The sequence below is a fragment of the Arcicella sp. LKC2W genome (genome assembly GCF_034931005.1).
Taxonomy (GTDB): domain Bacteria; phylum Bacteroidota; class Bacteroidia; order Cytophagales; family Spirosomataceae; genus Arcicella.
The window spans coordinates 288,357-346,027 of record NZ_JAYGIN010000001.1 but is presented as its reverse complement, the minus strand read 5'-3'; the positions used below and the strand labels follow the sequence as shown (position 1 = coordinate 346,027).

At 37.6% G+C, this 57,671-nt stretch carries 26 protein-coding genes (2 of these 26 cut by a window edge); 19 read left to right on the top strand and 7 right to left on the bottom strand.

The genetic code is table 11. From position 1 onward, the window contains the following. The 3 genes from VB796_RS01295 to VB796_RS01285 all read left to right on the top strand — a co-directional run. On the top strand, positions 1-104 hold the 3' portion of the coding sequence (locus VB796_RS01295) for an L-ribulose-5-phosphate 4-epimerase (protein WP_323344699.1). 601 nt of this gene lie to the left of the window's left edge; the window shows 104 of its 705 coding nt (coding positions 602-705); the start codon falls outside the window, past its left edge; it ends in the stop codon at positions 102-104. Between the two features lie 117 nt (positions 105-221). Continuing rightward, positions 222-1,880, top strand: coding sequence for a sodium/sugar symporter (locus tag VB796_RS01290; RefSeq protein WP_323344698.1), 1,659 nt, complete (start codon positions 222-224; stop codon positions 1,878-1,880). A gap of 161 nt (positions 1,881-2,041) precedes the next feature. After that, positions 2,042-3,211, top strand: a complete 1,170-nt coding sequence (locus VB796_RS01285; protein WP_323344697.1) for an aldose epimerase family protein — start codon at positions 2,042-2,044, stop codon at positions 3,209-3,211. Between the two features lie 658 nt (positions 3,212-3,869). Here VB796_RS01285 and VB796_RS01280 read toward each other — a convergent pair. Further along, complete coding sequence (locus VB796_RS01280; RefSeq protein WP_323344696.1) at positions 3,870-4,898, bottom strand: AEC family transporter; 1,029 nt, start codon at positions 4,896-4,898, stop codon at positions 3,870-3,872. 131 nt (positions 4,899-5,029) lie between these two features. Between VB796_RS01280 and VB796_RS01275 the strand changes: the two genes are divergently transcribed. From VB796_RS01275 to nspC, 4 genes are all read left to right on the top strand, one after another. Continuing rightward, positions 5,030-6,244 (top strand): saccharopine dehydrogenase family protein, encoded by a 1,215-nt coding sequence (locus VB796_RS01275; protein ID WP_323344695.1) that lies wholly within the window; start codon positions 5,030-5,032, stop codon positions 6,242-6,244. Beyond that, entirely contained in the window at positions 6,234-6,575 is a 342-nt protein-coding gene (locus VB796_RS01270; RefSeq protein ID WP_323344694.1) for a hypothetical protein, read from the top strand. The genes VB796_RS01275 and VB796_RS01270 overlap by 11 nt, the downstream gene beginning before the upstream one ends. A gap of 6 nt (positions 6,576-6,581) precedes the next feature. Continuing rightward, positions 6,582-7,082: a hypothetical protein gene (locus VB796_RS01265; RefSeq protein ID WP_323344693.1), complete on the top strand. Its 501-nt coding sequence runs from the start codon at positions 6,582-6,584 to the stop codon at positions 7,080-7,082. Positions 7,083-7,194: 112 nt separating this feature from the next. Continuing rightward, entirely contained in the window at positions 7,195-8,331 is a 1,137-nt protein-coding gene (gene nspC / locus VB796_RS01260; protein ID WP_323344692.1) for a carboxynorspermidine decarboxylase, read from the top strand. Between the two features lie 102 nt (positions 8,332-8,433). Here the strand turns inward: nspC and VB796_RS01255 are convergent, their stop codons facing one another. From VB796_RS01255 to VB796_RS01240, 4 genes are all read right to left on the bottom strand, one after another. After that, entirely contained in the window at positions 8,434-10,098 is a 1,665-nt protein-coding gene (locus VB796_RS01255) for a RagB/SusD family nutrient uptake outer membrane protein (RefSeq protein ID WP_323344691.1), read from the bottom strand. 78 nt (positions 10,099-10,176) lie between these two features. Next, positions 10,177-13,176, bottom strand: coding sequence for a TonB-dependent receptor (locus tag VB796_RS01250; RefSeq protein ID WP_323344788.1), 3,000 nt, complete (start codon positions 13,174-13,176; stop codon positions 10,177-10,179). Positions 13,177-13,281: 105 nt separating this feature from the next. Next, positions 13,282-13,548 carry a hypothetical protein gene (locus VB796_RS01245; protein ID WP_323344690.1) on the bottom strand — a complete coding sequence of 89 codons (267 nt, stop codon included), beginning with the start codon at positions 13,546-13,548 and terminating at the stop codon, positions 13,282-13,284. Between the two features lie 169 nt (positions 13,549-13,717). Further along, positions 13,718-14,299, bottom strand: a complete 582-nt coding sequence (locus VB796_RS01240; RefSeq protein ID WP_323344689.1) for a sigma-70 family RNA polymerase sigma factor — start codon at positions 14,297-14,299, stop codon at positions 13,718-13,720. A gap of 389 nt (positions 14,300-14,688) precedes the next feature. Between VB796_RS01240 and VB796_RS01235 the strand changes: the two genes are divergently transcribed. From VB796_RS01235 to VB796_RS01190, 10 genes are all read left to right on the top strand, one after another. After that, on the top strand, positions 14,689-17,712 hold the full coding sequence (locus tag VB796_RS01235) for an amidohydrolase family protein (protein ID WP_323344688.1): 3,024 nt from the start codon (positions 14,689-14,691) through the stop codon (positions 17,710-17,712). Positions 17,713-18,063: 351 nt separating this feature from the next. After that, positions 18,064-19,368, top strand: coding sequence for an amidohydrolase family protein (locus VB796_RS01230; protein WP_323344687.1), 1,305 nt, complete (start codon positions 18,064-18,066; stop codon positions 19,366-19,368). Between the two features lie 627 nt (positions 19,369-19,995). Continuing rightward, positions 19,996-20,292, top strand: coding sequence for a hypothetical protein (locus VB796_RS01225; protein ID WP_323344686.1), 297 nt, complete (start codon positions 19,996-19,998; stop codon positions 20,290-20,292). Between the two features lie 103 nt (positions 20,293-20,395). Further along, a complete protein-coding gene (locus tag VB796_RS01220; RefSeq protein WP_323344685.1) occupies positions 20,396-34,546 on the top strand; it encodes a hypothetical protein in 14,151 nt (4,716 codons plus the stop codon). A 78-nt stretch (positions 34,547-34,624) separates the two neighbouring features. Beyond that, positions 34,625-36,820, top strand: a complete 2,196-nt coding sequence (locus tag VB796_RS01215) for a hypothetical protein (protein ID WP_323344684.1) — start codon at positions 34,625-34,627, stop codon at positions 36,818-36,820. A gap of 134 nt (positions 36,821-36,954) precedes the next feature. Continuing rightward, the gene (locus VB796_RS01210; RefSeq protein WP_323344683.1) at positions 36,955-41,403 is read left to right on the top strand and encodes an Ig-like domain-containing protein; all 4,449 of its coding nucleotides are present in this window, start codon (positions 36,955-36,957) and stop codon (positions 41,401-41,403) included. A gap of 280 nt (positions 41,404-41,683) precedes the next feature. Beyond that, positions 41,684-48,184: an Ig-like domain-containing protein gene (locus VB796_RS01205; RefSeq protein WP_323344682.1), complete on the top strand. Its 6,501-nt coding sequence runs from the start codon at positions 41,684-41,686 to the stop codon at positions 48,182-48,184. Between the two features lie 184 nt (positions 48,185-48,368). Beyond that, positions 48,369-49,286, top strand: a complete 918-nt coding sequence (locus tag VB796_RS01200) for a gliding motility-associated C-terminal domain-containing protein (RefSeq protein ID WP_323344681.1) — start codon at positions 48,369-48,371, stop codon at positions 49,284-49,286. A gap of 157 nt (positions 49,287-49,443) precedes the next feature. After that, complete coding sequence (locus VB796_RS01195) at positions 49,444-51,585, top strand: Ig-like domain-containing protein (RefSeq protein ID WP_323344680.1); 2,142 nt, start codon at positions 49,444-49,446, stop codon at positions 51,583-51,585. A gap of 352 nt (positions 51,586-51,937) precedes the next feature. Further along, positions 51,938-52,906, top strand: coding sequence for a type IX secretion system membrane protein PorP/SprF (locus tag VB796_RS01190; protein WP_323344679.1), 969 nt, complete (start codon positions 51,938-51,940; stop codon positions 52,904-52,906). A 238-nt stretch (positions 52,907-53,144) separates the two neighbouring features. On the opposite strand, the gene VB796_RS01185 is transcribed toward VB796_RS01190, so the two are convergent. Together VB796_RS01185 and VB796_RS01180 are read right to left on the bottom strand one after the other, a co-directional pair. Then, complete coding sequence (locus VB796_RS01185; protein WP_323344678.1) at positions 53,145-53,465, bottom strand: hypothetical protein; 321 nt, start codon at positions 53,463-53,465, stop codon at positions 53,145-53,147. 72 nt (positions 53,466-53,537) lie between these two features. Next, positions 53,538-54,815: an asparagine synthetase B gene (locus VB796_RS01180; RefSeq protein ID WP_323344677.1), complete on the bottom strand. Its 1,278-nt coding sequence runs from the start codon at positions 54,813-54,815 to the stop codon at positions 53,538-53,540. A gap of 196 nt (positions 54,816-55,011) precedes the next feature. On the opposite strand from VB796_RS01180, the gene VB796_RS01175 reads away from it, so the two are divergent. After that, complete coding sequence (locus tag VB796_RS01175; RefSeq protein WP_323344676.1) at positions 55,012-56,202, top strand: ATP-binding protein; 1,191 nt, start codon at positions 55,012-55,014, stop codon at positions 56,200-56,202. A gap of 65 nt (positions 56,203-56,267) precedes the next feature. Next, a protein-coding gene (locus VB796_RS01170) for a B12-binding domain-containing radical SAM protein (protein ID WP_323344675.1) crosses the window boundary here: on the top strand, positions 56,268-57,671 show its 5' portion. Its footprint extends 807 nt past the window's final position; 1,404 of the gene's 2,211 nt are visible here — the first part of the coding sequence; its start codon is at positions 56,268-56,270; its stop codon lies off the right edge, out of view.

Here is a 57,671-nt window from a genome sequence, read left to right as displayed (position 1 = left end):
CTTTACAGATAAATCCATTAACACCACGTATTAAAGATACCCTTAGAATGAAACATTACGAACGTAAACATGGCAAGAATGCCTATTACGGACAAGGATGTTAAAAATGTAACACAGGAATCTTTTCTGTGAATTTAAGTAGTACAGGAATCTTTCCTGTGAATAGACTAAATTTTTCACGGGAAGGATTCCCGTGTTACCACTCCTCAAAAACAACAAACATGAAACTTGGATTAGAAACCCTCGACTACTGCATTTTCTTTATCTACTTTGTCATTGTTTCCAGTTATGGTTACTGGGTTTACAAAAACAAAGGCAAGCAAGGTGGTGGAGATTCAAAAGACTTTTTCCTTGCTGAAGGTTCACTTACTTGGTGGGCAATTGGTGCTTCGATTATCGCTTCAAATATTTCTGCGGAACAATTTATTGGTATGAGTGGACAGGCTTTTCAATTAGGAATTGCTATTTCTGTTTATGAATTATTAGGTGGCGTTTCGTTAATCATTGTGGCAGTTTATTTTCTTCCAATGTACCTTAGGAATAAAATATACACCATGCCACAATTTCTTGCCAAACGTTATGACGAGCGTTTAGCGACAATCATGGCTGTGTTCTGGTTGTTTCTGTACATTTTTGTAAACCTAACTTCTATCATTTATTTAGGAGGAATTAGTTTAGAAAAAATGACAGGTTTAAGCTTCATGACTTGTACGTTATTCCTTACTGTTTTTGCAGTAATTATTACTTTAGGCGGTATGAAAGTGATTGGCTATACCGATGTTATTCAAGTAGTTTGCTTGATTTTCGGAGGATTAGCGACAACTTATTTAGCACTTGATTTACTGTCAAATAAAGTAGGTACAGGTTCAGGTGTTTTAGAAGGTTTATCTTTGATTAAAGAAAAAGCGGATAGCCATTTACACATGATTTTTACGCCAAATCAATATCAAGTTCATGATGGTAGAGGAGGTTTTGTTGATGCTTATCGTCAATTACCGGGAATTATGATGTTTATTATTGGTGGTCAATGGGTGAATAACCTTAACTACTTCGGATGTAACCAATACATGACCCAAAGAGCTTTGGGTGCAGATATTTCTACGGCAAGAAATGGCGTTTTATTTGCAGGTTTTATGAAAATGTTAATGCCATTTATCGTGGTTCTTCCAGGGTTAGCGGCTTATGTAATTTTCCAAGAAAATGCAGATGCTTCAATTGTTAATGGAATCACGCAAGACGGAATTGTTAAGCCAGACAACGCTTATCCAGTTTTATTGAATCTTTTACCTGTTGGTTTGAAAGGTTTGGCTTTTGCAGCTTTAACGGCAGCGATTGTGGCAAGTTTAGCGGGTAAAGCAAACAGTATTTCAACGATTTATGTATTAGATATTCACCGTAAATATTTCAACAAAAATCTTACTGAAAAACAAACGGTTTGGACGGGTAGAGTTGCTATCATCGTAGCATTTGCCATTGCTTTGGTGGTGAGTCCATTATTGAAAAACTTCGGTCAAGCATTTGAGTATATTCAAGTTTATACAGGATATATTTCTCCAGGTATTTTGAGTATTTTCTTATTAGGTTTCTTCTGGAAAAAAGCAACTGCCAATGGTGCTTTAACAGCGGCTATTTTAAGTATTGCTTTGTCATCATGGATTAATTATCAGTTCCCTGAATTCCCATTCATGAATCGTATGGGTGTTGTATTCTGGATTTGTTCATTAGTTCACGGTGCAATCAGTTTGATAGAATCTAAAGGGAAAGATAACCCGAACGCATTTGAAGTAAATAAAGAATGGTTTAAAGTTGAACCTATTTTTAGATATGGTTCCATTTTAATAATTGCTATTTTTAGTATTATTTACTTTATTTTCTGGTAAGGAAAATTGTTGAATTTAAGGTGTCATATTTGACTTGGAGGAACTTCCCGAAATAACTCCGTTAGGGGTTAAACTTTCGGGAAGTTGAACGGAAATGACTTGCTACTTTAAAATTTACAATTCCCTTAAATAATCATCAAAACTCCAAAAACACTATTAACATGAAAATAAAATCATTTCTTACGCTCGCATTAGGTATTGTAATTCTACAAAGCTGTTCGAGTAAAAAAAGCGAAGACAATCAACAAAAAGATTCTGTAACGGTGAATAAAATAGAAAAAACATCATTTGGAACCTTTCCTGATGGACGTACTGCTGACTCATACACATTGAAAAATGCCAATGGTATGGAAGTGAAAATTACTAATTACGGTGGCGTAGTTTCGCACTGGACTGCCCCTGACAAAGACGGAAAATACGAAGATATCGTGTTAGGATTTGATTCTTTAGCAGGCTATTTAACACCTCCGCCATATTTCGGGGCAATCATTGGTCGTTATGGAAACCGTATTGCAAAAGGTAAATTCAAATTAGAAGGCAAAGAATATGCATTGGCAACTAATAATAATAACTTAAATCATTTACATGGTGGGGTTGTAGGTTACGATAAAGTTTTATGGACTGCTGAACCAATTGAAGGTGAAGAACCTGCTTTGAAATTGACTTATTTAAGTAAAGATGGTGAAGAAGGTTACCCAGGAAATTTGAATGTAACGGTAATTTATACTTTGCAAAAAGATAATTCTTTGAAAATGGATTATTCGGCAACGACTGACAAAACGACGATTATCAACTTGACAAATCACTCGTATTTTAACCTTTCTGCTTCAAAAAATAACATTCTTGACCATGAAGTTACTTTGAATGCGGACAGATTTTTGCCTGTTGATAAAGGTTTAATTCCAACGGGAGAACTTCGTGCGGTGAAAGGAACTGTGTTTGATTTTACAAGTCCAACCGTGATTGGTAAAGGAATTAATGACGAAAAAGACGAGCAGATTAAATTAGGCGGAGGATATGACCACGCTTGGATTTTGAATAAAAAAGAAGGCAACGAATTGAGTCTTGCGGCTACGGTTGTTGATAAAACATCAGGACGTAAAATGGAAGTTTTAACGACAGAACCTGCCATTCAATTTTACACAGGAAATTTCTTGGACGGTAAATTGACTGGAAAAGGTGGTGTAAACTATCCAAAACGTTTTGCTTTATGTTTAGAATCAGAACATTATCCAGATTCTCCAAACCAAGCAGCATTTCCAACAACAGTTTTGAAACCAAACGAAACTTATAAAACCACAACGATTTATAAATTTTCTGTTGTGAAATAGTTTTGGCACGCAGATGACACAGATACTCCGTAACGCTGATTTTACAGATTGGTGTTGCGGAGTTTTGTTTTATTGGAATTTTTATTTATGTTGGTGGAAAATACTAACAAAGGCGAAAAATACCAACAACAATAAATGAAAATGTATATAAGTATACCATTGCTACTAATAACGGTATTTTTTATTATTAAAAGATTTTCGGTAGATATATTCTTACCAATTAATGGAAAATGTATAAAAGCCTTAGTAACCTCTAAAACATTTAGTAGAAGATGGCATAGAGATGAACTACTCTATGAGTTTCATGTTAATGGTGAAGATTATACTGGGAATAGTGCAATAGATATTGATTCGTCTCACAAAGATTCTATTTGTGTAGTTTATCTTAAAATAATACCGTCAGTAAATATGAGATATTCATATTTTATAGAGAGAAATAGAGAAATGAATTGTAAGTGTCAATAAGAAATTATGCCTTTGTTGGTGTTTTCACCTCGCTCACCCTGATTTGCAATCAGGCGTGGGTTGATTTTGCGTTTTTAACGCTACAAGGAAATTGCGACACAGTCGCAAAACTATTTATATGCACTAATTTCAAATTAGTGCAAGCTGAGAATCTGTAAATCAGCGTTACGAAGTATCTGCGGTATCTGCGTGCCTAAAGTCCCAAACAAACCACCAATCCCCACATCATCGCAAAGCTAATCAGCATGGAAAGGTTTACTAAAACGCCTGCCGTTTTGGTATCATAGCCCAATTCGTCCGAAAAGGGGAGGAGCGTCATTCCCACAGGGACAATTAAAACTATCAATAAAACGCTTTTGTAAAGTTGTTCAAAAGGTAAGAAATAAAAGAATAAAAAGCCCAATAATAATCCCCAAAAGTATCTGATTAACAATACATTAATTGCCTTTTTGAAAATTTCTTTTGGAATAGAAAAATTGAGATAAATTCCCATAATTAGTAAAACGATTACCTTATTTCCTTTCGCCAAAACGTCTAAAACATTCATGACAATTTCGGGTAATTCAATTTTGGTGAGGTTAATAAAAATACCTACCAAAATGGCTTGAAAGGGTAATAAAGTCATTATTTTGAGCAATGCTTTTTTGACATTTTCTTTTTTGGGAATATGCACACTTCCTTCCGACATAAATACGCCCGTGCCGTACACCAAACCGAAAACGGCAAAGGCATTTCCTGTGTCGAACATAGCGGCGTAAACCATGCCCTCTTGTCCCCAAATACCTTCAATGAGCGGATAGGCGAAAAGTCCCAAATTAAATCCACCGCACCCCATAATTAACAAAGCACGTAATTGTTTCTCTTGACTTTTAAATAAATATTTAGCCGAATACATCGTCAGTAGTGAAAAACAAAAAGCAATTACGGGAAGCAATAATAAATTCAATTCCATTTTCACCCGAACCATCGTTACAAAAGTCAAAGCAGGGAAAGTGCTGTGCATCAGGAATTTAGAAATGGTTTTTCCTTCTTGCTCAGAAATAATATTTTTCCGTTTCAGAAGATACCCAAAGAGAATAATTGAAAGCGAAATGATAAAAACGGTATTGGTTTGATTCATCGGATAGAATTGAAAATGGATTTTTATATTGAGTATTTTTAACTGATTGAAGTTTGTAAAAAAGGGGTTGAGTAAGCTATTGATTTCTAATAATTTACTCATTCGCTTTCTCGCAAATCGCTTTTCGCTAAATATAAAGACGATTATATCACAAATTTAACTCATAACAGAACCATAATTTCTTAAGGTTTGACTAATTTTGTGTTATTCTTTTAACAGAAACCGATAACAAAATGTCAAAGAAAGTTTTAATCATTGGTGCAGGAGGCGTTGGAAACGTAGTAGTGAAGAAATGTGCCATGAATCCCGATGTATTTTCAGAAGTAGTTTTGGCGAGCCGTACAAAGCGTAAATGCGATGCTATTGCTGAAGAATGTGCTAAAATTGGCTTGCCTACAAAAGTGCAAACTGCTCAGGTTGATGCGGATAATGTTCCTGAATTGGTAGCATTAATCAATGAAGTTAAGCCGTTTATGGTAATAAATGTGGCTCTTCCATACCAAGATTTAACCATTATGGATGCTTGTTTGGAAACAGGAGTTCACTATATGGATACTGCCAATTATGAGCCAAAAGACGTTGCTAAATTTGAATATTCATGGCAATGGGCTTATCAAGAGCGTTTTAAAGAAGCAGGTTTGATGGCTCTTTTGGGTTGCGGTTTTGACCCAGGTGTTACTCAAGTTTACACTGCGTATGCGAATAAGCACCATTTCGATGAGATGCACTACTTGGATATTATCGACTGTAATGCAGGCGACCACGGTAAGGCATTTGCAACAAACTTCAACCCAGAAATCAACATTCGTGAGATTACGCAAAAAGGAAAATATTGGGAAAATGGCGAATGGGTAGAAATCGAAGCGATGTCTATTCACAAACCAATTGATTATCCAGGAATTGGTCCAAAAGAATCTTACGTATTATATCACGAAGAATTAGAATCTTTGGTGAAAAATTTCCCAACATTAAAGCGTGCAAGATTCTGGATGACTTTCGGTCAACAATATATTACACACTTAAATGTGCTTGAAAATGTGGGAATGACAAGTATCAAACCAATCAAATTTCAAGGAATGGACATCGTTCCACTTGAGTTTTTGAAAGCGGTACTTCCAGAACCAGGTACTTTGGGAGAAAATTATTCAGGCGAAACTTCAATTGGTTGTCAAATCAAGGGAATTAAAGACGGTGTTGATAGAACATATTATGTTTGGAACAACTGTAAGCACCAAGATTGTTGGAAAGAAGTTCAAGCACAAGGCGTAAGTTATACCACAGGTGTACCTGCTATGATTGGAGCAATGATGATGATTACGGGCGAATGGATGAAACCAGGCGTTTGGAATTGTGAAGAAATGAATCCAGATCCATTTATGGCAATGTTGAACGTACACGGTTTACCATGGAACGAAATTGTGAACGGAACACTTCCGCATGAGTATTAACGAATACGACCGAATCTTTAAGGAGAACATTGAACCTGTTCTCCTACCTTTTGCCCAAAAGGTTTTAGGTTTGGAAAGAGCAAAATACACCTCCATTAAAGACGATTTACACGTAACGATTGAGCGAAAACCTGATTTTCTGAAAAAAGTAAGGGAAGAAGGAAATACAAATAGTTATATTCTCCAAATAGAATTTCAGTCTATAGATGACCCCGAAATGGTTTATCGAATGTTAGAATATAGAGCAATTTTATTACGAAAATATCATTGTGAAATACGACAAGTTGTTTTTTATATTGGGCAAAATTCCATGAAAAAAATGACTAAATAGCTTTTGATGAATGGTCTATCTTTTGAATATGAACTTGTGGATATTCGCTCATTTGATTATGAGTTGTTTTTAGATTCGAGTATTCCCGAGGAGGTTTTGTTAGCTATTTTATCTAATTTCAAGGGTGTTTCTCCGCAAAAAGTTATCCATCGTATTTTGGATAAATTGCAGGAACTTTTGAAAGGAGAACACCGTTTTGGTAAGTATCTGAAACAGTTGGAAGTATTATCAAAACTTCGTAATTTACAGGAAGAAACTTTAAAACAAACAGCAGATATGCCAATTGTATATGACTTAGAAACGGATATTCGCTTTTTGCAGGGAGAAGCAAGGGGCGAATCAAAAGGAGAAGCAAGGGGAGAAGCAAGGGGAATTGAAAAAAACCGAATTGAAACTGCCAAAGAGCTACTTTTACTTAATGTTCTTTCAATTTTACAAATTTCTCAAATAACTAAATTACCAATTGATAGAATTGAAGCCATTAAAAATCAAATTATTAACGGTTAGATTTTCTAAAAATAATAAATTTTCTGATTGCCCGTATTGAAAAATTCGGGCAATTTTAATTTTTGGAAATGACTTTCTCTTAAAATTCATTTCTAATTCATAATTATCAAAAATGATTGATTTTAAACAAATACCTTCGCCTTGTTATGTATTGGAAGACAGGCTGTTAAGAAAGAATTTAGCATTATTGAAATACGTTCAAGAACAAGCAGGAATTGAAATTATTTGTGCCTTGAAAGGTTTTTCAATGTTCTCAACTTTTCCGATGGTTCGTCAATATTTAGCAGGCTCTACGGCAAGTTCATTGAATGAAGCCCGTTTGGGTTTTGAAGAAATGGGGAGTAAAACACACGTTTATTCACCTGCCTATTTAGAGAACGAATTTGACGAATTAATGTCTTATGCAGGACATATTTCGTTTAATTCATTGAATCAGTACAATCAATTTAAAGACCGTGCCGTTGCCAACGGAATCAGTTGTGGGTTGAGAATTAATCCGCAATATTCTGAGGTTGAGACGGATATGTATAATCCTTGTATTGCGGGTTCACGTTTGGGAATCACTCGCAATCAATTGGGCGATACTTTACCCGAAGGCATTGAAGGCTTACATTCACATACACTTTGCGAAAACGATTCTTACACTTTAGAAAGAACCTTAAAGGCAATTGAAGAGCGTTTTGGTGATTTATTGAAACAAGCCAAATGGTTAAATTTGGGCGGAGGACATTTAATTACTCGTGCCGATTACGAACCTGAACATTTGATTTCGGTTTTGAAAAGTCTAAAATCTCGCTTCCCGAATCTGAAAATTATTATGGAACCTGGTTCGGCAGTAGGGTGGAGGACTGGTTATTTAACATCAACAGTTTTAGATATTATTGATTCTCAGGGAATTGATGTAGCAATTTTGGATGTTAGTTTTGCCGCTCACATGCCAGACACTTTAGAAATGCCTTACAAGCCAAAAATTCTAAATGCTCATCAAGAACCTATTGCTGGTAAGCCAACATATCGTTTTGGTGGAATGACTTGTTTAGCGGGTGATTTTTACGGAGATTATTCTTTTGATGAACCATTGAAAATTGGTGATTCTATCGTTTTTGATGATATGATTCATTACACAATGGTAAAAACAACAACTTTCAATGGCGTTAATTTACCTTCAATTGGTATTTGGCGAGAAGACGAAACTTTTGATTTGGTGAAAACTTTTGGTTATGAAAGCTTTAAAGATAGACTTAGTTAGAGAATAGATTTTAGAGAACAGAGTATGTTTCCGTGAGGATGAAAAGAAAAAGGGTAAAATTGAAATTCAATTTTACCCTTTTTCTTTTCTCTAAACTCTAAATTAATATCCTGTATTTTGTGGAAAAGCTGTTGCACCTCCTTCTGTACGGTCAATTTGAGTTTGTGGAATTGGTCTAACCAAGTGCATCGCTTTTACATTTGGTGCGGCTTGTGGATTATATTTTTGAACTCTTTCCACTAAATTACCCCAACGTTTTAAATCCATCCAACGGATTTGTTCTCCTGCTAACTCTCGACCACGTTCTTCGATAATCATTTCCATGTTCATTTGAGCTTGGGTAATAAGCATAGCAGACTCTTTGCCTGCGAATGCCGCACGGCGACGAACCACATTTATATTGTCTGTTGCATCTTTCGTTTTTCCTTGCATTAATTGAGCCTCTGCTAACATTAAATATGTATCAGCTAAGCGGAAACATAAGAAATCTCTACTTCCTGCTTCATAAGTTCTGTCTGGACGAAGTGGGTCGAAGAATTTGGTTAATGTTGGGAAAAGTGCTTCATCATATCTGCTCGGAACTAAGACTTGATACGGTTTTTTAGCTCTATCTGCTGACGACATTTCATAACCTGGAATAAAAATAGTAGTATCTCCAGTTTTGAATGTTACTGATTTTTTAGAGTTATCAAAAACGTTTGTGAATGTTCCTGGACTGTTACAAGTCCAAGTATCTTTAAACGTTTTCTTATAACGTGAATCATTTACTCTGTCTCCAAAAACAGTATTTAAGCAATATGAAGTTGGACGTAAACGCTTGAAAGGACGACCATTTACAATGTCACGAACCATACCTGCTTGTACATCGTATTGCATCCCGAAAAACAAGTGTAAGTTGTTTCCTCCACCAGTTGTTAATGGGTCTGAAGTATATTGAACTGCAAAAATTACTTCGTCATTCACTTCTCCAGCACCTTGTGCAAATACACTGGCAAAATCAGGTAGTAATTTAAAACCGTAATTTTTGATTACATTAGATGCATACGATTCTGCCTTAGCATAATCATCAGCCGCTTTAACAGATGAATTTCCTTTAGTAAGATAAACCCTTGATAACAAATGTTCAGCGGCTGCCTTAGTAGCACGACCATAATCTGAAGATCTGATTTTACTATCCAAATCTGGCAAAGCAGTTTCTAAGTCAGCAATGATAGCCTTATACATATCTGCTGGCGTTGCTCTCGATGTGATTTTGGTTGGAGCTAAAGTTTCTGTTAATCTTAAATCTACTCCACCAAATTGTTGGAAAAGAATAAAATAATAATGGGCTCTCAAAAACTTCATTTCGGCAATTCTTTGCTTTTTGATAGCATCAGTTACACCAGTTACATTTGGAGCTCTTTCGATAACAGCATTACAAGTATTGATACCTCTGTATAATTCATCCCAAATTACAGCAAGGTAATCAACCGTTGGTTGTAATTGAGCATCATAAAAGTGAAAACCTTTATACCCTCCATCTGCACCTGTTGCATATAAGTCTGTGCCATATTCAGTTACAGTGAGTCCTTGTTGAGTACCGTAATAATTTCTTAGAGAAGAATATGCAGCTTTGGCAGCATCTTCAAATCCTTTTGGAGTATTGATATAATCATTACCAATGCCTGATATTACCGTTTCTTTAAGGACATCTTCACAAGACTGCCCAACCATCATGAAGGCAACCAAACTGAAAATTTTTAATGATTTTATATATGTTTTTTTCATTTTCTTGATTTTTTTATTGATGTCATAGAAATTTTTAGGTGACATTTAAGCCCTTATTTCTAAAACCTATTCCCTAACTTAGAATTTAACATTAAGTCCTAAAGTAACCACTCTCGTTGCTGGAGTTACCCCACTGCTAACCGTTGTTCCTGACGTTTCAGGGTCAACACCATTATATTTGCTACGATAAGTTGACCAAATGAATGGTTGTTGGATACTTGAGAATACTCTCAATGATTCCATACCTAATTTTTTAGCAAATGATTGAGCAAACGTATAACCGAAATTGATGTTACGTAATTTGATGAATGAACCATCATAGTAAATAATTGCAGTATTGTTTACTGGAAACTCTTGGTCTTTATTTGGTTGAGGGAACTCATTTGTTGGATTGTTTGGAGTCCAATAATCTACCTTAATTTGTTGATAACGACCTGCTAATGCGTTATTGTTTTGGTGGAAACCACTCACAATCGTTTGTCCGAATCTACCAAAGAAGAAGAAAGATAAGTCAAATCCTTTATAAGTAAATCTGTTGGTGATACCAGCACTGAAATCAGGAATATCTGAACCTAAAAGTACACGGTCATCAGCGTTGATTTTGCCATCACCATTGGTATCTTGTACTTTAATTTGTCCAACTCTACTACCATAAGATTTTGCTAAATCAGCTTCATTTGTTTGCCAGATTCCAGCTTTTTTATAGTCAAAATATGCTGAAAGCGGTTGTCCGATAAACCATTTATTTCCTAAATCATCTTTTGCACCATTATATAATGAAATGATAGCTTCTGTATTTTTAGTAAATGTAAAATCTGTTGTCCACTTAAATCCACCTCCTGTATTTGCATTCACAGTGGTAATACCCAATTCAACACCACGGTTACGAGTTTCACCTACGTTACGAGTTACAGCACTAAATCCAATTGAACCAGGTAATTGGTCAGACAATAATAGATCTGTTGTATTTGTTTGATAGAATTCAACCGAACCTTGGATTCTTCCCTTTAAAAAACTAAAGTCTAAACCAATGTTTGCCGTTGCTGATGATTCCCATTTTAAGTCTGGATTTCCGATAGTTGCTGGACGATACCCAAATGCACCCGTTGCATTCCAAGCATAAATGGTTCTTCCTAATAGACCTTGTGTTTGGTAAGGCACTACCCCTTGGTTTCCAACAGAACCATAACTTGCCCGTAATTTCAATAAATCAAGTGAAGCGATGCCTTTCATAAATGGTTCATTGGTAATGTTCCAACCTAAGGCAATTCCTGGAAAATTACCATATTTTGTATTTTCACCAAAACGACTTGACCCGTCTCTACGCAACGTTAATGTTAATAAATATTTGTCATTGTAGTCATAATTGATACGAGTCATGTATGAATTAATCGTCCATTGTCCAAGAAAACTACCAACACCCAAAACCGAACTTGCATTACCAACACTATAAAATGCTTGAGACTCAGCAGGAATACCTTGTACAGCAATTGAACTTCCTTCAAAATTGTCTCTTTGAATAGAGTGTAAGGCTGTAATACCAAGATTGTGAACTTTATTGAATGTTTTATTATAGCTAATAATGTTTTCTAAAGTCCAGTTAAATCCATATTGGCTTGAAGTAGATGCCTGAGGGTCACCACCTTTACGAGCATTTGTAGCACCTCCAATAAAACGTCCATTACGTTGAATCGTAAAGTCAGGCCCAAAATTTACACGATATTTTAAGCCTTCAAGGATTTTTACTTCGGCATATAAACTATTGAAAATACGATATTTTTTAGCCTCATCTATTTGAGCACCTGGTACTATTTCCGCTAATGGATTTGTTAAAAGTGCATCATTGGTTGGAGCGAAAATGATATTTCCTTTGTCATCATAAGCTTTTCCCAATGGATTTTGGTTGAGGGTAAATCCATAAGGATTAAGATTTTCGCCATTTCTCAAACTGTGCATTAAGTAAGACGAAATACCAATTTTTAGATTTTTATTGATACTATGGTCTATATTTAAACGAAGAGAAGTTCTTGTAAAATCTAAGCCTTCAGAAATACCTTTATCTTGAAAATAGTTTCCAGAAATATAAAACTGAGTTCTGTCATTTCCTCCTTGTACACCCAATGAATGATTTTGTTGAAAACCTTGACGCAAAATCATTGATTGATAGTCTGTTGTACGGCCTGTCGCAATACCATCTAATTCAACGGCTTCGAACAATTTAGAATCTGCATAAGCATCCGTTTGACCAGAAGGAACAGGATTTCCATTGATGTCTTTATATAAACTTCCACTTACCACACCACGGCGAGACTCACGGATATATTCTGCAAATTCAGCACCTGAGAATAATTTAATCTTGTCCAAAGCGTCAGTTGTTCCTACATAATTATCATAAGAAATCGTAGTTTTTCCTTTTTCTGCACCTCTTTTCGTTGAAATTAGTACAACTCCATTTGCACCTCTTGCCCCATAAATAGCCGTTGCAGTAGCATCTTTCAAAATTTCCATTGAAGCAACGTCATTTGGATTAAGGTCTTCATAACCAGCCGATAATGGAATACCGTCAACTACATAAAGTGGGTCGTTACCTGCATTGAATGAACGACGACCACGAATCAAAATCTTTGGAACTGTACCTGGTTTACTTCCAGATTGAGAAACGTCAACCCCAGCAACACGACCTTGCATTGCCTGACCAAGGTTTGTAATTGGCATTTCAGAAATTTGTTTTGCCGAAACCTGTGAAATCGCACCTGTTAATTGACTTTTTTTCTGAGTACCATAACCTACTACCACTACTTCACCCAATGATTGTACATCTGGTGATAATTTCAAATCGATTATACTTTTTGAACCTACCTCAACCTCTTGCGTTACAAAACCAATGGCTGAGAAAGTTAAAATTGCTTTGTTTGGTGCGGCAATTTTGAAACTCCCAGTAGCGTCTGAGGTTGTACCTTTATTTGTTCCTTTTATCGCTACACTTACCCCTGGAATTCCCTGATTGTCTTCAGTAGAGGTAATTTTACCAGTGACAGATTGTTGACCGTAACCAGTTAGTGTAATAATCGAGAGCATCAGGCAGATTGCCCAACCGATATTACTCCGAAATTTTTGTAATGATTTCATACTCATATTAATTGGATTAAGTTGGTTTGGTAAAATTGGATTAATTGATAAAATTTAAGTGGTACTGATTGTTTTTGTGATTTTTTCCCAGAGGTCATCAATTTCCTGATGTGATAGTTGATTGATGTGAAGGGTGGGATTTAATATTTTATGTCGAGCCATTTCGATGTCATGTACTTTTTCGGGGTGTTTTTTTAGAAATGATTCCCAAAAAAAGGAGTATATTAAGTTATTGGGCGATTGAATCCATTCTGAGAAATAGGCATCTTTAGCGAAATCTTCCGAACCATATTTTTCATATTTTTGAAAATCTAATGCCACTTTTATGATTTTTTTAAGTTTATTTTGTATTATAATTAAAAAAGGCTGGGCTGTTTTTTTTCTACTCAATTAATTAAAAGATTTTTTATATTTTATCGTAAAATAGTGATGTCTTATAGACAAAAAAAGCCCGATTGTCTCCAATCGGGCTTTTTTAAGGTAAGTTTATTTACGCAAATGCTAATTTATCTTGCGAAATGTGTTCTTTTAAGATTTTTAATGCTCCAAATATTAAATTGTAAACTGATTGAGGATTAATATTCATAGCATTTGAGATTTGGTCGGTATCCATATCTTGGAAAAATTTCAATGAAACGGCCTCTCTTTGTCTTTTTGTCAAATATCTAAATGACTCACTAAGATTATCTGATAATAATCTTTCCTCCTCAAAAGCAACCAAACGATGCTCGTGCGAACCAATAAAATCTGGATTTTCAAGATAATACGCTTCGTGATGTTGCGTATGACGTTGCTGAGTTTCAAGATGTCTGACCAATTTACGTTTTATTGAAGCCATTAAGTAGAAACGTACAGAAGTAGTTTCACCTAAATTTTGATGATTTTTCCATAGCTCTACAAATAAATCATGTAAGCAATCTTTAATCAATTCACGGTCTGGAGTGATGCTCGTGCTGTAATTATAAAGAAGGTTTACATAGTTTTGATAAATCTGTGTAAATGCTGCATGATTTCCTCCTCTAAAGTCATTCCACATTTTAACATCATCACTATTTTTTGGGCTAATCAACATAATCTTGATATGGTTATAAAGTAATATTTAAACTCCAATAATTGATATTTGTCATAAAGATATACCAAAAAAATATCACTATTCAAGGGTTTTATTGAATATTTTTCCGTAAACGTTTACGGAAACGTTTACAGTTTAAAAAAAGAAAATTATGGGTAAGTTTAAAATGTTAAAAAAAATAATTTGAGAACTAAGTAAAATTTTGAAGGGTGGAGCTTTTAAGAAATTTTGCTAAAAATTGATAACTTAAACAGTCAACAATTTTTGCTCTAAGTAGTTCTTCTTAATTAGACATAGGCTTTCATCGAAATCAGGATAATCCGATTGGATTTTACTTTTTTACCTTTTACTTTTAGAAAATTATTCATCACTACCAAAAATCAAATACCATGAAAAAACTGTTTATTGCTTTACTCAATTTTTTATTATTGAGTACCATTATTCATGCTCAAACCCAAACCTTCCCACGAAATGGCGTACAAGACGAAAGGCTTGACCTATACGCCTTCACCAATGCAACCATTATTACAGATGCCAATACCACTCTTGAAGGAGCGACGCTCATTATTAGAGGTTCAATAATTGAATCTGTTGGAAAGGGCATTGCTATCCCGATGGGTGCAACGGTGGTTGACTTAAAGGGAAAAAGAATTTATCCTGCTTTTGTTGAAGCTTATTCAAATTATGGCGTTCCTGAATTAAAGCGTGAAGGTGGTGGATTCAGAGGAGAGCCTCAAATGGAATCTAAAAAGAAAGGAGCATACAACTGGAATCAGTCCGTTTTACCTGAAACTGATGCTGCCAGTTTATTTACCATTAATACGCCTGCCGCAGACGAACTTCGTAAAATTGGTTTTGGTGCAACTATCAGTCACGTTCAAGATGGTATCGTGCGTGGTACTTCTGCTTTAGTGGCTCTTGTGGATGGTCGTGACCAAGAGGCTTTAATAAAAAGCAAAGTGTCGGCTCATTACTCTTTATCAAAAGGAACTTCAACGCAAGACTATCCTAATTCTTTGATGGGGTCGGTTGCTTTGTTACGTCAAACTTACTACGATGCTGACTGGTTTAAGAAAGCAAAAGGAAAAACAGAGTTTAATATTTCTTTAGATGCTTTTAACAACAATCAAGGAATTCCACAAGTTTTTGAAACGACTGATAAATTAGGTGTTTTGCGTGCCAATAAAATCGGAAAAGAATTTGGTATCCAATATATCATTAAAGGTATGGGCGACGAATACCAACGTCTTGATGAAGTGAAGACATCGGGTGTTGCATTGATTTTACCGTTAAATTTCCCAACAACGCCCGACGTTGAAGACCCACATGATGCAAGTGTTGTATCGTTGGCTGAAATGAAACATTGGGAAATGGCTCCTGCCAATGCAGGAATTTTATCAAAAGCAGGAATCAATTTTGCCTTGACGAGTTCAAACTTAAAATCAAGAGCAGATTTCTTTGCTAATCTTCGTAAAGCAATTGAAAATGGGTTAGACGAAAAAACGGCTTTAGCAGCTTTGACCTCAACGCCTGCAACGATGATGAAAGTTGAGAATTTGGTTGGCTCTTTGAAAACAGGAATGTTAGCGAACTTCTTAATTACTTCGGATAACTTATTCAAAGACGGAAACGTCATTTACGAAAACTGGGTAAAAGGAAAGCGTTATGTTCTGTCAAATATGAACGTAAATGATATTCGTGGTAACTACGATTTGACAGTTGGTAATAATTCAAAATTGAAATTGAATATTACTGGAAAAGCTGATAAACCTGAGTATCAAATTGTGGTGACTGATTCAGTAAAAGTTACGCCTAAAGTAACACGTGTTAACGATTTCTTGACAATTCTTTTTAGACTTGATGCCAAGAAAGAAAAAGCTGATTCAAGAATTAGTGCTTATTACGATGGTAAAAATATTAAAGGTGAAGGTGTTGATGCAGATGGAAAACCTGTTTCTTTATTGGCAACTTTTAAAGAGGTTATAAAAGAAACACCTGCAAAACTTGATTCTGCTAAAAAAGCGAAAATTGAAATCGGAAAAATTCTGTATCCTTTTAATGGCTACGGTAGCGAAGAGAAACCAAAAGCTGAAACCATTTTAGTGAAAAATGCGACGGTTTGGACAAATGAGTCGGCAGGAATTGTTCAGAATACTGACGTTTTAATTTCAAACGGAAAAATTGCTCAAGTAGGTAAAAACTTGCCAAGTACAGGGGCAAAAGTTATTGACGGAACAGGAAAGCATTTAACAAACGGAATTTTTGACGAACATTCACATATTGCTCTTTTTGCGGTTAATGAAGGAACTCAATCAGTTTCTGCGGAGGTAAGAATGGAAGACGTTGTAAATTCTGAAGATGTAAATATCTATCGTCAGTTAGCAGGTGGTGTTACTTCTTCTCAACTATTACATGGTTCTGCCAATAGTATCGGTGGACAATCGGCAGTGATTAAATTGAAATGGGGTGAAGCTCCAGACGCTTTGAAAATTCCAAATATGGAAGGCTTTATTAAGTTTGCTTTAGGTGAAAACGTAAAACAAGCCAATTGGGGCGACCGTGCCAGAGTCCGTTTTCCACAAACTCGTATGGGCGTTGAACAAGTAATGATGGATGCTTTCTTGAGAGCAAAAGAATATGAGAAGGCTATGAAAAATACGGCTGGTCTTCCTGTAAAACGTGATTTAGAATTAGATGCGTTGGTTGAAATTTTGAACAAAAAACGTTTTATCACTTGTCACTCTTATGTTCAGTCTGAAATTAATATGTTATTGAAAGTAGCTGATTCAGTTGGTTTCAAAGTAAATACATTTACGCACATTTTGGAAGGTTATAAAGTAGCTGATAAAATGAAAGCACACGGAGCAAATGGTTCAACTTTCTCTGATTGGTGGGCATATAAAATGGAGGTAAAAGAAGCGATTCCATTCAATGCAGCATTAATGACAAAAGTTGGGGTTAATACTTCAATCAATTCTGATGATGCAGAAATGGCTCGCCGTTTAAATCAAGAAGCTGCAAAAACGGTTATGTACGGAGGAATGACTGAAGAAGAGGCTTGGAAAATGGTAACCTTGAATCCTGCCAAAATGATGCACTTAGATAGTCGTTTGGGAAGTATTAAAGTTGGCAAAGATGCAGACGTGGTACTTTGGAATAATAATCCATTGTCAGTTTACGCTAAACCTGAAAAAGTTGTCATTGACGGAGCTGTATATTTTGATATTGAAAAAGACAAAGTTTTACGTGCTAACATTGCCGCAGAACGTAGTCGTATTATTCAAAAAATGTTAGCGGCTAAAGCAGGTGGTTCGCCAACGGCAAAACCAGAAGCGAAGAAACCAAGACAAATGCACTGTAATTCAGAAGGTGATATTTTTGCAGAAGAAACACATACTGAACATAATGACTAAATAAGGTACTTTGCCACAAAGGCACAAATAAAAAATGGAATTGCCACCAAGACACAAAGGCACAAGTAAAATATAGTATTGCCACCAAGACACAAAGGCACAAATAAAAAATGGAATTGCCACCAAGACACAAAGGCACAAGTAAAATATAGTATTGCCACCAAGACACGAAGGCACAAATATTTTAATGAATTTTCGTATCACCTTATCTTAGATTTTACGATAAAACAAAATTCTCTTAACGTCTTAGTGCCTTAGTGGCTAAAACAAAATTTTCTTAGCGTTTTAGTGGCTAAAAACAAAATTCCCTTAGCGTCTTTGTGCCTTAGTGGCCAATAAAAAACAAGAAAAATGAAAAACTTACAATACATATATATAGTAGTATTCGTGTTTATCTCGAATACCATTTTTGCCCAAAACCAGGCAGCAGGTAATCCACAGGCAAAAGCCATTGCTTTGGTAGGAGCAACGATTCATACTGCCAATGGTCAGGTAATTGCCAATGGCGTTATTGTTTTTAACAAAGGAATCATCACGGCAGTTGGAGCAGCAGGTACTGCTTATGATAAAGTAACCACCGAAACCATTGACGTAGCAGGAAAAAGTATTTATCCAGGGTTAATTTCACCCGTAAACAGTTTGGGTTTAGTAGAAATTGAAGCCGTGCGTTCGACCAATGATTTAAGCGAAATTGGCGGAATAAATCCTCACGTTAGGTCTTTGATTGCTTATAATACAGATTCAGAATTAATACCGACCGTAAGAAGTAACGGTATTTTAATTACACAACCAACACCACAAGGTGAAATTATCGGCGGAATGTCATCAGTTATGCAAATGGATGGTTGGAACTGGGAAGATGCCGTTTTGAAAAAAGATGATGGCATTCACTTAAATTGGATTGGCTATTTTAAGCGTGAGTTTGACTTTGCCGCAGGTACTGCCAGCACCAAAAGAAACGACAAACGGGATGATATGGTGCGTGAATTAGACAAAACCTTCAATGATGCCATTGCTTATGCACAAGTAAAAAATCCAGCAACAATTAATGTAAAATTAGAAGCAATGAAAGGACTTTTTGACGGCTCAAAAAACCTTTATATCAGTGCAGATTACGGAAAAGAAATCATTGAAGCCGTACAATTTGCGAAGTCGAAAGGCGTGAAGAAAATTGTAATTATTGGAGCAGAAGAAGCACTTTTAGCCGCTGATTTCTTGAAAGAAAACAACGTTTCGGTTATTGTAAGTTCAACGCACCGTTTACCAAATAATGTTGATGACGATACTGATATTGCCTACAAATTGCCACAATTGTTGTCTCAAAAAGGAATTTTGGTAGGTTTGGCTTACATTGGTTTAAACTGGAGAACTCGTAATTTGCCTTTCTTAGCGGGTACAGTGGCAGGTCATGGAATGGATAAAGAAGAAGCCTTGAAGTTGATTACCGCTAATAATGCCAAAATTTTAGGCATTGATAAAATGGTAGGAACACTTGAAGTTGGCAAACACGCAACGTTAATTGTTTCGGCAGGAGACGCTTTAGATATGCGTACTGCTAAAATTGAGCAAGCATTTATTCAAGGTCGTAAGGTAGATTTAGACGATAAGCAAAAACGACTTTATCGTAAATATTCTGAGAAATACGGTACGAAGTAAAAATTATGAATTTCATTAGTTTGCCTCTCTCTGATATGACCTTTTATATCAGAGAAAGGCATTTTTATTTTGAGATAATTCTTGTGGTATGATATTTGAACCGCATATCTATACGAATAAAAATATCCCTTTTTTATGAGACTTTGATTCAAGCAGTATAAAACAATAGGATAAAAAGAAGAATATCGGTCGTTTTTGAATAACCAGTGTTTGTTCGGCACGTAATTTGTGTAATAACTTATCAAGTAAAAGTTCTTTTAGAATATAATCTTTTCCGCTAAAAAGATTTTGCATTTATTGCAATTAGATTGAGATTGTTGACTGTCCAAGCAATTGGATTTTTTATAGCATCCTCATGAAATCATAACGGTAGAGATTTAATTGATGCCGTAGTGATTTTATGAGGATTTTTCATTTCACGACCCATCGTTACTTAACCATTAATTTATATCCAACAGCCCAAGTATTTATACATTTATAAGTTCGGTTTTAATATTATTAATCTCCGAAAGTACAATTTCTAAGTAGGATTTATCATGTTTTGAAATTTTCAAAGCCCTTCAAGGCTTAGTTATATCCTATTGTCTTTTTTTGACGATTCTATCATATTTTAAAAATTTAATTACAATGAGTAAAACAACTACCGCCATAGTTGATTCTCGTGGGAAAATTGCCTTACGTTTATTTTCTTACAATGAATTAGATACCAACACACAAGCACAGGACACGGTACTCCGTAGTCTTGAGTTTGTGTGTTTTTTTTATTTACAGTCTTGGTATTATTTGCTTAAATCTTTACAAAAAACTCAATTATTTGATTCTGAGAAGTGCTTTAAAAGCCTATTGAGAAGCCTAAAATATAGATTTAAAAGTTGTATTAGAGTATCGTATCAGTTACACCTTACTGATTTTAGTACAGGTTAGAAGTGTTTTCTTTCTGTTAATTCTGAGAAGCAATTGTTGGTATAAGTAGCTGACAATGAGCTGTTTTAAAATAGTAATTGTATTAAAATTTAATAATTGAGCTATGAGAAAGACTCTTTTACTCATTTTTGCCACCGTTCTGACCATCATTCAAGCATTTCCGAATAGTTCGGATAATGGTCTTACTCCTGTGCCTAAGCAAGGATGGCAAAACGAACAAATTCAAGGAGTTGTACAAGCACAAATCAATTTGTGTTCTGTACAATCATCAAACGCCAGTGAGCATACAGGCGGAAACACCACAGAACAAAATACAGCCCTGCTTGCTATGGGAGTATTGCTCTTGGTAGTTTTAGGACGATTAAAGTATCGTTCCTTTTCAATGACTTTGCGTAGAGCATCGTTACTAACCATGATGATGGCTGCTGGGCTTGGTAGTATTACGGCACAGGTTCCAAGTCATACTGCAAGTTTGTCTTGTATTCCCACAACACATAATGCGAATGCTTTGACCAAAGCTACAACCAACTACTCTAATCTCACTGCACAACCTTATGCAGGAACGCAAGGAGTTGGTGCGGTGATAACTGAGTCATGGAAAGTAAAAGCAGATGCTAATGGACAGTTGGGCTTTTTTCATGGATTACAAATTACGGCTGGTTTTTTTAGTGGGCAGACTTGTCTGGATAATACCTCAAACTCTCGACAATTTGCATTATACTCTTATGCGGGTAATGCCTGTACAGGTACAGCCATTGCACCAACAGTAAACAATGGTGGCATAAGTCACGGCGGAAGTGAGAGCAATTCACTAAACCCTGAATGGATAGGACTTACCCCAAATGCTGATTATGTTGTGATTGTAAAAACTACCGTAGGCTCAAGTTGTAATGACCTTGCGAACACCTATGGCGGTTATTACGGAAACATTGTTCCACAATCTCCATGTAATTGTGCAAACGGAACTTCTTGTGATAAAAATGTTTACACAAGTATTACAGCCGCTCATTCTGCATGGGATGGTGGAACTTACACTCAACAAGATTTAGAAGCATTTGACCTTGATGTAAGTGGTTCTCCGAAAGCCTATGAGTTTTGTACAAACTATACAACAGGTGCAAACGAAACACGTGTGGCGGTAAGACATTTAGCCGTATCAGTTAGTCCGTGTATTGCTGCAGCAACGATTACTTATACTTCTTGTTCGCTTGCTGGCAATACTCCTGCATTTTTAGGTGCCAACCTTGATGGTGGAACTCGAAATTTTCAATATTATAGTGTTCAGCCAAATACAACTTATCGTTTTTGTCGAAACTTGGCTTTTCAAGGAGGTGCTAATTGTAGCACTCCTGCCGTTGGCGAAACTGATATTGAAGTAGAAACGCAAGGTTGGTTAGTTGCCAATGCAACGCCTCCACCTGCTTCATTCACATTTAATTGTACTAATTCTTCAGCAACTGGCACATTTGCCGCAAATAGTACAGGTGGACAAACAGGAAATGTAACAATAAATATGACTGGAGCAACCTCTGGCTCAGCTTCGTTTACAGTTTCTGGGGGAGGTTTTACTGGTACGTATGCTACCAACCTAACGGCTGGACAGACTTCAGTAACTTTTCCAATTACTTATGATGGAAGTGGTACGTATGGATTACACACTTTAAGTGTAACTTCTTCACAAGGGTCTGGTAGTTGTTCTGTAAATGTTGGGGTTGGTATTGACAAAACGCCAGGTTGTGTAACAGGAAACTTAAAGGCTTGGTTTAGAGCTGATGAAGGAATCTCAGGAGCTGACGGAAGTGCTGTTACTACTTGGACAAATTTAGCAAACCCTTCATTTAATGTAAGTCAGTCTTCGGCAGTTCAGAAGCCAACACTGTATAATACAACTAATGATAATTTAGTAAACTTCAACCCAACGTTAAGTTTTGATAACTTAGATGAGTTGTACAATCTTTCTCGATTGTTGCCGAATACTTCTGCATTCTCAATGATTGGGCTCGGTGTTGACCGTAGAACAAATACTGTTGATTTGGATGGTATTATGGGAATGGGCGTTGATGGAAACTATCCTGCAATAGACTTTCAAACAGATGGTGTATCGCCAAATGGTTGGAATCCTTGGTCAAGTATTGACGGAGAGTGGAATGGTGGAACGGCTACATTGTATTCATTAGGAACTGGTATTACCAATCAAAGTGGAAACCTTGTAGCATTGACATCTAATAATATTGTAGGAGGTTCAGATAATATTATTAGTTATGTAAATGGATTTAAACAAAATACAACATTATCTGCTAACCAAAATGCTCAATTTGGTAATGGGCTTTTTGTAGGTTCAAGTGGTGATGCTGAATATACAGGTTTAATCCCAGAAGTTATGGTATTTGACCGCCAGTTAACTGATGCTGAAATGCAAAGAGTTAATTCGTATATGGCGATTAAATACGGAACAACCATTTCTCAAGATTATATTGCAGGTGATGGATTAATCAAGTTTTGGGATAAAACCGCTAATACCACCTACCATAATAACGTATTTGGTATTGGACGGGATGACTGTCAGGATTTGTTGCAAAAACAGTCTGTTTCAGGAATTGCTGGTCTTCAACCTATTATTTCAACTACTGGTTTTGCAGCAACTAATCTTGACAATACAGCAGGTTTTACTGCCAATCAATCTTTTGAAATGTCTGGTTCTGATAATGGAACTGCAGCTTTCGGAACACCATTTGTGTTTGGTGCGATGAATAATCGTATTACACGTGTTTGGAAAATTCAAGAGACAGGAACAGTTGGTTCTGTTAAAGTTGCCCTTCAAAAATCAGATGTACCAGGTAACGCTACTCAGATAAATCTTTTACGTAGTACAGATGCTACTTTTGATGGTTCAGATGGTATGATTGCCATGAATATCGAAACAATAGGAGGTATTGAATATTATACCGCAACTATTGATTTCAATAATAATGATTATTATTCTTTTGGAGCTTATTTAGTAACACCTGGTTGCGTAGCTGCCAATCTTACTACTTGGTATAAAGCTGATGCAGGCGTAACAGGAACAACAGCAGTAACAAGATGGGCTGACCAAGTTAATGGTTATGACGTAATTCAAGCAACTGCGGGTCAAGAACCATCGTTACAAACGGCTGACAAATCGAGTAATTATAATCCTTATTTGAAATTCGATGGTGTAAATGACCACTTAGAATACAAATTAGCACGTTTCATGTCAACAACTTCATCTGCCAGTGTTTTTGGGGCGGGTAGTAATGAGATAGATAACGGTGGATACGAAAACTTTGCCGATTTTGGAATTGACAACCCTCACATGGGAATTTTGAATGATGGTTTAATGATGTGGATGAATGGTAGTGTTTTACCAGGCCCACAAGTTGACCATGCCACAAAAATCACTGCCAATCTGAACCAAGTTTATGGTTGGAACTGGACTGGTGGATCAAATGGAGGAGGTCAATTAAGACTTAATAGTAATGCACAAGATTTTGCAAATATGGATTTCACCCTTGTGGGTAACGGAGGAACAAGCGATGGTATGTTTACTATTGGTGGTTGGGAAGCCGTAGAAATCTGGAAAGGTAAAATTTATGAGGTAGTTGTTTATGACAGAAACCTTAGTGCAACTGAAAAACAAAAAGTAGATAGCTACTTAGCAATCAAGTACGGTTCAACATTATCAGCCAATTATTTAAGCGGTGATGGAACAACAGTGTATGCTGCCAATGGTGGAACTGCTACTGATTATGATAATAATGTATTCGGTATCGCTCGTGATGATTGTCAGGGATTAAATCAAAAGCAATCAAATTCGACTATTGATGGATTCGTAACTGTGAGTAATGGTGCTTTAGCTGCTACAAATGCTGCTAATACCAATAACTTTACGGCTGATAAAAGCTTCGAGATGATAGGCGACAATGGTCTGACAAAAGATTATGCCGTTGCTTATACACCAACGACTTTTACACCAGCAGGCGTTTTTTATAGAATGAATCGTGTGTGGACTATAAACGAAACAGGTACTATTGGAGATGTACGTATAACGGTACCGTCAGGAGTTGATAGACTATTAGTGAGTAGTTCTGCAACTTTTGGAGCAGGTACTCAAGAGATAGCTCTTTTATCAGATGGAAATGGTAACCTTTATGCTGATGTAAACTTTACAAGTGGTCAGTTTTTTACCTTCGGAAATGATATTACAGCTCCAGGTTGTGTAGCAACAGGCTTACAATTGTGGTTGAAAGCCAACCAAGGTACTAATACAACGACGAATGGACAAGATGTGATTTCGTGGCAAGATGCTTCAGGTAATGGTAATAATCATACTAAATTATCTACAAGCTCACTTGCAACGTCACCAGAATTTAAAGAAAATAGTGGTTTCAACTTCAACCCATCAGTTTCTTATGATGGTGGATATAACACACTTGGTGTACCAAAGTTTGCATCTGGGACTGATACATTGGTTGTATTTGCGATGTCTAAAGTGAATAATACATCAAACTGGGGAGCATTGTATAGTTTTGCAAGAGACCTTACACACCCACAATGGTATTTAGGTCGCCCATCGGTTTATTTAACAGGTGGTTATGATCCATATTTGACAAACCCATCTGCTAACCTTAATATTTTGTATGGTATTAATACCTTCAATCTTAAAAGAGCAGCAGGATTAACAAGTCAGGATATTTGGTGGAATGGTAATAAAACTACTTATAACGGTAATGGAAATTACTTCTATAACGCTACTAATTTCTGGTTGGGTAATGATGTTACAAACGACGGTTTAGCAAGTAGCGAAATGTTTAATGGAGACATCATGGAGATGATTGTTTACAAAAACTCTTCGATGACTGATGCCAAAATCCAAAAAGTTCAGAGTTACCTTGGTATTAAATATGGTGTGACGCTCAATCACAATTACTTATCAGGTGCAGGAGCAACCGTATTTTTAGCTAACGGAGGCACTGCCACAGATTTTGACGCAAATGTATTTGGTATTGGTCGTGATGACTGTCAAGATTTAAACCAAAAACAATCTCGTTCTGTATCAAGTACAATTCTTACGATTGGTATTGATAATCAGATTGTTGCTACAAATGCTGCCAATACAGGAACGTTTGATACTGACAAAACATTTTTGATGTTTGGTGATAATAATTTAACTGGTACTGCTGCCTTCCCAACTGGTGCAGGTGCTTGTCCTCCTCCTCCGAGCAACGACAAACGTCTCAACCGTGTTTGGAAAGCTACTGAAACAGGAACTGTTGAATCTTCAAAAGTTCAGTTTGATGCAGCAGGTTTTGGCTTTAATGCAGGAATGCCTGTATATATGTTGGTTTCAACTACTTCATCAATGGCTACTTATAGTTCAGTACCGATGACTAACGTAGGAGGAACAATCTTTGAAGTAAATTATGATTTCCCTGCTAATGCAAATACATATATTACTTTTTCTGGAAATACTACACCATTGACAAACCTTTGTACTGGTGGTAGTAAAACATTGAATTGGTTGTCATTTGCTCCATTTGATTGGTGGCAATGGGGTACTTCAACTAAGAATTATAACTTAGGCGGAGGACAGTCAGCGAAAGTTACTGTGAGTGACCCTAACAACGTTATGTTGTATCAACCAACGCATGACTGGTATCCAGTAAGTCTTGGTAATTATTTATTCATTCCAAGATATGATAACCAACCAACTTCAAAAATTACAACAAAAATTGAGTTGGTAAATACTACGGATTTGACAACAAAACAACCTGCTCAATCAGTTGATTTCAAATTGAAAGATATTGATGGTTGGGTTTGGGGTAAAGATGTTGTGAGTGTTTATGGTAAATTGGCAGGAGCTACTATTTATCCAAAAATTTCATTGAACAAATGGACAGGTATTACACTTTCTGGGTCGAACCCGATTGTAGCAACAGGTTCAATTATTCCTTGGGACTGGACGGTTCTTGGCGATGCGTATGTAAACTTTGATTCTCCAATAGATGAAATTTACATCGAATACTCTAAAAATAACACCATTTTCCCATCGTGGAAAAAATACAATGATTTAGCAATCGGTCATATTAACGTTACTTGTGGTACACCAATACCAGAAGTTATCACACCAGATAACGTTTATTTATCGAAAGAAGTATCTCCAAAAACAGTACGTCAAGGAGAACCATTTACGTACAAATTCACTTTGCAAAACTTAAACTGTGATGCTAAAACGGTGAATTTGACAGATGCACTTCCTGCGGGAATCACTTGGAAAGACAGTACATTGGTAACATCATTGACCATTGGAACGACAAATGCTTATGGTAATTCTGCTAATTTGAATCTTTCAAATATCACAGTACCAGCAGGTATTTCATATATCTATGCTGAAGCAATAGCAAGCAGTACAGGTACATTGAATAATCAGGCATCGTTTACGGTAAATGGTAATACATATCAGTCGGACGAACCATATACAGCAGGGGCGGCAAACCCAACTCCTGTAACAGTATTGGTAGCAACTAAAGCGATTTTATCTGTTGAGAAAACGGTAGATAAAACAACCGTTCAAGAAAGTGGTGTAATGAAATATACGTTCACTTTGAACAACAGTGAAGCAACAGACATGACGGTATTCTTTGAAGATAATCTTGACAAAGATGCTACTTATGTTTCGGGTTCATTAAGTTCACTTTCGGCAAGTGCTACAAGTCCACAGATTAGTACGTATGCAGGAGCAAATAGTATTACAATCAGAGACTTAACGATTCCTGCTAATAGCTCATTATCATTTACAGTTGATGTAGATGCTAATGCAACCGCTACTGGTGATACTATCAGAAACTCAGCAAGAATAACGGTTGATGCTTCAGAATTAGGAACATATTTGCAAACTACCTACAATTCAAATACGGTACAGACTCGTGTAAACGGAGATTCAGACGGTGATGGAATTGCAGATAATGCAGACTTAGACGATGACAATGATGGTATTTTGGATAGTGTGGAAAGTAGTGCTGATACTGACAATGACGGCATTGCCAACTCATTAGACCTTGATTCAGACGGTGATGGTATTCCAGACAATATTGAAGCCCAAACAACGGCAGGATATATTGCTCCAGGAACAGCAGTTGATGCACAAGGACGTTTAACCGCTTATGGTGTAGGTATTACGCCTGTCAACACAGATGGTACAGACAATCCTGATTATACAGATACTAATTCTGACAATGCACAAGGTAATGATACTGCTGAAGCTGGAATTACATTAGCAGGTATAGATGCAGATGGTGACGGTTTAGATAATGCAGTTGATTCTAATGATGCAGCTTTTGGGCCTGTCAATGCAGGTATTACAAGTCCTGCTTCTAACTATCCGAATAATAATGCTTCGGCAGAAGTAGATTATCGTGATGCTGCTGCTTCGTTTGTGTTCAATTGTTCGTCGGCAACCACTACTGGTACATTTGTAGCAAGTGGAGTAGCAGGACAAAATGGTACAATAACGATTGGATTAATAAATGCCACAGCAGGAACGGCAACATTTAATGTTACTGGAACAGGATTTACAGGAACGTTGTCAACAACCCTTACGGCTGGACAGACTTCGGTAGTCGTTCCAATTACTTATGATGGAACTGGCGTAGCAGGTAACAGAACGTTGAATATTACTTCATCTGAAGGTTCAAGCTCATGTACGCCACAAGTTACAGTTACTACGTTGATGGCAACCTTTACATTCAACTGTGTGGGGGCTACTTCTACTGGTACATTTGTTAATAGTAGTACAGGTGGACAAACAGGAAGTGTAACCATTAATTTGATAGGTACAACAGCAGGTTCAGCAACATTCAATGTAAGTGCGGCTGGCTTTACAGGAACGTTAACAACAACACTTACAGTAGGACAAACATCTGTAACCATTCCAATCACTTATGATGGAACAGGGGCAGCGGGTTCACGAATATTAACCGTGACTTCTACTCAAGGAACAGGCGTATGTACTCCGAGTGTAACAGTTACTGCATCTGATATCGATAATGATGGTTTGACAGATGCAGAAGAAGCCACATTAGGAACAAATCCTAATAATGCTGATACAGATGGTGACGGTATCAATGACTTAAAAGAAGTTGGTGTTGACCACATCTATACAGCAGGTCTTGATACAAATCCTTTAGATGCTGATACCGATGATGATGGATTAAGTGATGGTACAGAAACAGGTGTTGATGGTGTTTATACTATTGGTACTGATACAAACCCACTTAATGTTGATACTGATGGTGATGGAATTCAAGATGGTACTGAGAAAGGTATTACTACACCAGTAGCTGACCCTGATGGTGCAGGTCCACTTCTTGGAACAAATACATTAACTTTTGTTCCTGATGCAGATACTTTATCGACAACAGACCCATTGGATAATGATACTGATAATGACGGTTTGACAGATGGTATTGAAGACCCGAATAAAAACGGTAGACAAGATAACAGTACAGTCGGTGGTACAGGAACTTCTCCAACGGCAGGTTATGAAACTGACCCTTCTGACCCAGACTCAGATTCAGACGGATTGAGCGACGGTAATGAAGTATTGGTTAGACTTACAAATCCGATGGATACTGATACAGACGATGGTGGTACTAATGATAAACAAGAAACCATTGATGGTACAAACCCAATAGCTGGATTTGGAGCAGACGACTTAGACAGTGATTCGGATGGTGATGGTATTGGTGGTAGAACTGAACTTTTACTTGGTACAGATCCGCAAAATGCTGATACTGATAATGATGGAATTAGCGACGGAGCTGAAGTAGGAGCAGATGGCATTTATAATGTAGGAACTGATACAAATCCATTAGATAAAGATACTGATGATGACGGCTTAAGCGATGGTGATGAGAAAAACGGAACAGGTTTATTAGCTGCCTTTGGAGCAACAAATCCATTAAATGGCGATACAGACGGTGACGGTATCAAAGATGGTACTGAAGCAGGCGTAACCGCTAAAATAAATGGAGGTATTTCTGCACCAGGTAGTAAAGTTTATGCAGGTACATTAATTACAAGTCCAAACTTTGTGATTGATACAGACCCACTTAAAAAGACCGACCCAACCAAAACAGATAGTGATAACGATGGTATTACTGATGGTTTGGAAGATGCCAACAAAAACGGTAAACAAGATTTACCTGTTATTGGTGGAACTGGTACAAATGGAAGTGGTGAAACAGATGCAGCAAATGCCGACTCTGATGCTGATGGCTTGAAAGATGGTGATGAGAAAAATGGAACAGGAACGAATGCTGGAAAAATCACTAATCCAATGGATACAGATACAGATGATGGTGGTACAGCAGACGGTCAAGAAATCACAGATGGCACAAACCCAGCAGCAGGAAACGGAAGCGATGATTATGCAGGTGACCCAGATAATGACGGTTTAACAACTGCACAAGAAATTGCTCTTGGTACAAATCCTCAAGTTGATGATACCGACGGTGACGGAATAAAAGATGGTGCTGAAGTAGGTGCTGATGGACTTTATGACGCTGGTGTTGATACCAATCCAAAAGATGCTGATACAGATGATGATGGATTGAGTGATGGTACTGAGAAAAACGGTACAGGACCTTTAGCATTATTGGGTACAACCAATCCACTGAATAAAGATACAGATGGTGATGGTATTCAAGATGGTACTGAATTAGGAATCACGACACCAATTGCAGGTGGTACTTCTGGTGCAGTAACTTTCACAGGAACAGACCCATTAGTATTTGTACCTGATGCTGATGCAACAACCAAAACAAATCCTAAAGTTACAGATTCTGATTTAGATGGAATTGCAGATGGTGTAGAAGATGCCAATAAAAACGGTAAACAGGATAACCCAGTAATTGGTACGACTGCTACTGTTGGAAGTGGAGAAACAGATGCAACTAATCCAGATTCAGACGGTGATACTTTATTAGACGGTGCTGAATTATCAGGAAATGGTGTTGGAAAAATCACAAATCCAATGGATAAAGATTCTGACAACGGAGGTACTAATGATAATAAAGAATTATTAGACGGTACTAATCCTTCAGTTGGAAATGGAGCTGATGACTTTGACGCTGATAATGATGGAGATGGCTTGACAAACGTAGAAGAAGCAACACTTGGTACAAATCCAAATGTAGCAGATACAGACGGTGACGGTATCAATGACTTAGCTGAAGTTGGCCCAGACAAAATTTACAACATCGGAACAGATACCAATCCATTAGATGCAGATACTGACGATGATGGATTAAGTGACGGAACAGAGAAAAATGGAACAGGACCTTTAGCCGCTTTTGGAGCAACTAATCCAGTTGTAGCAGATACAGATGGTGACGGTATTAAAGATGGTATCGAAGCAGGTTTAACTGCTGGCGTAGCTGACCCAGACGGTGCAGGCCCATTATTAGGCACAATCGGTTTTGTAGCTGATGCAGACCCGTTAACTAAAACAAATCCAACGGTAGCAGATACTGACGGTGACGGTTTAGCCGATGGAATAGAAGATGCTAACAAAAATGGTATGCAGGATGCTCCAATTATTGGAAACTCTTTAACTGTTGGAAGTGGTGAAACAAGCCCAACCAATTCAGACTCAGACGGTGATACATTGACTGATGGAGCTGAAGTAAATGGAAACGGTGTTTCAATGCCTTCAAACCCAATGGATACAGACTCTGATAATGGTGGAATTTTAGATAATGCAGAAATTACTTTCGGAGGAAATCCAATGATTGCTGCTGATGATAAAGATTCTGATGCTGACGGAGTACCTGATATTGCAGATACAGATGATGATAATGACGGTATTTTAGATACAGTGGAAGGTACAATTGATACAGACGGAGACGGTGTGCCAAACAATAGAGATTTGGATTCTGATAACGATGGAATCAATGATGTACGTGAAGCAAATGGAACTGATGCCAATAATGACGGTATTATGGACGGAATACCTTCGCCAACAGGTGCTGTGGGTGCAGGTTTAACACCTCCAGATACTGACGGTGATGGCGTAAAAGACTTCTTAGATTTAGATTCTGATAATGATGCACTAAGTGACTTAGCAGAAAGTGGTTATCCAACCGTTGACGCTAACAATAATGGTGTAGCTGATGGACCAGATACAGATTTAGACGGTATCGTTGACAGTGCAGATGCTAAAGTTGGTTATGGTGACTTGAATGACCCAGCTCCTCAAAATACAGATGGAGTTGATAATCCTGATTACCGTGATGTAGATAGCAATAACGATGGAAGATTTGATATTGTTGATGCAGGAAAAGGTAGTTTAGATGGAAATGCAGACGGAAAAGTAGATGCTCCACTTGACCCAGATGGCGACGGTATCGCTAACAACGGTGGCTTGGATACTTTACCACTTGTTTTCGGAGGCTTACCTGCCCCAGATTCTGATGGTGATGGTATCGCCAACTATTTGGATAATGATGACGATAACGACGGTATCTTGGATACAGTTGAAGGAACAACAGATACAGATGGTGACGGTGTGCCTAACAACTTAGACTTAGATTCTGACAACGACGGAATCAATGATATTCGTGAAGCAAATGGCGTTGACTCAGATAACAATGGTTTAGCAGACGGAACGCCAAACTCAACAGGTGAAATCATTGTAGGTGGTCTTACTCCTCCTGATACTGATGGTGATGGTGTGAAAGATATGCTTGACTTAGATACTGATAACGATGGTATTGGAGACTTAGTAGAAGGTGGAAGCAATGGCACTGACTTAGACAATGATGGTGTAGTTGATGGGCCTGATTCTGACGGAGACGGTATCATGAACAGTGTTGATGGAAAAATAGGAACGGGCGATTTAAGTGACCCTGCTCCGAAAAATACAGACGGCACAGACCAACCAGACTACCGTGATTTAGACAGTAACAACGACGGTAAATTTGACATCGTAACAATTGGTAAAGGTGGATTAGATGTAAACCTTGATGGTAGAATTGACACTCCAACAGACCCAGACGGTGACGGTATTGCTAACAACGGTGGTTGTGATACAAAACCAACAACTTTTGGTGGTATTGTAGCACTTGACAGTGACGGAGACGGTATTCCAAATGCAGTTGATACAGATGATGACAATGACGGTATCCTTGATACTGTTGAAGGATTTGCTGATATAGATGGCGATGGTTCACCAAATAATATCGACTTAGATTCTGATAATGACGGAATTAATGATGTTCGTGAAGCTGATGGTATTGATAACAATAACGATGGTCTTGCAGATGGAATACCAAATGCACAAGGTTCACCAGTAGTAGGTGGTCTTACTCCTCCAGACACAGACGGAGACGGAGTGAAAGATTACTTAGACTTGGATTCAGACAATGACGCATTAAGTGATTTACTTGAAAGTGGAGTTACAACCGCTATCGATGCAAACAATGATGGTGTAATTGATGGGCCAGATGATGATGGAGATGGTATTATGAATACAGTTGATATGAAGGCATCTTTTGGAGACCAAAATGACCCGCTTCCAAGAAATACTGATTTAACTGACCAACCAGATTATCGTGATTTAGATAGTAACAATGATTCTCAAGGAGATATTTTGAAAACTAACTTTGCCGCTTTAGATGTAAATGGTGATGGTAGAATAGACACTCCAACAGACCCAGACGGTGACGGTATCGCAAATAATGGTGGTTTAGATTTCAAACCAACAGCATTCGGAGGTTTAGCTTCACCTGATACAGATGGAGACTTGATTCCTGATAATGTGGATATTGATGACGATAACGACGGTATTTTGGATACAGTAGAAGGTACAATTGATACAGACGGAGACGGTATTCCAAACAATAGAGATTTGGATTCTGACAATGACGGAATCAATGATGTACGTGAAGTCAATGGAACAGATACAAATAATGACGGTATCGCCGATGGAACACCAAATGCACAAGGTTCGCCAGTAATTGGTGGTCTTACTCCTCCTGATACAGACGGAGACGGTGTGAAAGATTATTTAGATTTAGATTCTGACAATGATGCACAAAGTGATTTAGTTGAAGGTGGTAGTAATGCTACTGATGCTGATAAAGACGGAGTGGCAGAAGGTCCAGATGCAGACGGAGATGGTATTGTTGATTCGGCTGATGCGAAAGTAGGATTTGGAGACTTGAATGACCCAGCTCCGAAAAACACAGATGGAACAGACCAACCAGACTATCGTGATGTAGATAGTAATAATGATGGAACAAAAGACATCATTGACGCAGGTAAAGGTGCATTAGACGTAAACGGTGATGGTAAAATTGATAGCCCACTTGACCCAGACGGTGATGGTATTGCTAACAATGGAGGTTTAGATGATAAACCAAGTGTATTTGGTGGTTTAGGAATTACTTCAAGCTCTGTGAAAATTACCGCTAAGGTATTCTTACAAGGTGCAGGTACATTAGTAAACTCTCCATTCACAGCCAACGTTGACGGTATGATGCGTACAGATTTGACAGCAATATTACCAACTACTGAACCTTACACAGGTTTAGGATTCACAGGAGTAACTGTAAAAGCAGGCTCACCAGTGTTTACAGGTACGGGTAATGATGCAATTGTTGACTGGGTTTTGGTTGAATTACGTTCAGCCGCATTATCAACAACAATTGTGGCTCGTCAAGCAGGTTTAGTACAAAAAGATGGAGACATCGTTGATATTGATGGAGTATCGCCGCTTACGATAAATGTAGCGAATGGTAATTATTTTGTGTCGGTTCGTCATAGAAATCACTTAGGAGTAATGGCATTGAATGCAATGCCATTGAATTTAATTCCTTCAGTAGTCGATTTCACATCTAATACGCTTGCCGTATATGGTACGAATGCACAGGCAATTATCGGAGGTAAAAATTATCTATGGGCTGGAAATGCGAATGTTAATAGTAATGTGATTGCTCAAGGAAGTAATAGTGATAGAAGTGCTGTGACAAATGCAGTTACTAATAACGGAGGAAATACAGGAGGTGTGAATACATTTATCTTAAATGGATATCTTCCTACTGACGTGAATATGGACGGTAAAACAATTGCGAAAGGAACCAATGCTGATAATACAATCATCTTGAATATCATCTTAGGTTATCTTAGTAATACAGCTGGTACAAACGTATTTATTATCACACAACAACTTCCTTAATGTATATGCTGGGTGTATAGCTTCTGTTATGCACCCAGTTATTTCAATAATTAAAATCATATTAAAATTGATATTCAAATGGAAAAATTAAGATACATACTCAATTTCAATAAGTTATTGATTTTGTTCTTTATGTTTTTAGGAGGAAAAACATTTGGTCAAGTTACTTTATCGCTCCGATATCTCGCTGTTGATAATAAATACCACGTGTATTTGACACCAACTTCGGCTTTAGCTGCGGTTACCAATCCTAAATTAACAGATGGTAGTTCTCAAATTACCCTGATGGCTTCTACAGGAAACTTGACCATTGGTACAGTTACTTCGGTCAGTCCTTCAGGAAGTTGGGATTTATCAACCACCACCCGAAATAATGGTGATGTTGTGAGTGGAGCTCCGCTGGCAAAGGACTTTTTTGTTATTACCCCAGCAGGTGACTTTACCGCTATTAACTACACCTCTGGAACTGAGGTAGAATTATTTAATTTTGATGTTACTGGTACTTGTACAGGAAGCTTGGATATTCTTCCAGCAGGAAGCCAAACCGCAGCTGGAGGTACATTGAATATTGGTTCGTATTTTAGTGTAAAAGGTTATACAGGCGGAATTGGTACAAACCATTTTGCAAGCACTTATAATATGAGTGCCGCTTGTCCTGTGGCTGTTACTACTTCTCCAGATTTAGTAACTTCTATTGGTCAACCCTCAACACCACTTACCGTCGGACAAGCAAGTAACATACCTGTAACGATTACAAACGTTGGAACTGCTCCTGCGACTGGACCAATTCTTACAACCATTAATATTCCTGTTGGAACGACTGCTCCAGCAAGTTTTTTGAGTAACGGTAGTTCTTGTACAACTTCTGGACAAATTGTCACTTGTTCGACTCCAGGACCAATTAGTGATGTTTCACCAACGAATACTGCTCTAATTAATGTTCCCGTAACACCTTTACCAGCATCAGCAGGCACAAGTCCTCAATTTACGGCTACAACAACAGGGCCTAATGAACCTGTTGCAAATACAGGAAACAACCCTGCAACGCCAATGACACCTTTAACGCCAATTGCAGGTGTACCAGATTTAACAACAACGATTGGTCAGCCATCAACACCTTTGACGGTGGGTATGCCGAGTAATATTCCTGTAACAATTACAAATATTGGTTCAGCTCCAGCAACAGGGCCTATAACAACAACTTTTACTTTGCCAACAGGAACAACTGCTCCTGCAAGCTTTTTGAGTAATGGTAGTTCTTGTACAACTTCTGGACAAACGGTAACTTGTTCAACCCCAGGGCCAATTAGTAATGTTTTGCCAAATAATACAGCTTTAATTAATATTCCTGTAACTCCTTTGGCAAGCACAGTTGGTACAAATCCTCAGTTTAATGCCACAACGAGTGCTCCAAATGAACCTTCTAACAATGCCACAAATAATCCAGCAACACCAATGACTCCAATTGCAGTGGTTGTAGCAGGAAATACAGTAGTAAGTGTAAAGGCTTTATTACAAGGAGGTTACCAAAGTGCAGGCTTAATGAGAGACCAATTACGTACAAAAAGCTTGATTCCTGCCACAGAACCATATACTGCATTGGGTTATATCCATTCAGGCGGAGGTGGTAGCGAAACTGTATCAAGTTCAGTTTTAGCGGTTTCAGACCCAAATAATGCGATTGTTGACTGGGTTGTAGTTGAATTGAGAGATGCAACAACACCAAGCACCGTAATTGCGAGTAAATCAGCTTTAATTCAGAAAGATGGAGACGTTGTAAGTGCCACAGATGGCGTTTCGGCGGTAACATTTACAGGGATTTCAGTAAGCAATTATTACGTATCGGTAAAACATCGTAATCACTTGGGTGTAATGACTAAAACGGCATTGAATTTTGCCACAGCAGTTGGTCTAATTGACTTTTCATTACCATCAACTTTGACAAATGGTACAAATCCTCAAAAAGTATTGAGTGATGGAAGATTAGCACTTTGGGCAGGAAATACAACAGGAGATAACCAAGTTATTTATTCAGGAACATCAAGTGATGTTTCACCAATTTATAACTATATCTATAACGACCTGAGCAATACTGCCAAAACAACCACTTTTGTAAAAACGGCATATACTCGCAATGATGTAAACTTAACTGGAACAGTTGTGTATCAAGGACCTTCAAACGAAGTAGATATGATTATGGTAAATATTCTTACTCACCCAGCCAACTTGGTTAGTAAAAGTCCATCTTTCATAATCTTAGAACAAATTCCTTAGAAATTAGGGGAGTTCGTATAGCAACTTCCCGAAAGCTTTAACCTTTCGGGAAGTTCAAAAAATGCTTTTACAATTTCCCTAAACAACGCCTAAAATACCATGAACCTTTGGTTTTATCTAAAATGTTCCAAGATATGAAAAGTCCTTTTTACATAATCAAGTCTTGGTGTCTTGCACTTTTGCTGAGCTTTCTGGCATTAGCACAAGCAGGTTTTGCCCAAAATGTAAAACTGTTTGTCAGAAGTAAAGCTGCAAGCCCAAACGTCTATGAAGTGGGTATGATTGCCTCTGGTTCATATTCAAATGTATATTTTAATACAGGACAAGTTACGCTTAAAGCTCCCAAATCTGGTATGGCATTTTGTAGTGTCAATACCAAAATAGGAGAATGGGGCGGGGCTACCTCTGTTGTAAATAATACAAACCCTAATACTACTGCAACGCCGTATTTCACCACAGTTAGAAATGCCACCGCCAGTAGTGTTGCACTGCCCGATGATTATTTTATCATCGGCAAAACCAGTTCCCCATTAGCTGTCAATATCAGTGCTAATACTGAGTATATTTTATTTGAATTGTCGGTTTGCCCAGGCACTTGCTCGGGTACACTAAGTTTATACGAAAATGGTGTAGATACTTGGAATGGTAGTGATTTGAGCTACAATCCAGGTCAATCAATCAGCCTTGACGGTATTGACCAATATCAAGCCAACGACAATACAAGAGGCACGGCAGCGTGTTCGGTTTTATTAGCTGATACTGATGGAGACGGTTTAACTGATACCCAAGAATTAGCTTTGGGTACAAATCCAAATGACTTAGATTCAGACGATGACGGAATCAGTGATGGGGATGAAGTAAACGGCACTGGGCCATTAACGGCAAGTACCAAAACCAATCCTTTATTAGCTGATACCGATGGTGATGGCATCAAAGACGGTACAGAAGTAGGCGTAGTAACTCCTATTGCTGACCCTGACGGTGCTGGGCCTTTATTAGGTACAAATGTAGGAGCAGGCAATTTTATTATTGATGCCGACCCAACAACCAAAACAGACCCAACCAAAGCTGATACCGATGGTGATGGTTTGCCTGACGGAATAGAAGATACCAACAAAAATGGTAGAATTGATGCTGGTGATACCAATCCTTTAGCTATTGATACTGATGGCGACGGATTGTTGGATGGAGCAGAAGATGCCAACCATAATGGTATTGTTGATGCTGGCGAAACTGACCCAAGAGTATTTGATGCCGTTTCGCCAACGTGCGAAGTGAGTTATTTTATTAGAACAAAAACGGGTTCGACAAATGTATTTGAAGTAGGTATGATTTCACCTAATTCATATAACAATGTTTATTTCAATACAGGTCAAGTTACTTTTAAAGCACCGAAAGGTTCAGGAGGTAAACAACTGAGTATCTGTAATGTTGATACAAAAATTGGTGATTGGGGAGGTGCAACAACTACAACTAATAACACCAATCCGAGTGTAACATCAACGGCATATTTTACTACCGTGAGAAATGCAACAGGTATTTCTGGTGCTTTGCCAGACGATTATTTTATCGTTGGTAAAACCGCTACTCCTGTACTGCAAAACGTTACGCCTAATACAGAATACATTTTATTCGAAATGACTGGCTGCCCGAATAGCTGTACTGGAGATTTACAATTATATGAAAATCAAGGGAAAGTTAATGCAGATGCTTGGACTGGAACAGACTTAAATTATAATCCAGGAGAAGAAGTTAGTTTTGATGGTGTTGATAGATATTGTAGTAACGTTCAAAGAGGTGCAGCCACTTGTACAGACCCTGTTTTATTAACAGATACAGACGGTGATGGTGTACCAGATTCTCAAGAATTATTAGATGGAACAAGCATTACAAACTCATGTAGTTTTGTTTTGGCTAATCAAAATACTGCTCCATCTACGGCTTGGAATATTGCTGACTGCGACGGTGACGGTGTAACCAACGGTAAAGAAAAAATTGATGGAACAGACCCATTAAATATGTGTAGCTTCATTCCTTCAAGCCAAACTTTAACGCCTTCGGTTGCTTGGAATTCTGCTGACTGTGACAATGACGGTAATCCAAATAGCACTGACCCTAACAAAGGAACAGCTACGGCAACGAATGATGCGTTGAATGCTCCATTAGGAATTCCTTCAACAGTAAATGTTTTGACAAATGATGATTTCTTGGCAGGTGCAAACCTAAGTATTACCAAAACAGGTGGTACAGCGGCAGGTACAGTAGCATTTAATCCGCTTACGGGTATGATGACTTACACGCCAACAGCAGCAGAAGCAGGTTCAACTGTGACAGTTGTTTATCAAGTTTGTAAGAATACTCCTTTACCACAAGTTTGTGCTTCGGCTACGGTAAATATTCAGGTAGGGCCAGCTCCAACTTGTGAGATTAGTTTGTTTGTAAGAACAAAAGCAGGAACGACAAATACCTTTGAAGTAGGTATGATTTCTCCAAATACGTATAACAATGTATATTTCAATACAGGACAAGTAACCATCAAAGCTCCGAAAGGTGTTGGTGGAAAACAATTCAGTATTTGTAATGTCAATACAAAAATTGGAGATTGGGGTGGAGCTACTTCGGTAGTAAATAATACAAATCCAAATACTGCTTCTACTGCTTTATTTACCAGTATTCGTACTGCTACGGCAAGTGCAACGGCTTTACCAGATGATTATTTTGTGATTGGTAAATCGTCTGCTCCTGTGTTGCAAAATATTACTTCGAATACTGAATATGTTTTATTTGAAATGACTGGTTGCCCGAACACTTGTACAGGAGACTTGAAATTGTATGAAAATCAAGGTTCAACAACTCCTGATACTTGGACGGGTGCAGATTTGAGTTATAACCCAGGTCAAGCAATCAGTTTTGATGGAGTTGAAAGATATTGTAGTAATGTAATGCGTGGTGCTGCAACGTGTTTAGATGTTGAAAATCCTTTGGCTATCAATGACATAAACATTACGCCAAAAAATACAGCTACGACTGGAAATATCTTAACGAATGATGATAAAGGTAGTTTGCCATTAGCAATTACAATATTAACACCTGCGGCAAATGGTACATTTACTTTAGGAACTGCGGGAGCTTATACTTACACGCCAAATAGCAATTTTGTAGGTAAAGATTCAGTACGTTACCAAATTTGTAATAACCAAACTCCTGCCGTTTGTGACCAAGCTTGGGTATATATTACTGTAACTGATGCACCAAGTGCAACGCCTACTAATCCACCAATTGCGATGGCAGACGTAAATCAGACTTTGGTAAATACGCCTGTAAGTGGTACAGTGGCTAACAATGATAGTGACCCCGATGCTGGACAAATATTGAGCTATACAAAACTCACGAATCCGAGCAATGGTACTGTAACATTTAATACTATCACTGGTGCTTATACGTACACGCCAAACAATGGTTTTGTAGGAACTGATATTTTCACTTATAAAGCTTGTGATAATGGTTCGCCAGTACAATGTGCATCTACCAATGTGACAATCAAAGTTACGCCAGACAATAGTGCAGGCGGAAACATCAAACCTGTCGCCAATGATGACGCTTATACTACGAGCAAAGGAGTAGGAGTAAATGGTGATATTTCATTAAATGACCATGATGCAAATACTGGACAAACGTTAAGTTATGCCACTATTTCATTACCGTCTAATGGTATCGTTTCTGTAAACTCTGATGGTACATTCAGTTATGCTCCAAATGCAACGTTTGTAGGTACAGATGTTTTCTTATACAAAGTTTGTGATAATGGTTCGCCTGCGATGTGTGATACTGCAACGGTTTATATCAATGTTACTGACCCTTTAAATACGGTTTGTGTAACATTTACGCTAAAAGCAATTTTGGAAGGGCCTTTAAATTCAGTATCTGGATTGATGAGTACATTCCTCAACACAAGAGGCTTGTTACCAGGACAAACGCCAATCGGTATTAATGGTGTGGCTACACCGAATGGACAGCCATATTCAACGGCACCTTGGAATTATTCGGGTACAGAAGCTATGCCAATAGGTGGGTATCCGAGCAATGTAGTTGACTGGGTTTTGGTATCATTAAGAACTGATTCATTGACAAGTACACCAGTGTTCAGAGCAGCAGGCTTATTGCGTGAAGATGGTACAATTACTTTTGTAAGTCCATGTTTTAGTATTCCAAATGGGTCTTACTACATTTTAGTAGAACATCGTAACCACATGGGAGCAATGAGCGATAAGAAAGTGACTGTAACTTCTGGAACATTGACGTATGACTTTACCGTTAAGGATTCTTACGCTCATACAAATCCACCATCTTATGGTCAGAAATTGGTTGGTACAAAATATGTTCTTTATGCAGGCGACCCTAAAAAGGCTCTGACAAATGACAATTTTGATATTAATGCGGCTGATTCAAACTTATGGAAAGGACAGTCTGGTATTTTTGACCGCTACATGTACGGTGATTATAACTTTGATGCTGACGTAAATAATGCCGATAATACCTTATGGAAAGTCAATAATGGACGATTCTCGGGTGTGGTGCATTAAAATAAGTTAAGATTTGTGAGTTAGTGATTTGTAGGTTTCTATCAAATCACTAATTCTCAAATCAATTTTTTCCTCTCTAAATATTCATTAAAAAATTTAACATCTTTTCTTTTTGTGGATTTATGCAAGCGTTTTTAATAAATGCTATTTTATGAATTTGGGTAAAATCACTAATTCATAAATCATAATTCACAACTAAAACTGCATATCCAACACTTTTTCCTGCCAGATTAAAGTGGATATTTTATACAATTAGTAACAACCTAAACAATTCGTTCACATGAAAAAACTGCTATCAATGCTGTTCCCAGCTATGCTTCTCTTTTGGGGAGTCATTAGTTCCGCCCGGGCTCAGAGTGGTGCGCATCCCGTAGCAGCGGGGAAATTCGATGTGAGATTTACAGTCAAAAATGTTGATTGTTCTGTCTCACCCCAAATGCTCACCATTGCAGTACAAGTTCGGGCTACATCAATCGCCGACACCTTCCTGATGGGAGATGCCAACTATCGTTTTAGATTTAAGACTACTCAGTTAAGGCTTTTGGGTACTTCACCCACTTTTGCCACAAGTTTGGTAAGTCAAGAAAATTTTTCGGCAAAGGCTCCGTCAAGCGATTTTAATTATGGTTTTCAGAACCTAAACGGCTCTGGAGAAGGTCCTACGGAAGGGATAGTTTCGTTAAATACATTTTACTCTGGTTCAAATCAAGGAGCAAAATTAGTAGGAACATCATGGATGACAGTTGCCTGTATCAAATTTAACGTGGTGACAGGTAATAATTGCTTTGATTTAGTATGGGATGACGACAAGACATTCCCAGTAACAGGTATGAATGAGGTTTATGACATTTCAACTAACCCTGCTTTTGACTTTAAACAAGCCAATGTAGCGGCAGGTGGATATTTTGGAAATGTTAGTTCATGTATGACTACGTATTGTTCGCCCATTTTGGCAGTAAATGACATTAATATTACGCAGATTAATACAGCAGTTGGTGGTCAAGTTTTGACAAATGATATTGGTTCGGGATTAGTAGTAACAACAATTCCAGTGAGCAGTCCAATGAATGGTACGCTTGCTTTGAATGCTAATGGAACTTATACTTATACTCCGAATGCAAGTTTTACAGGTACAGATACATTCAAATATAAAGTATGCGATAACGTTACTCCTCAGAAATGTGATACTGCTTTGGTATCAATTACAGTTTTACCCAATCCTCCAATTGGTGGGGTAAATGCTCCACCAGTAGCAATGCCTGATGTAAATCAGACAACTGTGGGTATGCCTGTTTCTGGAAATCTTTTATCTAATGACTCTGACCCAAATGCGGGACAGACACTTACGGCAAGCACTACGCCTGTAAGTAGCCCTACCAATGGTACTGTAACTATTTTACCAAATGGAAGTTATACTTATACGCCAAGTTCAGGTTTTAGTGGACAAGATACTTTTACTTATAAAGTATGTGATAATGGTACGTCTCAGGCTTGTACTAATGCCACAGTTACGATTGATGTAACAGTAGATAATAATCCGACTACGGCAAATGATAAGCCGATTGCAGGCGATGATGTAGGAGTTACTCCTAAAAATACAGCTTTGACAAGTACGTTGTCTGGTAATGATTCAGACCCGAATGCTGGGCAAACATTAACTTATACAACCACACCAATTGCGGCTCCAACAAACGGAACAGTAACAATTACGCCAACGGGTGGTTATACTTATACGCCAAATACAGGATATTCAGGCCCTGATAAGTTTACGTATAAAGTATGTGATAATGGTACGCCTTCATTGTGCGATACGGCAACGGTATATTTAACGGTGTCTTCAGCTCCGAATAATTTACCAGTGATTACGCCTCCTGCCGTTACACCAACAACGCCAGAAGATGCAACAGCACCGATTACGATTTGTGTAACGTATTCAGATGCAGATGCAACTGATACTCACACACCAACTGTTTGTGGTACAAATAGCGGAACAACAACCATTGCAAGTACAAACCCTGTTACGAAGCAAGTATGTTTGAGCTACACACCAAATGCTAATTTTAGCGGAACAGACTCTATCTGTGTGAAAGTTTGTGATAATAGTGGAGGATGTACTACGTTGAAAATTCCAGTTACAGTAACACCTGTAAATGACCCTCCAGTATTAGTTCCAATGCAAATAACAATGCCTGAAGATTCAGCCGCAAAAACTATTTGTTTACCAATTACAGACCCAGATTTACCTGTTGAAACGCATATCGCAGGATTATGTGCTACGCCAAAATCTGGCTCAACGGCTACTGTTTTAGTAGATAACCTTACGCATGAAATTTGTGTAACTTATTCTCCAGCACTTAATTATGTTGGTCAAGATACTATTTGCGTAAGAGTTTGTGATGCCGCAGGTTTATGTACAAACGTATTGATTCCTGTAGTAGTGACACCAGTTGCAGATAGCCCAGTGGTTGCTCCAACTCCTCAAACAGTTGCAGAAGACGCTCCAACAACGGCGATGTGTTTACCAATATCAGACCCTGATAAAAATGATACACATACAGTAACCGTTTGTGGTGCTCCGATGAATGGAACAGCTACGCCAACAGTAAATAACACAACACATCAAGTATGCTTGAATTATAAGCCGAATGCTAATTACGTAGGAAAAGATTCAGTTTGTTTAACAATTTGTGATTCGTTCGGAAAGTGTTCAAATGTGATGGTGCCAATTACAGTTACACCAACACCTGACGCTCCAACTGTAATTGTTCCTCCGTTTACGATGCCAGAAGATTCTGCTTCAAAAACGGTATGTATGCCAATTACAGACCCAGATGCAGGAGATACACATACAATTACGCCATGTGCAACTCCTAAAAATGGAACAGTAACGACAACCATTAATAATACAACGCACACACTTTGTGTTACTTACACGCCTTTTACCAATTTCTTTGGTCAGGATACAGTTTGTGTAAAAGTTTGTGATGCTTCTGGTTTATGTACGGACGTGAAAATCCCTGTCACGGTAACATCTGTAAATGATAAACCATTGGCAATTAATGATGTTAATTTGACCAATAAAGCAACGCCAGTATCTGGTAATGTGTTGACAAATGACAAAGACCCTGATGCAGGACAAACTTTGACTGTTTCGACAACTCCAGTAACTGCTCCAGCTCATGGTACAGTGGCATTAGGTGTAAATGGTGCATATACTTATACGCCAAGTTTATTGTTTGTTGGTACAGATTCGTTTAAGTATAGAGTTTGTGATAACGGTACTCCTTCGCTTTGTGATACAGCAACGGTTGTTATTGAAGTAACTGACCCAATCGCAATTCCTGGTGTAAATAGAAACCCAGTGGCATTGAACGATAACGTTACTACGCTAACTGGAACACCAATTATTATTGCGGTAAAGGCAAACGATACAGACCCAGACGGTAATCCATTAGGAATGCCAACGCTTGTACCTACTTCTGCACCTACAAAAGGTACAGCAACGGTTAATCCAGATGGAACGGTAACTTATACACCAAACCCAACGGCAACAGGTACTGATACTTTCAAATATGTTGTTTGTGATAATGGTACGCCATCAAAATGTGATTCTGCCACTGTAACAATAGAGCTTACGCCTAAAAATACAGGTACAGGAACAGTAAACGAAGCTCCAATTGCAGTTGATGATAGTAAGCAAACATCTAAAAATGTACCAATTTCGGGTACAGTAGCTACCAATGATTCAGACCCTAATGCTGGTCAGACATTGACATTTACGCAATTAACAACTACTACTAATGGTACAATTACAGGTTTTAATCCAACAACTGGTGCTTATACTTATACACCAAATACCAATTTTGTTGGAACAGACCAATTTACCTATAAAGTATGTGATAATGGTTTGCCAAGTTTGTGTAGTAATGCTACTGTTTATTTGACAGTAACAAATACTAATTCGACAACACCAGTTATTGTTCCTCCAACAACAACGCCTACAATGCCTGAAGATGGAACGCCAATAACGATTTGTATGAATATTGTTGACCCAGATGCTGGTGATACTCATGCAGTGACACCTTGCGGTGCATTGAATGGAACAGTGACTTATAGCATTAATAATGCTTTAACTCCGCACCAAGTTTGTGCTACTTATACGCCAAATCCAAACTTTACAGGTACTGATTCTGTGTGTGTAAAAGTTTGTGATAATTATGGAAATTGTACTACCATCAAAGTTCCTGTAATAGTAACAGCAGTACCAGACCCTCCAGTGGTTACACCGCCAGCTCCAACTTCAGTACCTGAAGATGGAACAGTAACGGTATGTTTACCAATCACTGACCCTGATGCTAACGACACTCATACGGTTACTTTATGTGCAGCTCCTAAACATGGTTCAAGCAGTATCACGGTAAATAATAGCACAATACCTCATAAAATTTGTGTGACTTATACGCCACTTCCAAATTATACAGGACAAGATACTGTTTGTGTGAAAGTTTGTGATGCCGCTGGAAATTGTACAACAGTAAATGTTCCATTTGTGGTAACACCTGTAAATGATGCTCCAATTGCTACAAATGACTTGAACTCAACAACAGTTGGAGTTCCTGTTTCTGGTAGTGTATTGACAAATGATACTGACCCAGATGGTAATCCATTGACGGTAACTGGACCACTTGCTGGTAGTACACCAACAAAAGGAACAGTGGTAGTAATGCCAAATGGTACTTATACTTACACACCAAATGCAGGTGCTACTGGAACGGATACTTTCAGTTATCAAGTATGTGACAATGGAACGCCTTCATTGTGTGACACGGCAAAAGTAACCATCACAATTACTCAGCAATTAATGCCAGGTACAAACTTACCTCCAGTTGTCAATCCAGATGTGACGACAACACCAAAGGATAAGCCAGTTACTGTGAATGTATTGCCAAATGATGGTGACCCTGAAGGAACTCCATTACAGAAACCAACAATCACGACTCCTCCAACACAAGGAACTGTGGTTGTAAATCCTGATGGCTCGCTTACTTATACGCCAAATCCAGGTTCAACAGGTGAGGATGTTCTTGAATATGAAGTTTGTGATTCGGGTACTCCATCGGCTTGTAGTATGGCAAGTGTGGTTATATCTGTAACAGAACCAAATAATATTGTTAAAAATGAGCCACCAGTTGCTACAGATGACGCTAAAACGTTGAATAAAAATTCAACCGTTACTTCTTCTGTTTCTGCCAATGATGTTGACCCAGGTCAGACATTGACATATAGCAATACTTCAAATCCAACAAATGGTACAGTAACGTTCCTTCCAAATGGAACTTATACTTATATTCCAAATTCTGGATTTGTCGGTAATGATTCATTTACATACCAAGTTTGTGATTCTGGTACGCCAAGTTTATGTTCTAATGCAACGGCATATTTTACAGTGATAGACCCTCTTTTACCATTGCCTGTTAATACTTTACCAGTTGCTTTGGATGATAATTCGGCTACGCTAAAAGGTACTGCGGTAAGTATTCCTGTAAAAGTAAATGATACTTATTTGGCTGGTTTATTGGGTAATCCAACAGCGGTTACTAATCCTACAAATGGTACAGTGGTTACGAATGCGAATGGTACAATGACTTACACGCCAAATTCAACTTTTGTGGGTATAGATTCATACAAATATAAAGTTTGTGATGCTTCAAATACAGCAAAATGTGATACGGCTGTGGTGACAATCCTTGTGAAAGACCCTAATGCGTCTGTACCAGTAACAGTAAACAACCCTCCAGTTGCCATTGACGATTATAAATTGACAACTAAGAATACGCCTGTTTCATCAACAGTGGCTGCTAATGATAGTGACCCAGATGCTGGACAAGTGTTGACGTTTACTAAACTGACAAATCCAACAAATGGTAGTGTTACTTTCCAAACAAATGGTATGTACACTTATACGCCCAATGCCACATTTATCGGGACTGATATGTTTACGTATAAAGTTTGTGATAATGGAAGCCCAAGTTTATGTACTAATGCTACTGCATATATTACCGTGCTTGACCAACCATGTATTACGTTTGACTTTAAAGTATTGCTTGAAGGGCCATATAGTTCTTCTACTGGATTGATGAATACTGTTTTAAATCAACGTGGATTATTACCTGGACAAACTCCTGTTGGAAGCTTTGCAGTGCCAACAGTTGGCGGACAACCATTTAATCTTGCACCATTCAATTATGCTGGCGTAGAAGTAATGACTGCTTATGCAAGTACAGTTGTGGACTGGGTATTGGTATCGCTTCGTTCAGACTCAACTTTATTGGGTCAGGTATTTAAGGCAGCAGGTTTATTACATAATGACGGACACATTTCTTTCACAAATCCATGTTTTGTTGTACCAAATGGGTCATATTATGTAGTAGTAGAACATCGTAACCACATGGGTGTGATGTCGGCAACGAAAGTTCCTGTGACTTCTGGTAAAATAACTTATGACTTTACAGCAACACAAAGTTATCAATTGACAAACCCTCCATCATTCGGACAAAAAGCAGTTGGTAGCAAATTCGTAATGTTTGCAGGTGAAGGTATGAAAGCTACAATTAATGATAACTACGATGTCAACTTCAAAGATTCATTATTATGGAAATCTTTATCAGGAAGTTTTGATGTGTATTTATTGAGTGACTTCAACCTTGATGCAGATTCAAACTTTATGGATAACAGTTTGTGGAAAGCTAATAGCGGACGTTTCTCTGGTGTGTTACACTAAAAAAGAGAATAGTTGAAAGAGAATAATTAATAGTTTGTTGCAGAAGTCAGTATTTTACTGCAACGACTATTAACTATTCTCTATTAACTATTCATCAATCAAAAAATTGGCTTGGTATTTGCTTTCTTTATACCGACCATGAACTTTGTTCTCGAACCGCCAGAAGGCACAAAAATTAATGGACATGAACAAAAAAATTCTTTATATATTGGGGCTTTCCTTAATAGGTTCTCAGACCTTGAAAGCTCAAAGTGGTGTCTTCGATGTTAGAATCGCCACGAATAAATTAGACTGTGCCGCCAAAAAACTTTTGGTGGATGTACAGGTAAAAGCCCATGACGAAAAATCAAAATTCAAAATGGGTGATGCCAATTATCGCTTCACATACAATCCTTCAATTCTGAGTAATCCAACCCTCGAAAAACAAGGTTTTTTCTCTTCAAGAGGTGAGTCTTCAGACCCAAATTATGGTACTCATAATTTGAACGGAAGTGTTGCTCGAATGAAAGAAGGTATTGTTTCTTTGAATACTTTTTATGGTGGTTCGGGTGAAAATGCTACGGATGTCGGTACAGAATATATGACTGTATCAACGATAAGTTTCGACCTCGTTGATTTGAAATCAGCATTAGAAATTAACTGGAATGAAGGTGTTGGTAAGAGTTTTCCAGCAACGGGAATGAATGAAGTGAAATTTTCAAAAAATGCAGGTGGAGAGGTTGATTATCAATTGTATAACACAAATCCAACAGGAGCTTTTGAAAGTTTGAAACTTAATTTGGCTGAGACTTGCTCGGCAGATTCAAAACCCAATTCTAATAATGAAAGTTTCTTTATCCCAGAAGGATTTTCTCCAGACGGTGATGGTGTAAATGACATTTTTGAAATCAAAAATCCACAAGGAATAAATATGGGAGTTTCGATTTATGACCGTTTCGGAAAATTGGTTTATAAATCAGACGATTATAAAAATGATTGGGATGGAAAACCAAATCAAGAAGGATTTGATAACAGCCGTCCAATTGGTAGAGGTACTTATTATTACGCAGTAAAACGTGCTGATGGTGCAACTTTTACTCGATTTATGACTGTTAATTATTAAGAAATGAATAGTAAAATACTTTCCGAATGGGTTTCAAAACCTTTCGGAAAGTATTAAATCTGCCTTCGTAAACAATATTATTGAAGCTCAAAGCATATTGCTGATAGCCTAAAATTAGAAAAGCATATAGCTTAATTACAATTAAATACATACAAACATGAGAAAAGTTTTAGCCGCCACTTTAACTTGTCTGATAGTGTTGCTTTGGGCAATACCATCTTTTGCACAAACAACACCAGTGGGTAAATTTGATGTAAGACTCAAACTGAAAAGCAATGATTGCGTTGCTAAAAAGGTAGTCTTGCAAGTTCAAGTTAAAGCTCACGATGCCAACTCTACTTTTAAGTTAGGAGATGCCAATTTTAGATTTGATTATGACCCAACCGTTGTAATTAATCCTAAAAATATTAGTCAAGAAAATTTTTCAAATGCTGCTCCCGCAAGTGATGCCAACTATACAGCCCAAACGCTAACTGGTTCAAAAGTAAGTACCGATGGCACTCAAGGAATTGTGTCGTTGAATGTACTTTATTCGGGTAGCAACGCAGGAGCAAAACAAGTAGGTGTCGATTATATTACGGTTGCCTGTATTGAGTTTGATGTTATTAAGACTAATGGATGCGTTAATTTTGAATGGCATACCGACGATGTAGCAACGGATTTCCCGATTACGGGTATGAATGAAATCATTCAAACTTCAGCAGACCCTTACGACTATACCAATCCGTCAGTGCCAGCAGGGGGTGTTTTTGAAAACAATAATGTATGTTTCAATACGCTTTGTGTTCAAGCAGTTAATAAAGATTTGGCAACAACTGCCATGAATACGCCTGTTAGTGGTAATGTCCTTTCTAATGACACTCCAACGGGGACATTGACCGTTAAAATCTCTCCATTTCCAACGCCACTTCATGGAAGTTTGCAATTATCAACCAATGGAGCATATACTTATACGCCAACCACTGGTTATGTTGGAAAAGACTCAGTTCAATATGAAGCTTGTAATGCTGCAAATGTATGTGGAACAGCATGGTTAGTATTTACCGTGACTGGACCAAGTTTGGCAGTCAATAGAGATACTTATACAACACCAATCAACACACCAATTACGAGCAATGTTCTTACAAATGATACTCCTCCAGGTGGATTAACTGTTAAGATTTCACCATTCCCGACACCTTTACATGGTAGTTTGCAATTATCAACCAATGGAACATTTACTTACACGCCTTCAACAGGTTATGTAGGAAAAGACTCTATTCAATATGAAGCTTGTGATGCCAATAATAATTGTGCCAAAGCATGGGCAGTATTTACAATTACAGGCCCAGCTCCAGCGGTGAATCCTGACACGTATTCAACGAACGTAGGAATGCCAGTTTCGGGTAATGTATTGACAAATGACACACCAACAGGGGGATTAACTGTGAAAATTTTACCATTCCCAACACCTTTACATGGAAGTTTGCAATTATCAACCAACGGAGCATTTACCTATACGCCAACGGCTGGATATATCGGAAAAGATTCAATTCAATATGAAGCTTGTAACGGAAATAATGTTTGTGCAAAAGCATGGGTTGTATTTACGGTAAATGGAGCAACTCCTCCATCAGCTCAAGTTGATTTATCACTTATCAAAACAGTTAGTATCAAAAAAGCAGCGGTCGGAGATTTAATTACTTACACAATCTCTATCACCAATCAAAGTACAGCGACTGCCACAGGTGTAAGCGTAAAAGATTATATGCCTGCGGGAGTTTTATACAAAAGCTATGCTACCTCAACAGGTACTTATAGCAATGCTACGGGTATCTGGACGATTGGAAATATCTCTGGACAACAAACTATCAATTTAGTAATTACCGTACAAGCTCAAGGTGAAGGAACTTTCTTTAACCGTGCCGAAGTATGGACTTGTAATGAAACGGACGTAGATTCAAAACCTGCCAATACCTTACTGACTGGACAACCATCGAATCCAATTTTAGAAGATGATAACGCTTCTGCTTGTTTCTATGTGCCAATCGGATTGTGTACTGGTAGCGGAGATACTTATGAAATTTCAGTACCAACAGGTTATACTGGAATTCAATGGTATAAAAATGGAACACCAATGAACGGTGAAACTGGAACAACTTTGACAGTAACCACAGTGGGTAGTTATACATTCACAACCTTAGAAGGAACTTGTCCTGCGGGTGGTTGTTGCCCAGCAGAATTTGTACCAGTTGACTGTTGCAAACCTGCTTTGTGCGTACCTTATGCAGTAATGAAGACAAAAAGTGCAAAGAAATAATCTTTCAATTTGAAGATTCGTAGAAATAATGATTCGGAACTATCTACAATTTGTCGCAGAATAAAATTAGCCCACAGATTGTACTGATTCAACGGATTTACACGGATAAATTTAAAGAAAAATCAGTGTAAATCTGTTCTATCCGTGGTCTAATTTTGTCTTCCGACAAATAGTAGATAATTCCGTAATGATTTGACAAATTATGAATAATGAATCATAGTTTGTCAAATCTTTTTTTGTAAGTATTCCTTAAAAATTAGTTTATCTGGTAATGTAGTGATTAATAGTGAGTTATTGCACTAATACCCATTTTCTCCATTCTCCAATTTTACATTCTTTTCAAGCCGCCAACATGAAGAAGTTATATTTATCTATCGTCGCATTTCTCAGTATTTATACAGTACAGGCTCAACAAGAAGCCATGTATTCTCAGTATTTGTTCAATCCATTGGCAATTAATCCCGCCATGTCCTCTTCTACCAACGAAGCAACTACCAAAATAATTTACCGTAAAAAATTTATGGGTGGAGATTTTGAAGGCGACCCTCAAACTCAAACAGTAGTAGTAGATTTACCATTGAGTAACGAAAAAATGAACTTGGGTTTTCAATTGTATAATGACATTGCAGGAATTATAAAATCGACGGGTGGATATGGAATGTATAGCTACAAAGCTCAATTTAACGATGAATTGAGTTTGACGATGGGCATTCAAGCAGGAATTACCAATTATCGAGCAAACTTAACAAGTGTCCAATTAATTGACCCCAAAGACCCAAATTTTGGTCAAAATATCAATAAAGTATTGCCAAGTGTTGGAACAGGCATAAATCTATCAAATGGGCAATGGTTTGTTGCACTGTCTGTTCCTCAGATAATTAGAACAAATTTGAGTTTAGTTGAAAATCCAAATGCAACGTATAGTACGGCGAATTCTCGCTTTTTATTTGGAATGTTTGGGTATGATTTCCGATTGAATAAAGCCATTAAAATATCGCCAAATGTGTTAGCAAAAGTAGTGGAAAATGCTCCAGTAGCATTCGACTATAACTTGAAAGCAAGTTTTAACGACAAGTTTATTTTGGGAGGTTCGCTCAGAACTTCAAATGCAAAATTTAACGAAGTAAGTTTACAAACAAGATTGGGAGACGCATTTTTAGCTTTTACCGAAGTGCAAATTACACCAAAAATCCGTTTTGGATACGCTTATAATATTTCAACAACCAAAGGACAATACGACAGTGGTTCTCACGAAATCATGCTTTCATTTCGTTTCTTGAAAAATCAGGAAGAAATGATTGTTGACCCGAGATTTAAGTAAGGGATGTGGTATTTCGTCTTTGAACTAAGATTTGTTAGATTAAAGGATTCAATTTTTTTAATTTAGGGAAATTGTAAAAAATAACGTACCATATTTGGCTTGGACAAACTTCCCGAAAGTTTAAAACTTTCGGGAAGTTCAGCGGCGAATAGTTGGTACTTTTAATTTTACAATTTCCCTTATCATAAAATTTTGAATCCTTTAAATCTTAGTTCAGCTTATTAACCTTAGTGCAACCTTAAATTAATAAATCATCCGCTTTTACTCCTGCCATTCGCATAGCTTCGTATTCAACTTCTACAATAAATTCGGTTTCTTCTTGGGTAAATTCTTCATTGTCCCAATCCTTAAAAAACTGTTGCGTTTGTTCTTGAATATTATCCACGTTTTTTTCCAAACGTTTTATTAAGAAGTCCGTAAAACGGTCAACTTCTTTTCGCATTCTGATAACTGTTTGGGTAGGAGGAGGCACATCTTCATAATCTTCCAAGTCCTCTACTAAGAATTTTTCTTTGAGTTTATAGGCTTTTAATTGGGCAATGCGTTCTTGATTGGTCATTTGTTTTTTTTTACAAAGATAGGGTGTAAATCTTTAGGTCATAAGTCAGCAGGAATTATCCATCAATGAAATCTACGTTTTTCGTTTCTTTTTTCGAGCCGAAGGAAACAGAACGTTGTTTAAAATCAAACGATAACCTGGAGAATGAGGATGAATATTCAAATCGGTAGGAGTACGGTGAAAACCTTTTCTACCTTCTGGGTCGTGACCGCCATAAAACGCAAATTGTCCTCTGCCGACTTCCCCATAAATATAACGGTCTGAGGATTTGCTACTGCCCATAACCAACACATTGGGTTTTACGGTTTTTTTGTTAAAAGCCGTAGTTTGTCCCATAAATTCCCGAATCTGAAATTCGTGGTTTTGGGTTAATAATGCAGGAATAATATCCCATTTGGCAGAAAAATTAAATAAATTGAAATAGGTTTCGTTTTCGTCTTCGCTCCAACCGCCAAATCCTTTTCCTCCTACGGAAGAATTAATATTTGAAAATGACCTCATGCGTCTTTCGCCCGAATCATTACCTAATTCCAATAGAAAATCTCCGAAAGCTAAGGTTTTGCTAAAATCTAAATTTTGTTGAGCTTCTTTGTCGATGCCATTCCCGTCAAATTCGCTTGAAACAATGTCGATACCTTCGGCGGCGAGTGCTACGTCAATGGTTTCTGCTCCCGAACACATCGCAAATAAATACCCACCACCCGCACAAAAAGCTTTGATAGCTTTGGCGACTTCCAACTTTAAATCTGAATTTTTCTTGAATCCGAATTTCTTGGCGATATTCTCCTGAGCCTTAATGTCTTCGGGAGAAATACGCCAAAGATTTTTGCCGTATTGTCCCGTAAAATCTTCGTGGTGGAGGTGAAGCCAATCATATTTTACTAAATCGCCTCGCATGATTTCTTCGTCATAAACCACATCAAAAGGGATTTCTGCATATTTGAGAACCAATAAAACGGCATCGGTATCTTCAAAACTCGCTTTGCTGATTTTGATGGGAGAATACACCGCAATTTTGGCAGATTTTACCAAATTAATCGCATCCATATTGAGATTTGGGTCAGCAATATATTTGAGCAAAGCCACTTCATCGGCAGAAGAAATAACCTCATAAGTAACGCCCCGTACTCGACATTCCGTTTCTAATTCAGCCGTAAAATTCATTAAAAAACTGCCACCTTGATAATTGACAAGCCATTTTACCTCTTGGTCAGCTTTCAAAATCCAATAAGCAATTCCGTAGGCTTTGAGGTGATTAGCCTGTCTTTCATCCATCGGGATAAAGATAGAATTGGCATATATTTTACCAAAACCAAAAAGAAAAATCAGAAGCCAAAACCACTTTTTCATGGGCAAGATGGTTTGAGGGTGAGGTATTTATTGATATAAAAATAGGGATTTTATTTTGGAATTATCTACAAATTATCGCAAACTAAAATTCGACCACAGATTGTACAGATTCAACGGATTTAGTTGAGAATTATAGGAGAAATTGTTTTTACTCAATACATTTAGTAATTTTACTCAATACATTGAGTAAAATATTATGTTCGTAAAATCTGAAATATCAATTCTTCAAAAAAGAATGGTGGATAACCGTCGATTTATCCAAGTTATCATGGGACCTCGACAGGTTGGGAAAACTACAATGGTCAAACAATTGATTGCTCAATTGGAAGTGCCAACGGTTTTTGTGGCGGCTGATGGAGTGGCTTCTGCCAATAGTGTTTGGATTAGTCAGCAGTGGCAATCGGCTCGTTTTCAGTTGCTTAGTAGCGGAGCAGAAGAGTGTATTTTGATTATTGACGAAATTCAAAAAATTGATAACTGGGCAGAAGTTATCAAAATGGAATGGGATAAAGATAGTATTGAAAATAAAAATATTAAATTGGTTTTGTTGGGCTCAGCCCGACTATTATTGCAACGTGGATTGAGTGAATCTTTAGCAGGAAGGTTTGAAATTATCCAAATGACGCATTGGTCTTTTGCTGAAATGCAAGAAGCATTTGATTTTTCGGTAGAACAATTCGTTTATTTTGGAGGTTATCCAGGGGCTGCTTCGTTGATTGATGATGAAGAAAGATGGCGAGAATATGTTCTTCATAGTTTAATAGAAACAACACTTTCAAAGGATATTTTAATGATGAGTAGGGTTGATAAACCCTCACTGCTGAGACGATTGTTTGAATTAGGTTGTGGTTATTCGGGTCAAATATTATCAATGACAAAATTATTGGGACAACTTCAAGATGCAGGAAATACTACCACATTGTCGCATTATTTGGAATTATTAGATTCAGCAGGTTTATTGACTGGTCTTGAAAAGTACGCTCCTGATGTAGCCAGACAAAAAATGTCTATTCCCAAATGGCAAGTTCAAAATACAGCGTTCTCTTCTGTTTATAATCCATACAATTTTGAACAATCTAAGCAAAATCCAGATATTTGGGGACGTTGTGTGGAAACTGCGGTGGGTGTTCATTTAATTAGGTCGCAACGCTTACAACGAACAGAAGTAACTTATTGGCGTGAAGGGAATGATGAAATTGATTTTGTATTAAAAAAATCAAATAAAGTGATTGGTATCGAAGTGAAAAGTGGAAGGACGCAAAGTGCCAAAGGAATTATTGCATTTGAGAAGAAAGTTCGTCATGACAAAGTTTTATTAATTGGAAATAGTGGTATCCCTTGGCAAAACTTTTTGAAATCTGATGTCAATATATTATTTGAAATGTAAGAGAAAAATATCAGAGCTTTGGTAAAATAACAAATTGACAAAAGCTTATAAATAGAATTAAGAAATTGCAAAAGACCGTTTTCGCTATAACGCCACCGTTTACCCAACTCAATACGCCGTACCCAGCAACGGCGTACATTAAGGGCTTTTTGAATACTAAAAATATTTCCTGTTTTCACGCTGATTTGGGCATTGAGGTCATTTTAGCCTTGTTTTCTAAGCAGGGTTTGACGGATTTATTTGCTTTTATAGAGCAGAATTCCACCGATTTATCCGAGAATTCCCAACGAATTGTAGCCCTTCAAGATGATTATATTCATTCAATTGAGGCAGTTATTTTGTTTTTACAAGGCAAAAATCCAACGCTTTCTCATGTGATTTGTCAAGAAAGTTTCTTGCCCGAAGCCTCACGTTTTACTCAATTGGAAGAAGATTTGGATTGGGCTTTTGGCTCAATGGGAATGCAAGATAAAGCCAAACATTTAGCCACGCTTTATTTGGAAGACCTTTCTGATTTAATCATGGAATGTGTTGATGCTCATTTTGGATTTAGTCGCTATGCGGAGCGTTTGGGGCGTTCTGCCAATAGTTTTGATGAATTGTATGGTGCTTTACAACAGGATTTTACCTACATCGACCATCTATTAATGAAGATTTTGGTAGAAAAAATGGTGGTTATTCAGCCAAAATTAGTGTTGATTTCTGTGCCTTTTCCAGGGAATTTATATAGTGCTTTTCGGATTGGACAATGGATTAAAAAGCATTATCCGAGTGTAAAAGTTTCGATGGGTGGAGGTTTTCCAAATACCGAATTACGTTCCCTTTCTGACGTAAGAGTTTTTGAGTTTTTCGATTTTATTACACTCGACGACGGCGAGGCTCCGATTGAAGAACTCTTAAAAACGATTGAAACACCCCTCCATTTTGGGGAGGGGCAGGGGGTGGGGTTTCAACTGAAACGCACTTTTACCTTAATTAACGGTGCTGTAAAATACATCAATAATAGCATTACAAAAGATTACAAACAGTCGGAAGTAGGTACGCCAGATTATTCAGATTTATTGTTGGATAGGTATATTTCAGTGATTGAAATTGTCAATCCAATGCACCGAATGTGGAGCGATGGACGTTGGAATAAACTCACAATGGCACACGGTTGCTATTGGGGAAAATGCACATTTTGCGATATTTCTTTAGATTATATCAAAATTTATGAGCCTGTAACTGCCAAATTATTGTGCGATAGAATGGAAGAAATGATTGCCCAAACGGGTGAAAATGGCTTTCATTTTGTGGACGAAGCCGCACCGCCTGCCCTCATGCGAGCGTTGGCTTTGGAGATTATTCGTAGAAAATTATCGGTTACTTGGTGGACAAATATTCGTTTTGAAAAGAGTTTTACCCACGATTTGTGTCAGTTGTTGAAAGCTTCTGGTTGTATTGCGGTTTCGGGTGGTTTGGAAGTGGCT

Bases quoted from the DNA above. Each gene is read 5' to 3' on its own strand.
- VB796_RS01290 (WP_323344698.1), top strand. From the start codon at position 222: ATGAAACTTGGATTAGAAACCCTCGACTACTGCATTTTCTTTATCTAC.
- VB796_RS01285 (WP_323344697.1), top strand. From the start codon at position 2,042: ATGAAAATAAAATCATTTCTTACGCTCGCATTAGGTATTGTAATTCTA.
- VB796_RS01280 (WP_323344696.1), bottom strand. From the start codon at position 4,898: ATGAGTAAATTATTAGAAATCAATAGCTTACTCAACCCCTTTTTTACA.
- VB796_RS01275 (WP_323344695.1), top strand. From the start codon at position 5,030: ATGTCAAAGAAAGTTTTAATCATTGGTGCAGGAGGCGTTGGAAACGTA.
- VB796_RS01270 (WP_323344694.1), top strand. From the start codon at position 6,234: ATGAGTATTAACGAATACGACCGAATCTTTAAGGAGAACATTGAACCT.
- VB796_RS01265 (WP_323344693.1), top strand. From the start codon at position 6,582: ATGAATGGTCTATCTTTTGAATATGAACTTGTGGATATTCGCTCATTT.
- nspC (WP_323344692.1), top strand. From the start codon at position 7,195: ATGATTGATTTTAAACAAATACCTTCGCCTTGTTATGTATTGGAAGAC.
- VB796_RS01255 (WP_323344691.1), bottom strand. From the start codon at position 10,098: ATGAAAAAAACATATATAAAATCATTAAAAATTTTCAGTTTGGTTGCC.
- VB796_RS01250 (WP_323344788.1), bottom strand. From the start codon at position 13,176: ATGCTCTCGATTATTACACTAACTGGTTACGGTCAACAATCTGTCACT.
- VB796_RS01240 (WP_323344689.1), bottom strand. From the start codon at position 14,299: ATGTTGATTAGCCCAAAAAATAGTGATGATGTTAAAATGTGGAATGAC.
- VB796_RS01235 (WP_323344688.1), top strand. From the start codon at position 14,689: ATGAAAAAACTGTTTATTGCTTTACTCAATTTTTTATTATTGAGTACC.
- VB796_RS01230 (WP_323344687.1), top strand. From the start codon at position 18,064: ATGAAAAACTTACAATACATATATATAGTAGTATTCGTGTTTATCTCG.
- VB796_RS01225 (WP_323344686.1), top strand. From the start codon at position 19,996: ATGAGTAAAACAACTACCGCCATAGTTGATTCTCGTGGGAAAATTGCC.
- VB796_RS01220 (WP_323344685.1), top strand. From the start codon at position 20,396: ATGAGAAAGACTCTTTTACTCATTTTTGCCACCGTTCTGACCATCATT.
- VB796_RS01215 (WP_323344684.1), top strand. From the start codon at position 34,625: ATGGAAAAATTAAGATACATACTCAATTTCAATAAGTTATTGATTTTG.
- VB796_RS01210 (WP_323344683.1), top strand. From the start codon at position 36,955: ATGAAAAGTCCTTTTTACATAATCAAGTCTTGGTGTCTTGCACTTTTG.
- VB796_RS01205 (WP_323344682.1), top strand. From the start codon at position 41,684: ATGAAAAAACTGCTATCAATGCTGTTCCCAGCTATGCTTCTCTTTTGG.
- VB796_RS01200 (WP_323344681.1), top strand. From the start codon at position 48,369: ATGAACAAAAAAATTCTTTATATATTGGGGCTTTCCTTAATAGGTTCT.
- VB796_RS01195 (WP_323344680.1), top strand. From the start codon at position 49,444: ATGAGAAAAGTTTTAGCCGCCACTTTAACTTGTCTGATAGTGTTGCTT.
- VB796_RS01190 (WP_323344679.1), top strand. From the start codon at position 51,938: ATGAAGAAGTTATATTTATCTATCGTCGCATTTCTCAGTATTTATACA.
- VB796_RS01185 (WP_323344678.1), bottom strand. From the start codon at position 53,465: ATGACCAATCAAGAACGCATTGCCCAATTAAAAGCCTATAAACTCAAA.
- VB796_RS01180 (WP_323344677.1), bottom strand. From the start codon at position 54,815: ATGAAAAAGTGGTTTTGGCTTCTGATTTTTCTTTTTGGTTTTGGTAAA.
- VB796_RS01175 (WP_323344676.1), top strand. From the start codon at position 55,012: ATGTTCGTAAAATCTGAAATATCAATTCTTCAAAAAAGAATGGTGGAT.